This is a genomic window from Lunatibacter salilacus (assembly GCF_009797935.1).
GTDB classification, from domain to species: Bacteria; Bacteroidota; Bacteroidia; order Cytophagales; family Cyclobacteriaceae; genus Lunatibacter; species Lunatibacter salilacus.
Genome location: NZ_VOLC01000013.1, coordinates 57,672 through 115,342, shown reverse-complemented (window position 1 = coordinate 115,342; position 57,671 = coordinate 57,672). Strand labels below are relative to the sequence as shown.

General features: G+C 43.1%; 51 protein-coding genes and 1 tRNA gene (2 of these 52 cut by a window edge). 26 read left to right on the top strand and 26 right to left on the bottom strand.

Annotation, left to right across the window (positions count from 1 at the left end; translation table 11 throughout):
* Positions 1–380, top strand: the 3' portion of a protein-coding gene (locus FQ608_RS27820) for a collagen-like protein (protein ID WP_158859689.1). 220 nt of this gene lie to the left of the window's left edge; only the last 380 of its 600 coding nucleotides appear in the window; its start codon lies beyond the left edge, outside the window; the stop codon is at positions 378–380.
* A 78-nt stretch (positions 381–458) separates the two neighbouring features.
* Entirely contained in the window at positions 459–1,031 is a 573-nt protein-coding gene (locus FQ608_RS17495) for a TlpA family protein disulfide reductase (RefSeq protein ID WP_158859687.1), read from the top strand.
* A 302-nt stretch (positions 1,032–1,333) separates the two neighbouring features.
* Here FQ608_RS17495 and FQ608_RS17490 read toward each other — a convergent pair whose 3' ends face one another.
* Entirely contained in the window at positions 1,334–2,551 is a 1,218-nt protein-coding gene (locus FQ608_RS17490; RefSeq protein ID WP_234364251.1) for an ATP-binding protein, read from the bottom strand.
* A gap of 98 nt (positions 2,552–2,649) precedes the next feature.
* Here FQ608_RS17490 and FQ608_RS17485 point away from each other — a divergent pair, with 98 nt between their 5' ends.
* Positions 2,650–2,850, top strand: a complete 201-nt coding sequence (locus FQ608_RS17485) for a hypothetical protein (protein WP_158859683.1) — start codon at positions 2,650–2,652, stop codon at positions 2,848–2,850.
* 5 nt (positions 2,851–2,855) lie between these two features.
* On the opposite strand, the gene FQ608_RS17480 is transcribed toward FQ608_RS17485, so the two are convergent.
* Both FQ608_RS17480 and FQ608_RS17475 read right to left on the bottom strand, forming a co-directional pair.
* On the bottom strand, positions 2,856–3,149 hold the full coding sequence (locus FQ608_RS17480; RefSeq protein WP_158859681.1) for a helix-turn-helix domain-containing protein: 294 nt from the start codon (positions 3,147–3,149) through the stop codon (positions 2,856–2,858).
* A gap of 342 nt (positions 3,150–3,491) precedes the next feature.
* Positions 3,492–4,343 (bottom strand): hypothetical protein, encoded by an 852-nt coding sequence (locus FQ608_RS17475; protein WP_158859679.1) that lies wholly within the window; start codon positions 4,341–4,343, stop codon positions 3,492–3,494.
* A 383-nt stretch (positions 4,344–4,726) separates the two neighbouring features.
* On the opposite strand from FQ608_RS17475, the gene FQ608_RS17470 reads away from it, so the two are divergent.
* From FQ608_RS17470 to FQ608_RS17450, 5 genes are all read left to right on the top strand, one after another.
* Positions 4,727–5,647 (top strand): Abi family protein, encoded by a 921-nt coding sequence (locus FQ608_RS17470; protein ID WP_158859677.1) that lies wholly within the window; start codon positions 4,727–4,729, stop codon positions 5,645–5,647.
* 11 nt (positions 5,648–5,658) lie between these two features.
* Entirely contained in the window at positions 5,659–6,516 is an 858-nt protein-coding gene (locus FQ608_RS17465) for a hypothetical protein (protein WP_158859675.1), read from the top strand.
* Positions 6,517–6,654: 138 nt separating this feature from the next.
* Positions 6,655–7,176 (top strand): pentapeptide repeat-containing protein, encoded by a 522-nt coding sequence (locus tag FQ608_RS17460; RefSeq protein ID WP_158859673.1) that lies wholly within the window; start codon positions 6,655–6,657, stop codon positions 7,174–7,176.
* 565 nt (positions 7,177–7,741) lie between these two features.
* Entirely contained in the window at positions 7,742–8,308 is a 567-nt protein-coding gene (locus tag FQ608_RS17455) for a hypothetical protein (RefSeq protein WP_158859671.1), read from the top strand.
* A gap of 171 nt (positions 8,309–8,479) precedes the next feature.
* Positions 8,480–9,241: an FRG domain-containing protein gene (locus FQ608_RS17450; protein ID WP_158859669.1), complete on the top strand. Its 762-nt coding sequence runs from the start codon at positions 8,480–8,482 to the stop codon at positions 9,239–9,241.
* Between the two features lie 147 nt (positions 9,242–9,388).
* Here FQ608_RS17450 and FQ608_RS17445 read toward each other — a convergent pair.
* Positions 9,389–9,472 (bottom strand) — tRNA-Leu (locus FQ608_RS17445).
* A gap of 174 nt (positions 9,473–9,646) precedes the next feature.
* On the bottom strand, positions 9,647–10,417 hold the full coding sequence (locus tag FQ608_RS17440; protein ID WP_158859667.1) for an SAM hydrolase/SAM-dependent halogenase family protein: 771 nt from the start codon (positions 10,415–10,417) through the stop codon (positions 9,647–9,649).
* A gap of 105 nt (positions 10,418–10,522) precedes the next feature.
* On the opposite strand from FQ608_RS17440, the gene FQ608_RS17435 reads away from it, so the two are divergent.
* The 14 genes from FQ608_RS17435 to dnaN all read left to right on the top strand — a co-directional run bounded on the left by FQ608_RS17435 (position 10,523) and on the right by dnaN (position 25,685).
* Positions 10,523–11,521, top strand: a complete 999-nt coding sequence (locus FQ608_RS17435) for a PhoH family protein (RefSeq protein WP_158859665.1) — start codon at positions 10,523–10,525, stop codon at positions 11,519–11,521.
* Positions 11,457–11,933 (top strand): GNAT family N-acetyltransferase, encoded by a 477-nt coding sequence (locus FQ608_RS17430; RefSeq protein WP_394351665.1) that lies wholly within the window; start codon positions 11,457–11,459, stop codon positions 11,931–11,933. Before FQ608_RS17435 ends, FQ608_RS17430 begins: the two co-directional genes overlap by 65 nt.
* 70 nt (positions 11,934–12,003) lie before the next feature.
* Positions 12,004–12,561, top strand: a complete 558-nt coding sequence (locus tag FQ608_RS17425; protein ID WP_158859663.1) for a DUF3575 domain-containing protein — start codon at positions 12,004–12,006, stop codon at positions 12,559–12,561.
* Between the two features lie 72 nt (positions 12,562–12,633).
* Positions 12,634–14,481, top strand: coding sequence for a ComEC/Rec2 family competence protein (locus FQ608_RS17420; protein WP_158859661.1), 1,848 nt, complete (start codon positions 12,634–12,636; stop codon positions 14,479–14,481).
* A 192-nt stretch (positions 14,482–14,673) separates the two neighbouring features.
* Positions 14,674–16,593: a RecQ family ATP-dependent DNA helicase gene (locus FQ608_RS17415; protein WP_158859660.1), complete on the top strand. Its 1,920-nt coding sequence runs from the start codon at positions 14,674–14,676 to the stop codon at positions 16,591–16,593.
* Complete coding sequence (locus tag FQ608_RS17410; RefSeq protein WP_158859658.1) at positions 16,590–17,174, top strand: hypothetical protein; 585 nt, start codon at positions 16,590–16,592, stop codon at positions 17,172–17,174. Before FQ608_RS17415 ends, FQ608_RS17410 begins: the two co-directional genes overlap by 4 nt.
* A gap of 6 nt (positions 17,175–17,180) precedes the next feature.
* Positions 17,181–17,732, top strand: a complete 552-nt coding sequence (locus FQ608_RS17405) for an NUDIX hydrolase (RefSeq protein ID WP_158859656.1) — start codon at positions 17,181–17,183, stop codon at positions 17,730–17,732.
* 185 nt (positions 17,733–17,917) lie between these two features.
* On the top strand, positions 17,918–18,628 hold the full coding sequence (locus tag FQ608_RS17400) for a tetratricopeptide repeat protein (RefSeq protein ID WP_158859846.1): 711 nt from the start codon (positions 17,918–17,920) through the stop codon (positions 18,626–18,628).
* Entirely contained in the window at positions 18,628–19,590 is a 963-nt protein-coding gene (locus tag FQ608_RS17395; RefSeq protein WP_158859654.1) for an L-threonylcarbamoyladenylate synthase, read from the top strand. The genes FQ608_RS17400 and FQ608_RS17395 overlap by 1 nt, the downstream gene beginning before the upstream one ends.
* Before the next feature lie 38 nt (positions 19,591–19,628).
* Complete coding sequence (locus FQ608_RS17390; protein ID WP_158859652.1) at positions 19,629–20,828, top strand: phosphoglycerate kinase; 1,200 nt, start codon at positions 19,629–19,631, stop codon at positions 20,826–20,828.
* Between the two features lie 181 nt (positions 20,829–21,009).
* Entirely contained in the window at positions 21,010–21,924 is a 915-nt protein-coding gene (gene gldA, locus FQ608_RS17385; RefSeq protein ID WP_158859650.1) for a gliding motility-associated ABC transporter ATP-binding subunit GldA, read from the top strand.
* Positions 21,921–22,637, top strand: a complete 717-nt coding sequence (gene gldF, locus FQ608_RS17380) for a gliding motility-associated ABC transporter permease subunit GldF (protein ID WP_158859648.1) — start codon at positions 21,921–21,923, stop codon at positions 22,635–22,637. Before gldA ends, gldF begins: the two co-directional genes overlap by 4 nt.
* A complete protein-coding gene (gene gldG / locus FQ608_RS17375) occupies positions 22,634–24,316 on the top strand; it encodes a gliding motility-associated ABC transporter substrate-binding protein GldG (protein WP_158859646.1) in 1,683 nt (560 codons plus the stop codon). The genes gldF and gldG overlap by 4 nt, the downstream gene beginning before the upstream one ends.
* A gap of 244 nt (positions 24,317–24,560) precedes the next feature.
* Entirely contained in the window at positions 24,561–25,685 is a 1,125-nt protein-coding gene (gene dnaN / locus FQ608_RS17370) for a DNA polymerase III subunit beta (RefSeq protein ID WP_158859644.1), read from the top strand.
* Positions 25,686–25,767: 82 nt separating this feature from the next.
* Here dnaN and FQ608_RS17365 read toward each other — a convergent pair whose 3' ends face one another.
* From FQ608_RS17365 to FQ608_RS17350, 4 genes are all read right to left on the bottom strand, one after another.
* Positions 25,768–26,424, bottom strand: a complete 657-nt coding sequence (locus tag FQ608_RS17365; protein ID WP_158859642.1) for a hypothetical protein — start codon at positions 26,422–26,424, stop codon at positions 25,768–25,770.
* Positions 26,425–26,526: 102 nt separating this feature from the next.
* A complete protein-coding gene (locus tag FQ608_RS17360) occupies positions 26,527–27,564 on the bottom strand; it encodes a DUF3500 domain-containing protein (RefSeq protein ID WP_158859640.1) in 1,038 nt (345 codons plus the stop codon).
* Positions 27,565–27,610: 46 nt separating this feature from the next.
* Positions 27,611–28,771, bottom strand: coding sequence for an FG-GAP repeat domain-containing protein (locus FQ608_RS17355; protein ID WP_158859638.1), 1,161 nt, complete (start codon positions 28,769–28,771; stop codon positions 27,611–27,613).
* A 178-nt stretch (positions 28,772–28,949) separates the two neighbouring features.
* Positions 28,950–29,789 carry a purine-nucleoside phosphorylase gene (locus FQ608_RS17350; RefSeq protein ID WP_158859637.1) on the bottom strand — a complete coding sequence of 280 codons (840 nt, stop codon included), beginning with the start codon at positions 29,787–29,789 and terminating at the stop codon, positions 28,950–28,952.
* A 128-nt stretch (positions 29,790–29,917) separates the two neighbouring features.
* Between FQ608_RS17350 and FQ608_RS17345 the strand changes: the two genes are divergently transcribed.
* Complete coding sequence (locus tag FQ608_RS17345; protein ID WP_158859636.1) at positions 29,918–30,442, top strand: NADPH-dependent FMN reductase; 525 nt, start codon at positions 29,918–29,920, stop codon at positions 30,440–30,442.
* Here the strand turns inward: FQ608_RS17345 and ftsZ are convergent.
* The 14 genes from ftsZ to FQ608_RS17275 form a co-directional block, all read right to left on the bottom strand.
* Positions 30,439–32,043, bottom strand: coding sequence for a cell division protein FtsZ (ftsZ, locus tag FQ608_RS17340; RefSeq protein ID WP_158859635.1), 1,605 nt, complete (start codon positions 32,041–32,043; stop codon positions 30,439–30,441). The genes FQ608_RS17345 and ftsZ overlap by 4 nt on opposite strands.
* Positions 32,044–32,131: 88 nt before the next feature.
* Entirely contained in the window at positions 32,132–33,454 is a 1,323-nt protein-coding gene (ftsA, locus tag FQ608_RS17335; protein ID WP_158859634.1) for a cell division protein FtsA, read from the bottom strand.
* An 11-nt stretch (positions 33,455–33,465) separates the two neighbouring features.
* Complete coding sequence (locus FQ608_RS17330) at positions 33,466–34,233, bottom strand: cell division protein FtsQ/DivIB (RefSeq protein ID WP_158859633.1); 768 nt, start codon at positions 34,231–34,233, stop codon at positions 33,466–33,468.
* Positions 34,220–35,620, bottom strand: a complete 1,401-nt coding sequence (gene murC, locus FQ608_RS17325) for a UDP-N-acetylmuramate--L-alanine ligase (protein ID WP_158859632.1) — start codon at positions 35,618–35,620, stop codon at positions 34,220–34,222. The genes FQ608_RS17330 and murC overlap by 14 nt, the downstream gene beginning before the upstream one ends.
* Positions 35,617–36,729 carry an undecaprenyldiphospho-muramoylpentapeptide beta-N-acetylglucosaminyltransferase gene (gene murG, locus FQ608_RS17320; RefSeq protein ID WP_262885521.1) on the bottom strand — a complete coding sequence of 371 codons (1,113 nt, stop codon included), beginning with the start codon at positions 36,727–36,729 and terminating at the stop codon, positions 35,617–35,619. The genes murC and murG overlap by 4 nt, the downstream gene beginning before the upstream one ends.
* A gap of 2 nt (positions 36,730–36,731) precedes the next feature.
* A complete protein-coding gene (locus FQ608_RS17315) occupies positions 36,732–37,901 on the bottom strand; it encodes an FtsW/RodA/SpoVE family cell cycle protein (RefSeq protein WP_158859629.1) in 1,170 nt (389 codons plus the stop codon).
* A gap of 58 nt (positions 37,902–37,959) precedes the next feature.
* Complete coding sequence (murD, locus tag FQ608_RS17310; RefSeq protein WP_158859627.1) at positions 37,960–39,315, bottom strand: UDP-N-acetylmuramoyl-L-alanine--D-glutamate ligase; 1,356 nt, start codon at positions 39,313–39,315, stop codon at positions 37,960–37,962.
* Positions 39,312–40,523 carry a phospho-N-acetylmuramoyl-pentapeptide-transferase gene (gene mraY, locus FQ608_RS17305; protein WP_158859625.1) on the bottom strand — a complete coding sequence of 404 codons (1,212 nt, stop codon included), beginning with the start codon at positions 40,521–40,523 and terminating at the stop codon, positions 39,312–39,314. The genes murD and mraY overlap by 4 nt, the downstream gene beginning before the upstream one ends.
* Positions 40,523–41,986 (bottom strand): UDP-N-acetylmuramoyl-L-alanyl-D-glutamate--2,6-diaminopimelate ligase, encoded by a 1,464-nt coding sequence (locus FQ608_RS17300; protein ID WP_158859623.1) that lies wholly within the window; start codon positions 41,984–41,986, stop codon positions 40,523–40,525. The genes mraY and FQ608_RS17300 overlap by 1 nt, the downstream gene beginning before the upstream one ends.
* Complete coding sequence (locus FQ608_RS17295; RefSeq protein ID WP_158859621.1) at positions 41,986–44,091, bottom strand: penicillin-binding protein; 2,106 nt, start codon at positions 44,089–44,091, stop codon at positions 41,986–41,988. The genes FQ608_RS17300 and FQ608_RS17295 overlap by 1 nt, the downstream gene beginning before the upstream one ends.
* A complete protein-coding gene (locus tag FQ608_RS17290) occupies positions 44,088–44,471 on the bottom strand; it encodes an FtsL-like putative cell division protein (protein ID WP_158859619.1) in 384 nt (127 codons plus the stop codon). The genes FQ608_RS17295 and FQ608_RS17290 overlap by 4 nt, the downstream gene beginning before the upstream one ends.
* Positions 44,472–44,473: 2 nt before the next feature.
* Complete coding sequence (rsmH, locus tag FQ608_RS17285; RefSeq protein ID WP_158859617.1) at positions 44,474–45,379, bottom strand: 16S rRNA (cytosine(1402)-N(4))-methyltransferase RsmH; 906 nt, start codon at positions 45,377–45,379, stop codon at positions 44,474–44,476.
* A complete protein-coding gene (locus FQ608_RS17280; protein WP_234364250.1) occupies positions 45,372–45,809 on the bottom strand; it encodes a division/cell wall cluster transcriptional repressor MraZ in 438 nt (145 codons plus the stop codon). Before FQ608_RS17280 ends, rsmH begins: the two co-directional genes overlap by 8 nt.
* Before the next feature lie 347 nt (positions 45,810–46,156).
* Positions 46,157–47,131: a polyprenyl synthetase family protein gene (locus FQ608_RS17275; RefSeq protein ID WP_158859613.1), complete on the bottom strand. Its 975-nt coding sequence runs from the start codon at positions 47,129–47,131 to the stop codon at positions 46,157–46,159.
* 190 nt (positions 47,132–47,321) lie between these two features.
* On the opposite strand from FQ608_RS17275, the gene FQ608_RS17270 reads away from it, so the two are divergent.
* Together FQ608_RS17270 and FQ608_RS17265 are read left to right on the top strand one after the other, a co-directional pair.
* Entirely contained in the window at positions 47,322–49,022 is a 1,701-nt protein-coding gene (locus FQ608_RS17270; RefSeq protein ID WP_158859845.1) for a 1-acyl-sn-glycerol-3-phosphate acyltransferase, read from the top strand.
* Positions 48,997–50,055, top strand: a complete 1,059-nt coding sequence (locus FQ608_RS17265; protein WP_158859611.1) for an NAD(P)H-dependent glycerol-3-phosphate dehydrogenase — start codon at positions 48,997–48,999, stop codon at positions 50,053–50,055. The genes FQ608_RS17270 and FQ608_RS17265 overlap by 26 nt, the downstream gene beginning before the upstream one ends.
* 5 nt (positions 50,056–50,060) lie before the next feature.
* On the opposite strand, the gene FQ608_RS17260 is transcribed toward FQ608_RS17265, so the two are convergent.
* The 3 genes from FQ608_RS17260 to FQ608_RS17250 form a co-directional block, all read right to left on the bottom strand.
* On the bottom strand, positions 50,061–50,840 hold the full coding sequence (locus tag FQ608_RS17260) for a phytanoyl-CoA dioxygenase family protein (protein WP_158859609.1): 780 nt from the start codon (positions 50,838–50,840) through the stop codon (positions 50,061–50,063).
* A 63-nt stretch (positions 50,841–50,903) separates the two neighbouring features.
* Entirely contained in the window at positions 50,904–52,139 is a 1,236-nt protein-coding gene (locus FQ608_RS17255) for a M48 family metallopeptidase (RefSeq protein ID WP_158859607.1), read from the bottom strand.
* Between the two features lie 15 nt (positions 52,140–52,154).
* Positions 52,155–53,204, bottom strand: coding sequence for a PorP/SprF family type IX secretion system membrane protein (locus FQ608_RS17250; RefSeq protein WP_158859605.1), 1,050 nt, complete (start codon positions 53,202–53,204; stop codon positions 52,155–52,157).
* An 81-nt stretch (positions 53,205–53,285) separates the two neighbouring features.
* Between FQ608_RS17250 and FQ608_RS17245 the strand changes: the two genes are divergently transcribed.
* On the top strand, positions 53,286–57,671 hold the 5' portion of the coding sequence (locus FQ608_RS17245; RefSeq protein ID WP_158859603.1) for a gliding motility-associated C-terminal domain-containing protein. 786 nt of this gene lie beyond the right edge of the window; the window shows 4,386 of its 5,172 coding nt (coding positions 1–4,386); its start codon is at positions 53,286–53,288; the stop codon falls past the right edge of the window.

Genomic DNA, 57,671 nt, shown 5'->3' with positions numbered 1-57,671 from the left:
CCGGAGAATCCAACGTTCGGCTATATACCTTTCCGGGCGCTAATTATGGCATAAATGCCTCACACTATGTCAGTATTCCGGGAATTGGTCCGCAGGTAGATTCACATCTTTTCTTTGTATACCTTATTGATACGTCGGTTGCCGTCAAATATCCCATACCAGGACAGGGCATAAGCGGTAACTCCACCTACCGGGTGTGGTGGCTGAGTATAGGCAGCAGCGTCAGCGTAAGAACTCAGCGAAGCGCTGGGCCGGGGGAAACCTATGGGGAGATGCGTGTGATCACCGTCCCTATAGCCCAAATGCCAAATGGAAGGGTGGCTCAAACTGATGTGGATTTCAACGATTATGATGCCGTGGTCAGCTACTACGGACTATAAAAGTATAATGTAATCTTTGTCACGGTATAACCCGGAAATTTACCTTATTCTTGCATTTGAACTATGAAGTGATAAGCAATGAATTGGAAAAAAGAAATAAGAAGTTGGGCTATTATGCTGGGGGCTTTTGGAGTCCTGTATTTTACAGGCTTAATTACCCCCCTTATGGGTGGCGTACAGTCCCTGCTGCTATCCACTGGTCTGATGAAGCCAACTATTACCCTTGAGAATAAAGAAAAACAGTCATTTGATTTCACCGGGCAGTTTTTGGATATGGAAGGAAACCGGGTCGGCCTTACTCAATATGAAGGCAAAACGGTGTTTATAAATCTTTGGGCAACCTGGTGTCCGCCGTGTAGGGCGGAGATGCCACATATCTCAGAACTCTATAAAAAGGTAGGTAAAACTGCCGAAGTGGAGTTTTTAATGATTGCCCTCGACGATGATTTCGAGAAGAGCAAGAAATATATCAGGGATAAGGGGTTTGAGTTTCCCGTAGTGCATGCTGCCTACGGACTGAACCCCTCCCTACAAAGTCAGGCCATACCTACCACACTCGTGGTAAGCCCAGAGGGTGAAATTGTTTTCTATCAGGAGGGAATGAGCAATTTTGACACGCCCGAGTTTAGGGAGTTTTTGATTGGGTTGTGATATAGTTTAAAATGGTGTTGGTAAATTAGCTTTCGGTAAAGATATCTGAATTAAATATATCGCCCACTGGTAAATTGAATAAAAAAACCTTCCGTAAATCCGAAAACCTTCCAGGTTTTATTGATAACCAGCTATTCGTTAAAATTAATTGGGTGAAATCTGGAAGGTTTTTCTTCATTCATTCCAGCAACGTACTCCGGATTTCAGGGATTCAATAAAAAAAGCCTTCGCTTCTGAAGGCTTTTTTTATGGTTTTTATAATGTTGAGGGTGGTATATATTCGGTTCGCATACTGTTTCAGTTTAGTCGTATTTTGAAATTAACTTCATAAAATCCACAAGGCCTATTGCCTCAATATCCCCTTTCATAGGGAATTGGTCAGAGCCGGAATATATGAGGAATTTTCGTGTCGCATTGATATCCTCACTGGCTCGGTGAAATCCAGCCCCTACTGTAGGAGAGATCGACTTTTTAATTTCTACAGCCCAAACTTCCCCGTTTGGCCCTTCCAAAATCAAGTCGATTTCACTTTGGTTGCTGGAGCGGTAATAGCTGGTAACCCATTGGGGAGAAAGTTGGTTGAGAATGTTTTCGACCACAAAGCCTTCCCAACTTGCCCCTACAGAGGGATGGCCCATCAGATAATCGAAACTGGAAATATGTAACAAGTTGTGAAGCAAACCCGAATCGCGTATATAGATTTTCGGAGACTTGACAAGCCTCTTTTTTGTGTTTCCGGACCAAGGCTGCACCTGTCTTACCATGTAAAAGTCCTGTAGAATATCCAAATAGGTACGGATGGTAGTGTGGCTTACTTCAAGGCTTTTGCCTATTTCGCTAAGTACCGCCTGCTGACCGTGGTAATGCGCCAACATACTCCAAAACCGCTTCATCCGCGTTGCGGAAACTTGTGGACCAAATAGGGGGATGTCTCTTTCCACATAGGTGGCAATAAAGTCATGTCTCCAATTCCAACTTTCCTTGTCGGATTCGGCTAAATAACTATCAGGAAATCCCCCTCTAAACCACAGTTTCTCATAATTGAATCCCAAGGGGTCATTTTGATGCAGTTCTATCACTGAAAATGGAGTGAGTTCCAAATACCTGATCCTTCCAGCCAGGGTCTCAGAGGTTTGTTGCAACAAATCCCTGGGAGCAGACCCCAAAAGCAGAAAATGACCAAAACGTTCACCAGCCCTTCTTCTTATATCTACCAACCCTCGAATGATTTTAAACAATTCGGGTCGGCGTTGGATTTCGTCGATCACCATAAGTTGGTTGTCAAATCTTCTCAAGTAGCTTTCCGCATCATCCAGCTTTGCCAAGTCTGAATCCAATTCCATATCCAGATAATGTACTGACTTTTCCACGGTGGATTTTGCGAGCTCCAATGCCAAGGTTGTTTTTCCAGCCTGTCTGGGTCCTATAATAACGACCACGGGCATACTCTTTAAGGCATGGATCAATTTGCTTTCAAGTGTTCTTTTTACCCAATTCTGCATCAAACTTTCAATTTGCATGAAATTTAGTAAAAAAGTATGTAATTTGAAAGTTTCGGTTTCAGATTGCATGGTTTTTTGATGAACTAGGCTGGAACAAGGCCAAGCTTCCGGAGGCCATGGGAGTTGAGCAGGTGTGTAAATATTTAAAAGGCGAAGAAAATTTCAAGCTGGAAACTCTGTGTAAGCTGGAAAAAGTGCTTGGTATAGAACTGGTTACCGTGTTGCAGGCTGATGAGGAAGTTGTCGAAAAAAGTGATTTGGCGATGGCGGGTGAGCCCGGTCTGCGTGTGTATGACGAGGGGAAGGATAAAGATTAGTCTACTCAAACTCGCAGAGATTCCTTTTTTAAGATTATTTCATCATCTTTGACAAATTCGAGAATTTTTTCATCCAATACAGCTTCAATTTTGGCGATACTTTTCAATGTGAAATTATGGGTACCACGCATCCATTTGCTGACTTCGGACTCGCTTTTACCCAATAATGCTGCCAAATCCTGTTGGGTTTTTCCCTGTTTTTCCAGTATTGAATGAATTTTGTTGACCACATCGAAGGAATGGTCCACAAATCTATCTACTTCACCACTCACCTGAATTGAATTAAATAGTTCGCTCATTTTTTTAAGGGTTTGTGAAAAAGGTTAAGTCACCTTTTAATTGATTTCCAGAAACTACAACTTTTCCTAGTGAAACATTTAACTTCAGGACAAAGGCTAAGGCATTGATTATTTGAAAGTGAGGAAACGCATCAGGACTGAATTGAACCGCTTGTGAAGTTTTTCGGCCTCCATTTCCTAAGATCAATATATCATCATTTACTCGGTAACAATACAATCCAAGCTCAGAAGTTTCGATGGGGATTGCCTCCCCATAATTTTCTTGCCTGAAAAACCGTTCTAAAGCCCCTTCAGAAGCGATTTTTCTAATCCATTTAGCGATGATTTCAATGTTGTAACGAGTTAGTTTTTAATTGGTTCAAAAGGCTTAACATCGTGTTTTTCAAAATATTCCTGTACCTCATCTAACTCATTTGGATGAACTACCTGAACGATTGATTTGGATATTAGGGGGGAGACCATTAAGTTTTTCCAGATGGAATGTTGCTTACCCAATTCTTTATTTGGTTCTTGGCCAATAATGAAATATTTCCCAACTTTTCCTTCTTCGTTAATTTCAAACGGTTTGATGATACTCACATAATCGTTGATCCTACGCTTGATAGATTCAAATGCGCCCTGAAAATCAACAAATTGGGTCAAAACTGGAACATCGTTTTTACCGATCAAATCGACTTGTAGGTTGAAAACCATAAAGTCAAACTCAGATGCTTTCAGCTGATAGTCTACGTTAACTCTTTCCTTCACTTTTGGAATAAAACTATTCTTTGCTTCGGCTAGGATAGAGGGTCTTATTTTCAATTTCAAACCGGAAATTTCAGACTTAAAAACGAATTGCTCATATAATTTTTTAAACACTACCTCATTTACTTCAACATCAATTTGTTTAGGCGGAGTAAGTGAAATTAAATTGTTCGTATAGTCTGAGATATATTGGATATAACTTGAGCTAAACTGGTTGTAATTTAACTCAAATTCATTTTTTGAACCCGTCAGGTTTTCGAAAGTCTTTAGTTGGATTTTTAAAAGTTTGAATGAATCCTCAGGAAGCAACTGTTTGATAAAGGATAGTTTTTCTGAGGAAAATTTCACAATAGATTTTCCAGACTCCTGAAATAGAAGCAAGCCCAAATTTATCCTTTCATGGCTAAAAGGAGAAATGGATGTAAAGATATTGGAGTAAAATGTATTCATAGCTTTTGGGTCATTCGACTCGCATGTTGTAAGAACGTTTTTTTAACTGTGTCGATCCATGCATTTGAAAATAAATTTTTAACCAACGAATTATACAGTTCATCCTTATTAACCCCCCCATTCGTTTGGAACGTTTTCGACAATTTGAAATGGGTCACTTCAAATTTACACTTTTGAATGGGTCTTAGCGGAAAGACCCGGAATTTTTGCAATTGACTTTTAATTTTAATTAAGTTATGATTTTTTCAAATAGCAAGGTAAGTATTGGATATTAAAATAATTTTCTATACTTTTGCAATAACAGTACACACCACGCTACCCGTAGAACAGCGTCCCAGGGTGTGTCTTTTGCTTTTATAAGGGTTTTGTTTTAATTTTTGGGCATGTTTGACAAAAAACCTACTTCTATTAATGAACAAATTAGTATTTTAAAGGCCAGAGGATTGGCTATTGAATCAGAGGCCGAAGCTGTTCACTACTTATCTCACATAAGCTATTATAGACTGGGGGAATATTGGCATTCTATGCAGGAAGATAAGGTAAATCATATTTTCAAACCAAACAGTACATTTTCAGACGTAATTGCATTGTATTGCTTTGATAGGGAGCTAAGGTCACTTTTATTTGATGTTATCGAAAAATTGGAGATTAGTTTAAGAACGAAACTGATTTATCATCTTAGCCATGAATATGATCCTTGGTGGTTCCAGAATTTTGATATTTTCACCGATAGTAGGGCTTTAGTAAAAACACTTGCCGCATTGGAGGAAGAGATTAGCAGGTCAAAAGACCCAACCCTTAAAAATCATTTTAAAAAGCATTCCGATGATAAACGTTTTCCGCCAGCCTGGAAGACGCTGGAACAGACAAGTTTTGGTTCATTGTCTAAATTATACGGGAATCTCAAAAATACGATTAAATCTAAAGACAAAATTGCTGAGGAATATGGTGCTGTAAACCATATTTATCTGCCTAGCTGGTTACAATCCATAGCACAAATTAGAAACTATTGTGCCCATCATTCCAGGTTATGGAACAGAAACCTACCAGGAGCACCTAAGTTGCTTGCCAACCCTCCTAATGGGTGGGTTGAAGATGTTCCAAAGCACCATGATTTTCCCAAGCTGTACGTACACCTATGTTTGATGAAATATTTGTTGAATGTTGTGGTGCCTGGTAATCATTTTACGGAGAAATTAATTCACTTATTTAAAAAATACCCAAATGTGGATCCCAATGCTCTGGGTATGAAAAGAGATTGGGAACTTGAAAGTTTGTGGGTGGGAGATAAAGATGCTTTCTAATAAAAGGGCATATGAGAGAATTAGACATAGATTTAGGTCGCAGATACTCATCAAACATTTGCTACCTCCGAGTATGCTTGGTTTGTGCGGTTATTTTCGCATTACTTTCTTTAACGATCTTCTATTTTGCATGGATGTACCCATGGATTATCACTAATAATATTTTTCCAGATCCAGCCTCAGATTATGTTACATCTTTTGCCCAAGTTTTAGGAGCTATTGCGGGGGTTTTATTTTTATACGCTGCTTTTCTAGGACAACAACAACAAATTATAATCCAACAACAAGAAATTAGAAGTCAGAGTGAGTTTAATAATCGGACAATTAATAACCAATATTTTTTTGAACTTTTAAATAGGCTTACAGTAGTTAAAACCAGTTTGTTTATCACACGCCTTGAACCAAATTCCGATGGGGTTGAAAAAGAGTTTGGAGATAATTCCTTTTATTACTATATGAATGTTTATTTAAGGAAAAAATTTGTTTCAAAAGATTTTCCAAAAGATGGCAAGGCTCTTTTTACCAAAAAAGCACTAGATGGCGTGGAGTCAAATTATGATCCAGAATTTCTTACTAGAAACGATTTGAAGTTTATTTTTGATAATTGTGAAAAAATATTTGGAATTGATGGCTATTTGAAAATTTTCAGAGCTATAGTTTCTTTTCTAAAACTAAATAAAATGGACGATTATTTATCGGTGTTAGAAGGATCATTGAGCGGGAATGAAAGATTGTTTCTTTTCTACAGTATTCTAGTTGAAATGGAAGATTTAGAGATCTTTCTTACTGAGCGGCAGTTTTTGAAGGATATTGATAGAAATTTCCTTCTTCATCAAGATAATTACTATATCCTTTATTCAAAAAAATAATGAGAGAACAGATAATATATGCAAAGGTAATGGCATTCATAAAATATGTAATTCAACGAATGAGTTATGGCAGATTTGTCAAGAAATAAGCTAATAAAGCTAATAGATTTTGGGAGAGGCAAAATCAGTTTTCAAGACATGAACTTGGAAGGAATGGATTTGAGTTTATTAAATTTAACAAGAGTGGATTTTAGAAAAGCCAGCTTTAAAGGAGCTAATTTTTTTAGATCAGACTTGGAAGGTGCAAATCTTGCTGAAGCAAATTTTGAGAGCGCAGATTTTTCTAAGGCCAATTTTAAACGAGCTGATCTCCGAAGAGCAGTTCTAAAAGACGTAAACTTTGAGGGTGCTAATTTTGAGGGTGCGAACTTAGAAGAAACTGATCTTGCTGATCAAGTTATGAAAAACGCAGATCTTTCTTGGGTGAATTTTAAAGGTGCAAATTTAAGCGGAGCGGATCTTACGGGGGTGGATCTTTCTTATTCCATTTTTGACGGCGCAAATCTTGAGGGTACAAATCTTGCCAGAGCTGATCTCACAGGTGCTTCGCTTCGCAATGCAAATTTTAATAGAGCTAACCTAAAAGGAGCACACATGTTCAGGGTTGACTTTCGACAAGTAGATTTAACGGGAGCAATCATAGATGAACTTCCCTTCTAAATTTTATTCATGATTATTAAATTACACATCAAAGATGTTTCATTTCTAATTACTAAAATCTGTAATAATTTGATAGTCTTATGTAAAATATAGTAATTTTTATAGTTTTATTAAATTAAATTTACTAAATGAATGAAAAATATTACACTCGGTGATAGATTAATGCTTTATGCAAAGTTGATATAGGATTCTTTTTTCTAATAATTCGATAAAGATAAGTGCTAAATCAATTCAATCTTGATTATAGCATTGAAATGCTTACTCCATATTGCATAGGTAGATTACAAGCATTTCATCTTGTGGCCTGTGTTTTTTCGTAAACAAAAGATCCATCGAAATTCCCAATGGATCCCAAAGGCAAACTACTCGGAATAAGTGATGAGCTGAAAGCCTCTAAAGGGAAAATGGTGAAGAGAATATTTACGAAATTCATGAGCTTGTCGCAAAAATTAGATTTATCTCGCTATGAAAAAATGATTTGATCCACTTGTTGTTTGTTTAAATTCATATTTTTTTTAAATTGAAAACAATTTTGGTTTCAAAAACAACTTAATACTATTAAACTATGGATGAACAATTAATTTATAAGCTTTTAGATCCAAAGTCATTTAATCTGAGCTTAAATAAAATTCTTCCGGATTTCGCACCTATAAGTGAACGTTTTTCCAAAAATAGAATTCCCTTTCAAACCTGGAGTCCTTACCGTAATATATCGATAAGTGTTTTTGAAATGTCTTTTAGTTTAAAATGTCGGTTCCAAGACGTTTTTCTAATTGCATATTTATTGAAAGACTACGGACTTAAAGGAATTTACCCCTCGAGAAATCAAAATCGAGAGATTTGTATAGGTACCTATTTACACCAGCTTTCTGATCCTGAGAAGTATGCTGTGGCAGAACCATTAAACATTCTTTCTTTTTTGGATTTAGATCCCAAATTAGATATTCAAGTTGTAGTGGATTCGCATTTCAAAAATAAATTTGTAGATTATGGGAATTTTATTGAGTATGAATTAAATGATGACACTGATTATGAAACGAGAGACTGTTTTGAACACACTACCGATTGGAGCCATTATAACGATGATTTAGATATGGACCAACAAAGTATCGAATTTTGGAATCAATTTTAAGTAATTAAAACAGATGTTTCCGTATCCTGAAAGACTATTGATAGCGGTGTTTATTTACGGCATGACAACCCACTTTTATTATGACAATTTAATTTCAAGCAAGATCTTTTCTCTATATTAAAATTTTCAACGATCAATTTGTAAAATTTTTGAAAAATATCTGCTCTTTATATGAATACAGGTAGAATTACTAATGTAATTGAATTCTTAAGTTTTGTGCAGAATTTGGACAATCAAGATATCGCACAATGGTTCTTTAGAGGGCATGGTGATTCCAGTTTTAAATTGGTTCCGGGTCTGTTTAGGCTAAATATTTCTGATACTTACTCCGACTGGAGAGGTGTTGAAGAGTATATGATGGAATCATTTAAAAGGGAAGGTTTGCCTCATCTTAAAATCACACCAAAAAGCGATGAGGAATGGTTAACATTAGCCCAACATCATGGTTTGCCAACACGCCTTTTAGATTGGACAGAAAGCCCGTTAATTGCTTTATATTTTGCTGTTGAAGATTACTGGAATTCTAAGGACGCCAATGTTTGGTGTTTTGGTGTCGTTTCAACGAATAACTGCCATCCTCAAAGTACTTTGATGGCCCGTAGGATTAATAGTGAAATTTGTAATTGCATTTTGTTGCCGCATCATATTTCGCCACGAGTAACAAATCAGATGGGATGTTTTTCAAAACACGATTTTCCAGATAAAAGCGAGCCATTTATCCCTTTTAATGAACACAATTCAATTTTTAATACTTTTGAAAAAATTATTATTGAAAGAAAGGATAGAAAGCATATTTTGGATGAATTATATTTTCTTGGAATTCATAAAGGATTAGTTTATCCAGGTCTAGATGGTATTGCTCAAAAAATAAAATTTGAAATTACTAAAGAGCATTTAAGAAATAAAAACCCTTCATTTAGACTAAAATTATAAAGGGTCTGATTTTCTGGTTAACGGCGAAAAAAGGAATTTACATTCTTTATAATGGCTGAAAACAAGATTCATTTTTTATTTGGTTTGCCAATAGTTTGCCAAAAAACAGAAAAACCCCCTCAAAATCTCTTCTGAGGGGGTTTCCTGTACCTTGGGCCGGAGTCGAACCGGCACGAGTGTAACCTCATTGGTGTTTGAGACCAACGCGTCTACCAATTCCGCCACCAAGGCATTTTATTTCCCCGTTCCTTGCTGAACGGGATGCAAATATGGGCAATGTTTTTTTCCCAAGCAATAATTTTAACCCCCCATCTTTTAAATTTTCTGGAATTATTTTCGCCTCCTTTACCCTCCAATCACATCCCTGACCCCATTAGACCAAGTAGATGTTTCAAAACCAGGGGCTTAAACTTCAAAATGGATATACACCGGACTGTCGTATTTCAATCCTAACAAATTTGCCCCGTGGCCGTGGTTGATGCCAATTTCCAGTAAATCTAGGCTGTTGAAAAACACAAAGCAATCCCCAGCTTCAACCTGGTCGTAGGAAGTCTGCAACTCCTCGATCACTTCCCTGCTGAATTCTATCCTGAATTTGCCCGGGTTAAGCTGGTTGAATACTTCCCTTGTTATATTGGTAATCAGGTTTCCGTAGTTGTCAACCCGCAGCACATAACCCACGATACCCTTTTTGCTGGCTTTGAACTGCCTGGGCATGACTTTGCGGATGCGCTGAAGGGGACCTCCAAAATCATGGATAGCAGCCCCGCTGGCAACTTTGGCAGCAATAGGCGCCAAGATATCCTTAGCCGGAAATGTACTGGCCTTGATGTGGATATCACCAAACTTAACAATAATGCCCGGGTCTTGGTCGGATAACATACTCATTACCCCGTTGTTTGGACCTATGAAAATGTGCTCGTTAAGCTTGATGCCGATAAATCCTTCGGTTTGACTACTCGTACTATTAATGGCGATAAGATGTACGGTTCCTTTGGGGAATTCGTTATATACCGCGCGGAGTACAAACGCGGCATGTGCGATATCGTAGGTGCCTATCTGATGGGAAATGTCCACGATACCAAGCTGGGGGTTAATGGAAAGCATCTTTGCTTTTACCGCAGGGACGTAAAAGTCCTTTTCTCCAAAATCAGATGTGAATGTTATGAGGGCCATAGAAGCAAGTAAATTAAAAATTATTACTTTTGTGATAAGCGTGAAACAAAAATAGGAATTTTATCCTTGTAAGTTTAGGTAATACACAAATAGAAAAAAATCGGATTGGTAGAAAAAGTAATTACTCTGGAAAATATTTCCCTTTTGGACTTTTTGGGGTCCGACGACGAAAATATACGTCAGATTGCGTCTGCTTTTCCCCAGAGCAAAATTGTAGCCCGGGGTAATGAAATAAGGATTAAAGGTCAGGCACCTGAAATATTGCGCATCAATGATATTCTCAACATGCTGCTGGATCATTTTGGCCGATTTGGTCAGATCACGCCGGAAAACGTCAAGGATTACATTTCGCTGGAAAACACTCCCTTGGATTCCCCGCAAGTAAAGAATGAGGTTATCCTTTATGGAAATAAGGGAATTGTCATCAAACCGAAATCTGCCAACCAAAAGAAACTGGTAGAGTCTTCTTTTAAAAATGACCTCGTTTTCGCCTTGGGACCTGCGGGAAGCGGCAAAACCTATATCGCTGTAGCCTTGGCAGTCAGAGCGCTCAAAAACCGTGAGGTGAAAAGGATTATCATCACCCGTCCAGCCGTGGAGGCAGGGGAGAACCTTGGGTTTCTTCCCGGTGACCTGCAGGAAAAGCTGGATCCTTACTTGCGGCCCATTTATGATGCGTTAGGAGATATGGTTCCTTCCGAAAAGCTGAAGTTTTACCAGGAAACCCGCGTCATCGAAATTGCTCCCTTAGCTTATATGCGTGGTAGAACTCTTCATGACGCATTTATCCTATTGGACGAGGCCCAGAATACCACCAGTCAGCAGATCAAAATGTTCCTCACACGGATGGGTCCCAACTCCAAGGTGATCATCACTGGAGATCAATCCCAAGTGGATCTTCCAACCCGGCAAAAGTCAGGACTAAGTGAATCGCTGAAAATATTAAAGGACGTAAAAGGCATAGGAGTGGTCCAGCTATCCGGCAAGGACGTAGTCCGTCACCGTTTGGTCAAATCCATTATCGACGCCTATGAAAAACATGAAGAAACACCAGACCAATCAGCCAATGGCAATAGAAGTAATTCCGGTAGAAAGCCAATCTGATCTGGATGATATTTTCCGGATTAGAGAAGTTGTATTTGTAGAAGAGCAGGAAGTGGATCCGGATGAGGAGTACGATGAATTCGAAACTTCCGCAAGACATTTTAAGGCATTGGTAGACGGAGTGCCAGCGGGAACAGCTCGTTGGCGTTTTACCGACAAAGGCATTAAGTTGGAGCGTTTTGCCGTACTTAAGGAATTTCGGGGCATTGGAGTAGGACAGGCTTTAGTGGAGGCTGTGTTGGCGGATATCCAACAACATCCAGACTCCAACGGAAATACCTGCTACCTTCACGCGCAGGTATCCGCAATGGGGCTGTACGAAAAATTCGGCTTCCAGAAAGAAGGAGATCTTTTTATGGAATGTAATATTTCCCATTACAAAATGAAACTTCTTATTCCGGCACGAGTTTAGTAATGTATCAGTATAACTTCCTAACCGTTGAAACTCAGCGGGGGGTTTTTTAATTTAAATATATTTTCTTATGAAACAGCTCAGTATTATTCTTCTTTTAGCATCATGTGTGACAATAACTGTAAATGCTCAGGAATTACCGGCTAATCCCATCCCATCAAATGAGGTGAAGTTTAATATCATGAACACTATTGTTTTGGGTAGTTTGGAACTGGGCTATGAACATTTTATAGATCAGAATCAGTCAATTGGCGCTGAGATACATTTGTTCGACAGGTTTGCTTATGTTTCCGACCAAAGGGAGGGGAGATCTTTTGATGCTACCAGTTATTTATTGGGTTTCAATTATTATTTTGTCTCACCCAATAGACCATCCGGTTTTTATGTCAGTCCCTTCGTGAAGTATCGTACAGGTACTTTTACGGAAGTTGGCGAAAACAGTCAGTCCATTGAAACTGAATTAAACACCTTTATTATAGGAATGGGTGGAGGATACAAATGGGTCCACAATGATAAATTTGCCTTAGGACCTTATGTAAATATTGGACGCGGATTCAATGAGGAAGCTTCCCAACGGTTTAGGCCGGTGGAATTTAAGGCAGGGTTTAGCATCGGATTTAGATTCTAAAACTAAATTTTCTTAAATAGGTATTGGACATATTTCCTACAATCGTTAAATTGTAGGAAATTTTTTTTTGTCATGCCGTTCAACGAGTTTCCTTTTTTGAGGTACATCCTGTTTTTTCTTCTGGGTGTAGCCCTTTATCCCTATGCCGGGATATTTGACCATAGCCACTGGTTTGTGGGCTGTGTGGTGCTCTTTATTGCCTACAGTTTTTTTTTATTTCGTGATATGCGCGGAAAAGGATCGTATTTCATGTCAGTGCTACCCCTGCTTGCCTATGGAATATTGGCATTAGCTGGGATTAGCTTTTCGCTTTTGAAGGACGTGAAAAAGGATACCCAGCACCTACTCTTTCAAGGGGAATTTGAGGGATATCTGGCCGAGGTAAGGGAAATGGATGAACCAAAGGCAAGGAGCGTTGCGAACAGGGTACGTTTAATTGCGGTTCGAAAAGACACCTCATTTATCCCAGCCAAAGGAGAAATTTTAGTGTATCATTCAGGGGAAAACACACTTTCACCAGGAGAGGTCTATTGGATACCCGGGAAGCCCGATCTAATTGCGGGTCCTGAAAATCCACATGAATTCGATTATGCGCAATTCATGGCCAGGAAGCAGATTTATCACCGCCATTTCATTCGCGAAGGCCTGATTAGGGTTGGGGAGCGAACTTCTTGGGACTTAGCTTCGGAAGTAGTGCTTTTACGTCACGAATTGGAAGAAACTATTGAACGGTTTGTTTCCAACCCCCAATCCAAACAAATTGCAAATGCCCTACTGCTGGGGCAGAAAGGTAGCCTCGAATATGAGGTTAGTGAGGCGTATGCAACAGCAGGAGCCATGCACGTATTGGCTGTTTCGGGTCTTCACGTTGGTATTATTTATGGGTTTTTCCTGCTTTTCTGGAAGCCCCAAAAACTGCCGCCGCACAAACGTATTCCCTATTTATTGGTAGTGATTGGAATTATATGGAGCTATGCGCTGATTACCGGCATGTCGCCGTCAGTCCTTCGGGCAGCCACCATGTTTACACTGATGGGCCTGGCACAAATGAGGTCAAGAAACCCTTCGATTTTCAATCCCTTGGCCCTGTCCGCTATGGTTCTGGTGCTTTATGATCCTTTTATTGTGTTTTCCGTCGGTTTCCAGCTTTCCTATCTTGCCTTACTGGGTATTCTGCTTTTTCAGCCAGTTATCGTAAGCTGGTGGACACCAAAAAGCAAGATTGTAGATTACATCTGGCAAATAACAAGCGTAGGTATCGCTGCGCAGTTGGCCACATTTCCGCTATCCGTTCATTATTTTCATGTATTTCCTACCTATTTTATGCTGGCAAATGTCGTGGCTATTCCCGGTGCCTTTGTGATTATGGCTTGTGGAATACCTTTTTTAATTCTGTCTTTTGTAGAACCGGTAGCCTCTATATTGGGAACAGTTCTAAGCCATTTGATCAGCTGGGTAAATGCTGTTATTTTTTCAGTACAATACCTGCCATTTTCCAAGATGGAAAACCTCAGTTTCCGATGGACGGAAATGCTGCTGACCTGGGGATTTATAATATGTATCTACTTACTTATTCAAAGTAGAATGAAAAAGGTAGCCTATATCGGTATGGCTTTTGCGATTTTATTAGTTGGAATGAGGTGGGGGGATTTTTATATAAGACAGAATGCCACAGAATTGGTAATTTATAATGTAGGGAAGGGAAAAGCTGTTGACTACTTTTTCAAAGGGCAACTTTATTCCCTTACCGATGGGGTATCGGAAACAGATGTTTCCTATAAAATATCCCCAAACCGCATACAACATGGTATAATAAATGGCAAGCCTTTGGCGTGGAGAGAGGTTGATGAAGATCTGTATGTGTTTCTGCCAGATAAGGGTGCAGTCCGCATACTAGACCAATCTGTAGCGATGGAATAATTTCAGGCTCGAGGGAATTCGATTCACAATCCGGTTAGGAATATCCTTTCGGCTATGCTTTGCTATATTACAAAGTAATTTCTAAAACTTGCGTTTGGAATTATAGTCACCTATCTTGATAAAAAATAAATTGCAAAATCAGGAAGACCGTTACTTTTCGTTTGCAAATCTTACCCGTTTTCTATAGAACCATTGAAAAGCAAGGCATTAGATGTTTTAAAGCAAGTTTTCGGCTATCAGGACTTTAGGCCGCTGCAGGAGGAAATTGTCCTTTCAGTGGCTAATGGACAGGATACTTTGGCCCTGCTGCCCACAGGAGGCGGAAAATCCATCTGTTTTCAGGTGCCTGCGTTGATGATGGATGGAATCTGCCTGGTCGTCAGTCCGCTGATTGCTTTGATGAAGGATCAGGTGGATAATCTCAAGCGGAAAGGTGTAAAGGCAGTGGCGATTTATTCCGGAATGCGGCAGCGGGAAATTGACACGCTCTTGGATAATTGTGTATATGGGGATATTAAATTCCTCTATGTATCTCCCGAAAGATTAAAAACTGAATTGTTTCTGGCTAGATTTCGGCGAATGCCTGTTTCTCTTATTGCCGTGGATGAAGCCCACTGCATTTCCCAGTGGGGATACGATTTTCGGCCGCCTTATCTGGAGATTGCCGCCTTGCGGGAAATTCATCCCAATGTGCCTTTCATTGCACTCACAGCCTCTGCAACCTTGGAAGTAAGGAAGGATATCATTGAAAAGCTCCAGCTCTCTACCCCCAAGGTTTTTATCCAGTCATTCACCCGGGCCAACCTTTCTTTTGTGGTCCGGCAGGCGGAAAACAAATTCGAAAAAGCACTTGACATTCTTAGCAAAGTGCCTGGGACAGCGATCATCTACGCCCGTAACAGAAAGGGAACAAAAGAAATCGCAGACCAACTTAACCAATTGAAGATCTCGGCGACCTATTATCATGCGGGCTTGTCCCCGGAACTGCGTGTTCAGCGGCAGTCGGATTGGATCGATAGCAAAGTACGTGTCATGGTAGCAACCAATGCGTTTGGCATGGGGATAGATAAACCCGATGTAAGAGTGGTCATTCACACCGACTTGCCGGAAAACCTTGAAAACTACTATCAGGAAGCTGGTAGGGCAGGCCGGGACGGAAAAAGGGCGTTTGCAGTGTTGATTGCGCAGCCATTTGATCTGATTACCCTGAAGCAGCGGGCGGAGAAGGCGTATCCCCCTACGGAGTGGATCAAAAAGGTGTATCAGTGCCTGGCCAACAATTATCGTTTGGCCGTGGGAAGCAGTCAGATGAGTAGTTTTGACTTTGATATGCATGCATTTACGCAGACTTATGAATTGGATCCGCTACTGACCTACAATGCCATGAAGGTGATGGAGGAGGAGTCCCTATTACTTCTGAGTGAAAGTATCCATACCCCATCTACCTTGCATATTTTGGTCAATCCCACACAATTGTATGAAACCCAAGTTCAATATGTAAGGTTGGATCCACTTATAAAACTACTTTTGCGCATGCACGGGGGGGAGCTTTTTGCAGTTTACGTTAAAATTCAGGAATCCCGACTGGCTAAAAGCCTCTCAATTCCGGAGTCTGAACTAGTTAAGCTGCTTCGTCAGCTAGATGAGTTGGAGGTGATGGCCTACCATCCCAGAAAGGATACGCCGCAAGTCACTTTTCTTACTCCCCGATACGATGCGGGCAAGCTTCCATTGGATCAGCAGCGGATTCAACGAAGGAGAACCTTAGCCATTAGCAAGGCAAAGGCCATGGTCGATTATGTGGAAAACAACAGGCGTTGCCGCAATTTGCAGGTGTTGGACTATTTTGGAGAAGAAAGTGATATCCTATGTGGGACCTGTGACGTGTGCCTCGAAATGAAAAAAGCAGGGCACCAATTTGAACGTCATACTGCCATCCGGAATAAAATACTTAAAACTTTAGCTGGGGGTAATGCGTTTTCCTTGATGAACCTTCTAAATGCGGCCGGACTATCCCAGGATATGGAGGCTGCCGAAGTGCTTCGTACGATGGAAGATGAAGAAGTGATTTTCACCGAAGGTGATGGGAAAATAAAAATTAAAACGGAATGACCTTTATAGAAGATATTATGGGGAAGCTGTTTCCGGAAAGGCAGAAAAAACTTACCTACAAGGAAAACTTCACCCAATCCCCTGACGAAATTTCAGCCACCGCCGCTTGGATGGAATCGGAGGAGGGAATGAGGGCTTTAGCCAAGGTATATACTAATCTTCATCTAAAAAAGGCCGGGATTAACGACAAACCCACCCTGCATGTATTGGCGTCCCCCTATGCCAATGGGTTTGCAGTAACCTATGAACTTCCGTTCACAGCCGAAATTTTTCAGCAACTTTTCTTTTCTTTTGGCCAGCGAATGTTAGCTTTGGGATATCAACGGGTAAGTTTGGATAGAAAAATGGAAGAAATGCAGGATTCGGTGAAGATTACCGAGAAGCTTTATTTCAAACCGCCTTTGTCTGCGGCCACCATTGGCCGGAAAATAGATCAGCTTTTTGGTAATGTGACCATAGAGAAAGTTTCCTTAGACGATAAACCCAGTTTTGTTAAAGTATTGGTGACGGTATATGCGGACCACCTATACCTGCCCGCAAAGCCCTTTGATGATTTTGTCGAAAGGCTGTTTAATCCCTAAACTATTATGAACCGGAAACATTTAAAATTCCTTTTAGAAAATTATAGAACGCCATTTGACGACGAGAAATCCTTTTTGAATGATTTTATAGGCTTGGTAGATGATCCGTTAGCGTTTAGTAGGGAGAGGGATCAGGGACATTTTACAGGTTCGGCGTGGATTGTGAACAAAGACCGAACGCATGCTTTGTTGACCCTACACCGCAAACTTGACAAGTGGCTTCAACTTGGAGGCCATTCCGATAGCAACGAAAACCTGCTTGAGGTAGCTTTGAATGAAGCCCGGGAGGAAAGTGGACTTACATCACTACGTTTGGTGGATAGGTCGATTTTTGATATTGACAGACACATGATTCCTGAAAGAGGAGACGTCCCCCAACATTTTCATTACGATGTCCGATTCCTAATCGAGGCTGAAATCAACGAACCGCTTACGATAAGTTCGGAGAGTAAAGACTTGGCTTGGATCAATTTTGAGTATATCGAGGAATTAGTCGGTGCCAACAGTTCCATTCTCCGCATGTTGGAAAAAACCAGTAAATCTGAAATTACGATTTAAAGAGAGTAATTTGAGTGTTAGTTTTCAAGGTTTCAATAACTATGTTTTTAACTTTTTAACACCCGGTGAAAAGTAGGATGATTTTCACGGCCTAGCTTCTCAATTTCAGGTAAACCCATCAAAGAACCGAAATACCTAAGGTATAGAGCGGGAGAATCCCTATCTTTGCCAAAAATTTCGATATGATGCAAAAAAATTTGGGCGTGTTCCTCTTGATTATTGGCCTTCTTAGCTGTTCGCCATCACCGGAAGAATTGTTACAAGAAGGAATAAGTCAATTGGAAGCAGGTGAATATGCAAATGCCATCAGCTACTTTGACAGGGTCATTGAGCAGGACTCAGCAAGCTTCTCTGCCTGGAATGTAAAAGGAGTAACCTATTTTGAGATGCAGCAATGGGATCAATCCATTGGAGCCTTCAATCAAGCCATTAAGCTGGATAGTACCTCTTACAAACCATTTTTTAACAGGGGTAATGCCTATTTGGAGAAAAAGGAATTCAGGGATGCCATTGTGGATTATAATTTTGCCAATGGTCTTGACCCCAGCCAAACGGACATATATTATAATCGGGGACTTGCACTTCTGGGGATGGAAGCCTATGAAGATGCACTTTTTGATTTTGAGTTGGCACTTCAATCGAATCCCAATCAGCCACAGGTACAATTCAACAAAGCAAAAGCTTTGCTCGGAAACAATGACCCGATGGGAGCGATTTCTTCGCTGACCGAAGTTATAAACCTCGATAAAAGAAACGAGGCGGCATATTACTTGCTTGGTGTGACCCAAATGAGTGCTTTGGGAAATAAAGAAGAAGGCTGTGCACATTTAAAAATGGCCCTAAGTTTGGGATATACAGCGGCTAAAGAATGGGTAGATGAATTTTGTGAAGAGTAATGGCGGAAATAGGAACTGATATCGCAAAGGCCAGCCAGTTGCTTCGTGAAGGTAAGCTGGTGGGAATGCCTACAGAGACAGTTTACGGGCTTGCGGGCAATGCGCTGAACCCGGAAGCGGTAACGGCTATTTTTGAAACAAAAAAGCGTCCCAGCTTTGACCCCTTAATTATCCACGTGGGAAGTCTGGAGCAAGCTCGTTCGTTCATTCGTTTCTTTCCTGAAGAGTTGATGGCCTTGGCTGAAAGTTTCTGGCCCGGTCCGCTGACATTGCTTTTGCCAAAAAATGACAAAATTCCAGACCTGGTAACAAGTGGTTTGGATACTGTTGCTGTTCGGATTCCTGGTCATTCGTTGACTAGGGAATTGCTTTTAAATCTTGATTTTCCGTTGGCTGCTCCCAGTGCCAACCCATTCGGGTATATCAGTCCCACCCGTGCACTTCATGTGCAGGATCAATTGGGAGACAAAATCCCCTATATTTTGGATGGAGGGGATTGTACGGTTGGATTGGAGAGCACGATCGTGGGGGTAGAGCAGGGGCAGGTCATTGTTTACAGGTTGGGTGGTATTCCCGTCTCAGCTATAGAGCAGGTGGCAGGCCCGGTGCTGATTCTTCCCCAGTCTAGCAGCAACCCCAAGTCGCCGGGAATGCTGAAAAGTCACTATGCTCCAAAGACTCCAGTTTTGTTGGGAGACCTGGATACTTTGGTTTCCGAATTTAGTCAACGCGGTGAAAACTTCGGGGTTTTGTCTTTTAATAAAGTGTTTCCTGAAATACCCGATGCACGTCAGGTAATTTTAAGTCCCTCAGGAGATCTCGGAGAGGCCGCCAGAAATCTATTTTCTGGAATGCGGTTGTTGGATAAGGCGGATGTTTCCGTAATTTTGGCAGAGGAACTCCCGGAAAAAGACTTGGGAAAGGCTATAAATGACCGACTTCGCAGGGCTGCTGCGAAATAAAATGTGTATTTTTGAATCAACCAATATAAACTCCAACGATGAAAAATAGAATAAAGACAGTAGATAACGTAGATTTCAAAGGTAAAAAAGCCTTGGTTCGGGTGGACTTTAATGTTCCATTGGATGAGAAAGGCAATGTAACCGATGATACGCGGATAACGTCAGCCGTTCCGACGATTAAAAAGATTTTGAAAGATGGGGGCTCAGTGATATTAATGTCTCACCTAGGTAGGCCTAAATCCGGCCCTGAGGACAAATTTTCCCTCAAGCATATAGTCGTGGACTTAAATAAAGCTCTGGATCTAAAAGTGAAGTTTGCCCAGGATTGTATTGGCACTGAGGTGACTAGCTTGGCGACATCCTTAAATCCGGGTGAAGTGCTTCTCCTGGAAAATTTACGTTTTTATAAGCAGGAAGAAAAGGGTGACCTTGATTTTGCGGAGAAGCTTTCGAAATTAGGGGATATCTATGTAAATGACGCATTTGGAACAGCCCACCGTGCTCACGCATCTACAGCAATAGTTGCCCAGTTTTTTATAGAAAAAGCCGCGGGATATCTGATGCAGGCTGAATTGGAGAATGCCGAAAAGATATTGACCAGTGCGGAACGCCCTTTCACAGCCATTATGGGAGGAGCCAAAATCTCAGACAAAATACAGATTATTGAGCGGCTTTTGGATAATGTCGACAACCTTATCATTGGTGGTGGCATGTCGTATACCTTTGCCAAGGCAATGGGTGGAACGATTGGAGATTCCCTGCTCGAAGAGGATAAAATGGAGTTGGCCTTGGAATTGGTGGAAAAAGCCAAAAGCAAAGGAGTCAACATTATTTTACCTGAAGATTCCAAAATTTCAAAAGCCTTCGCCAACGACGCGGAGCAAGGTGTTGCCAACCGGGGTGAAATCCCTGATGGTTGGATGGGACTGGATATTGGGCCTAAGAGTTGCGAATCGTTTGCTGAGGTCATCGCCAATTCAAAAACCATTCTCTGGAATGGTCCGATGGGAGTGTTCGAAATGAGCAGCTTTCAAGAAGGTACAAAGGCCGTCGCCGAGGCAATAGTTGCCGCTACCGAGAAGGGCGCATTTTCGCTGATAGGCGGAGGTGATTCTGCGGCGGCGGTAAATATCTTCGGCTACGGGGATAGGGTTTCTTATGTGTCAACCGGTGGTGGAGCTTTACTAGAGCTGATGGAAGGTAAGGAACTTCCGGGTGTAAAGGCATTGGAGCCATAAATAGTTTTATTTCGCAATATTGGCAGGATTAGGCTCGGGTCTAATCCTGCTTTTTGATTGTATAGCTTTTATTTTTTTAATATCTTCCGAATAGTTACGTTATAAAGTAGCCGGGGAAGGGTAGCAGTTCGGTAACGGTATCCAGGAAATTTTCAATCCAACCAGGCAGTAAAACCCATATATGTCAATAGAAGTAAATAACCTTTCCAAACTTTACGGGTCACAAAAGGCCTTGGATGGGATTAGCTTTCAGGCTAAACCGGGACAGATTCTTGGATTTTTGGGGCCAAATGGTGCCGGAAAATCCACAGCGATGAAGATTGCTACAGGATTTTTACTTCCGGACGGAGGGGATGTGGTCATAAAAGGAGTATCCGTAACCAAACATCCACTAGTGGTCAGTAAAATGGTGGGATACCTGCCAGAACACAATCCCCTGTACCTGGATATGTACATTCCAGAATTTTTGTCTTTTATGGGAGGGCTCTATCAGCTTTCGGGAAAGGAACTTGCAAAAAATGTGTCCAAGGTGATGGAGGAATGCGGGCTAATGCCTGAAAGGACCAAGAAAATCGGCCAACTATCCAAAGGGTATAGACAGCGGGTAGGGCTGGCTAAGACTTTGGTACACGATCCTGAAATAATCATTTTGGATGAACCCACCACCGGGCTGGATCCCAATCAGTTGGTAGAAATTAGAAACTTGATCAAATCAATCAGTTTGAACAAAACACTGGTACTAAGTACCCATATCATGCAAGAAGTGGAGGCTATCTGTGAGAAAGTTGTTATTATCCACCGAGGGAAAATTGTGGCTCAAGACTTACTTCAAAATCTTACCGCAACCGAAAAAGGATTCACCTTTGTGTTGGCTACAGAAGAAACGTTGGATGCGGAATGGTTCTCCGCAGTGAATCTTATAGATCTGAAAGTTTTGTCTTCTAACCGTTTCCTGATTCGAACCCCTGACCCGCAGCTATTTAGAAAGCAGGTGTTGCATCTCATTCAGGAAAGGCAATTAAATCTCGTCGAGCTCAAGCAGGAAAACAAAAATCTGGAGGCTGTATTTCATGAACTAACCCAAGACAGTGTATGAGCAGCCTTTTTTGGAAAGAGATAAATGCTTTTTTTACCAATATCACCGGCTACATGATCATGGTCGTTTTTTTGGTTGCACTCGGTCTGATCGTTTGGGTGTTTCCGGGAACGAGCGTGCTGGAATATGGGTATTCTGACTTAGAGGCCCTATTTTCTTATACCCCTTTGGTATTTATGTTTTTGATTCCCGCTGTCACCATGCGGATGGTTGCCGAAGAGAAAAAATCAGGTACTTGGGAATTGCTGATGACTTCGCCGCTACCAGCTTGGCAGATTATGCTGGCAAAGTACTTCGCCACTCTTGTATTGATTATACTTACCCTTTTGCCTACCTTAATTTATTATTATAGCATCGTACAGTTAGGTGATCCGGCAGGGAATATTGACAGTGCTGGGTTTTTCGGATCCTTCATTGGGCTGCTGTTGATAGCGGCTGCCATGGCTGCTATTGGAATGTTCAGTTCCTCCCTTACTGATAATCAGATTGTGGCCTTTGTTATTGGGGTTTTTATATGCTTTATGCTCTATATTGGACTCAACGCGATGGCCGAATTAAGTGGGCAATTTGGCTACGTTTTGGAGAGTATAAGCCTGAGTTATCATTATGAAAGTATGTCAAGGGGTGTTATCGTAGCAGAGAATGTTTTTTACTTTGCGGCGTTTATAACCTGTGTATTAACGATTACCTGGGGGATAATATCGAAAAAATGAGCCACAACACTACCATTTTCCTAAAGGTTTTACTGCTGCTGGTTATCATACTTGTAGTCTTTTCCCAGGCAGCCAATTGGTTGTCCTTCCGCTGGGACCTTACTGAGGAAGGACGGTATTCCATTTCTGATGCCACCAAGGAAATTCTGGTGGACCTGGACACCCCAATTGAGGTGGAAATTCTGCTGACAGGTGACTTGCCCGGGGGGATGCGCCGATTTCAAAAAGCTATCGAGCAGACCATAAAAACCTTTGATGCATACAGCTCTCAACCCATTCGGGTGTTTTATCAAAACCCCCTCGAACTGCCATCGGACATACAACGAGAATATATTCTGACTCTAGCCGACTATGGGATAAATCCCACCAACCTGCATGCCTCCCGAAATGGCGGACAGACCTCTAGGATGATATTCCCGGGTATTGTCGTACGAAATGAAGAATACGAATTAGGGGCATTGCTGCTGAAGGGTGAGCAGGGGATGAGCCCGGACGAAATTTTGAACATGTCCATAGAGAATCTCGAATTTGAGATTGGAAGAGCGATAAAGCGGTTGGTTGCCCGCTACCAGCGTTCTGTGGGATTGATAATGGGACATGGGGAAATGGACGCCGACGATGGTTTTGGCATGGTGGAAGCACTTTCAGATGATTTCGAAATATATAAGGTTCCCTTGGATCAGGCGGATGAAGTTGCTGATTTGATGGAATTCGAGGCCTTGATTATTGCGGGGCCGCAAGCTGCGTTTACCGAGAGGGAAAAGTACCTGCTAGACCAATACCTGATGTATGGGGGAAATTTGTTGTTCTTTATAGACCAACTGGCGGTAGACCTTAAAGATGCGGATGGGAACGGGACGATCGCCATGCCATTTGATAGCGGCTTGGATGACTTGTTATTTAGATATGGCATCAGAATTAACAGAGATTTGATTCAGGACCTAAATTTTGGCTATCATCCCGTGGTGGCGGGAGAATTTGGAAATCAGTCGCAAATAGTGCCCTTACCGTGGCCATTTTATGTGATGGCAGGTAACATGGCAGACCATCCCATTACAAAAGGATTGGATCAAGTGCAGTTCCGCTTTGTGAGTACCATGGATACCGTAAAGGCGGATGGTGTGAAGAAAATTCCGTTGATTTTTTCCAGTGAATACAGCAAAAAACTGGATGCTCCGGTCAGGGTGGCTTTTGAAGATATGGTCACCGAACCGGAGATAGGTACGTTTAGATGGAGTCGATTGCCACTGGCCTATCTTCTGGAGGGAGAATTTACTTCCTATTTTAAAAATAGATTTGTTCCGGAAGGTTTTGACCCAACGGCATTTCGGGACAGCGGATCAGTAGGAAAAGTAATGGTAGTGGGTGATGGCAGTTTTATAAAAAGCATGTCAGATCCTGTATCTGGAGAAACCTTACCCTTGGGCCAGGACCCCATTGGGGAACTGCAACTAGCCAACCGGGAATTTTTGCAGCATACCATGCAGTATTTATCTGACCCCGATGGGATTATTGCTTCCCGAACCAAACAATTTCAAATAAGACCCCTCAATCGGGTAAAAGTAACCAACCAAAAGACCTTTTGGCAATTTATCAACATCGGAATGCCTATTTTTCTTATCATAGCTATTGGCTGGGGTGGTCAGGTATGGCGAAAAAGACGGTACGAGCAAAAGTAAATTGGTGATGTAACACATCATTTAAGCGTTGGGGTGGTCGATCGGGGCATTGGATATAATTTTTTAAGAGATTCCAAGTTCAAATAGGTGCTTTTGTTATTTTATTCCTAAATTTACCCTGTTAAAAACCAAACAAAAATTTGGTGCCTTTTTAGGCCTTTTGTAGGTTAGATCTATCACTACCTATTGTATTAATAATTCCGTATATTCAGTCAGCAATGGCCAATTAATAAAAGATGACCATATGAAATTTATTGTTTCTTCTTCTTCACTCTTGAAGCACCTTTCCTCCATCAACGGAGTCGTTACCACCAATCCGGTGGTTCCCATTTTGGAAAATTTTCTTTTTGAAATCAAAGACAGCAAACTGACCGTTACTGCTTCAGATTTACAGACTTCCATGATCACAGAAATAGACGTGGAGGCCAAGGAGGACGGGAATATAGCTGTTCCAGCAAAAATTTTGATAGAGACGCTAAAGAACTTGCCCGAGCAGCCGGTAACCTTCAGCATTGACAAAGAGACCTACAGTATTGAAATTAGCTCTGATAACGGGCGTTATAAGTTGGCAGGTGAAAATGCCACAGACTTCCCTAAAATTCCCGTGGTGACCAACGCCACTACCGTGGATATGTCTACTGAGGTGCTCAGCAATGCCATTAACAATACGATCTTTGCCACCAGCAATGACGAACTTCGTCCGGCCATGACCGGTGTATATGTCAACCTCAGTGATACCAATGTTACTTTTGTAGCCACTGACGGCCATCGCTTGATCCGGTATAGAAGGGTGGACATTGCATCTCCCGAAGCAGCCAGCATTATCATTCCCCGTAAGGCATTAAACTTGTTAAAGGCTACATTACCATCCGAGAATGTGCCTATAGCCGTTGATTTTAACAACTCCAATGCGTACTTCCGGTTCAGCAATATAAAAATGATCTGCCGCCTTATTGACGAGCGGTTTCCGGATTACGAAAATGTCATCCCGCTGGACAACAACAATGACATGACCATCGATAGGATGGAGTTTTTAAGCTCACTGAGAAGGATCGCCATCTACGCCAACAAAACTACCCATCAGGTTAGGTTGAAGTTGACTGGCAGCGAACTTCAGATCTCGGCCGAAGACTTGGATTTTTCCAACGAAGCCAATGAGAGGTTGTCTTGTGAACACGAAGGTGAGGATATAGAAATCGGATTTAACGCCAAGTTTCTGGTTGAGATGTTGAACAACATCAATGCTAAGGAAATTACGCTGAAATTTAGTGCACCAAACAGAGCGGGATTGATCCTTCCTTCAGATATGAAGGAAAATGAGGATATCCTGATGCTGGTGATGCCAGTAATGCTTAGCAATTACGTATAATAGCAATATTTTTCCTCCTCCAGGGCATTCTTGGGGGAGGTTTTTTTGACTTAATCAAAGCTCTGTGGGGTTCGGTTAACCCTTACTTCTTTTTAACATCGACATTTGTAAACCAGATAATTTTCTCCCCAGCATCGTTTCTGTGTTCGAGGTGTATTTTGATCCCGTCATATTCCTGAACATCATCCCATGTCATTGCTCTTCCGTCCGGGCCATCTCCTCTACGGAATACCCACTCCTTGATCATATAGTTGTCATCCACATAGAGATCATAGGCATCACCGGGTGTATACCCGTCTGAATCGTTGTACCGGATAATTAGCTTGGTTGTAGGGATACCCTGAATGGGGGAGGTTTGATTTTCCACTATTTCATGGGTGTATCCCGAATCCCAGCCAAGTTGAAAGGGAAAGAGAAGCCAATACCTGTCATTAATAAAACGCTGATCTATGGCGTCAAGGGCCTCGGTTTTTTCCGGGATGCTATAAGTGACTGTAGTGTCCGGCCCACTGTAGTAAACCTTTTCTGAGGCCAAGTCCCAAGACCAATCTCTAACCATTACGGTGGCACTGTCTCTGCGAACGTTCCAGGTATAAGTGATGGAAGCTATATCTTTGATATTTTCAAACCCGTAGGCATCGGCAACTAATTGTGGAAGCGTTTTTTCCTTTTCTTTCTCTGTGGGGGAGCAATAGGCGAAAAGTAATAAGCATAGGATGGAAATCAGAGGGGCTTTCATATTGGTGTGGTTTTGTATCTGCCTAAAGATAATAAATTTCCATTTATATTTCCTAAGTTCAGAATATCAATGTTTTATTTGGTAGATAGATAGTGATCAGTCCTATTCTGAGGCGTGGGAATGGCCGTTGGTATAATGGTTCCCCAAGATATCATCTCCAAAATCATTGGTAAGGTCCCTCACGACAGTGTGTACGTGATTGGCGTTGTTTTGAACATTATCGTATTCGATTAGAATGGCAGGGCATTGAATCCGGTAATAATGAGGCTGCCCGATTTCATTGACCTGACTTCCTGCCCAGGCAAAATAAAGTTCATCTAGTCCAGAGGACTTCACCTTTTCCCATAAAGCATCGCGCGTTTCTGAATTGTAGTTACTCAAATAGTAGTGGACTAGCTCTTCCAACATCTTTTTTTGGTTAGCATTTAACTGGTTGTAGCCAATACCTTTAGGATTTTGCAAGGTAGCCTTTCGGTCATTTGACGTGAGGATATCCCCGGGAGCTTTATCCGTGTAAACGGCAATTTTCGATTGGGAATCATCTAAGCTTTGAAGAAAGGCAAAACCCATATCGGTTTCTTTTTTAAGTACCTGCTTTCCCCTGTGCAAATCGACTTGGACGATGGCAGGATTGGAACCGAAAAAAGTTGGGGTTGCTGAAATAAGCTCACCTTTTAGGGAAGAGAAATTCAGTGATAAATGATGTCCTTCCAACCTCCATCCCCATTCTTTGGTAGAACTGGGGTCTCCGAATATGGAAAAGTAATAGTTGAGCGGATCCCTGTAGGTGTCATTTGGGGGACGGTTTTCGACGATTCGCAGTACGTTTTCCAATTCGAAAATGGCTTTGGCTTTTTCTTCCCCCTGCTCACTCAGTGACGCACGCATAAGGGACAGTGCAGCTTTGGTTTGATTTTCATTCATATCGTGGAAGGTAATTCCTTTCCTGTCTCGGGGAATGAAGTGCCAGTTGAATCGCTCCGAATGGTCAAAGGGGAAGCTAGCTTTGTGTTTAAGTTCCTCGGGAAGGACTTTTATAAAATCATTGGCCAATCCAGACAGATCTTGTCCAAAGCCGTTGAATTGTACGCATAGAATGCTAAATAGGGCAAGAAAGAATACTTTTGGGTTGCTGTACATGGTATTTTGGGATGGGTAAAGGTTAAAGAGGGGAATTAGGTAATATTTACTTACTTTTATTCCAATATATTTTTAAATTGTTGGTGCTTCTTCCGGCAGCTATGATATCCGGCTTACCGTCTCCGTTGAGGTCAGCTACCTGCAAGTCTTCGCAAGCCATTCCGCCTTGATCAATCCAGATTTTTTCCCAATTGTTGTTAGCCTTAGGAATGAAAAGCTGCACGCCAATATCTCCGGAATCATTGGGTTCTCTCCAGCCTACAACCAACTGATCCTGTCCTATACCAAGCAGGTCAGCCGTGGCAAGTCCATGACCTTGGTTAAGGGTTTCACTCAGAACATCCCGCTTCAAATCCGCTGCGGTAAAATTCCCGTTGGTAGAACGATATGTAGTTAGCAGATTACCGTGAATGGGCTCGATTCCAGCAAGGAATCTATTGCCACTATTGTCTTTTCCGATGCGCAATTCCCCAAATCCATGTCCATCTACAATCCACTCCCCTTTGGGATGGGGCGCCCATTTTCCCTGAATGTAGGAGAACGCTTTTACGCCTTCTTTACCACCAATATAAACGGTTTCCCCATCGCCTTCGGGTATAACATCCAGATTGTGGGTCATGTGCATGGACTCATCGACGACCTGAACCTTCCATGGAGTAGTAGGATCTTTTGGCATTTCATAGGCGATAATTCGAACGCCGACTCCCTCTCCTCCTTTATTTCCCCTGCCATGAAGCGGGGCCATAATAAGATGATACGAATCCTTCCCAGCTTTTGCCCACCTCATTCGGTGCACAGTGGGTTCGTGTGGCAATGCCACGGGTGTCCAAAGTTGCGTGGGATCTTCCGGGCGGATAAGGTAATGAACCGATCCGGATTTCGCCATATCTGAGGTCTCTCCGGGGTTCCATTGGGCACCGACGGCTACTTCTACTTTGCCGTCTCCATTGATGTCACGTGCGGCGATGCATACATTGTCAGATTCTGTCAGATTATCCACCATCACAAAACGCTTCCAGTCTCCATTTCTGTACCATACAAACTGATCCTTGTCTGCCAGTAAAATGTCAGGCTTTCCGTCTCCGTCCACATCACCGATAGCCAATCCATATCCGATGGCCACCTTGTCGTCAATGATTTGTGATTCAAAAGCCGGTTCTGCGGTGCTTCCGAAAAAGAGGGCAAAATAAAGTAGGGAATAATTCATTTTTAAATGGCTATTTTGGTTTATGATTAAATATAGGAATTTTTGATCACATCCAAACTTTAAACCCCATAAAGTAGACCCGCACCAAACTTTAAACCCTGAAATGGAGTATAGATCCCGAACTAGACATTTGAATTTAGACTTCGGAATAATTTTATTTCAAAATGTGATCCAATTTTTAGGGAAGTTGCTGGATAATTAATCTGATCAACGTGGTCATGGTAGGCTCGGCCATTGCGGCGGCTTCGATCACTTCTGCAATTGATATTTTCTTCACCATGTGCGGACTGCAAAGATCTGTGATGGCCGAGATTGCAAAAACTGGAATATCCATGTGGCGGGCGACAATTACTTCAGGTACGGTGCTCATCCCCACTGCGTCTGCGCCGATGGTCCTTAAATACCTGTATTCCGCTCTTGTTTCCAAATTCGGGCCTTGTAGGCCGACGTATACCCCATATTGTAAAGGAAGGTGGTGGGCACTGGAGATTTTTTTTGCCTGGTTTATCAATTTCAAACTATAAGGTTCACTCATGTCGGGAAACCTAACTCCCAAATTGTCCAAGTTTCTGCCACGAAGGGGGTTTTCAGGGAAGAGGTCAATATGGTCCTCAATTACCATGCAGTCACCGATGGCATAAGCAGGGTTCAATCCGCCAGCGGCATTGGAAATGAAAAGGTGCTCTATCCCTAAACCCTTCATTACCCGGACTGGAAAAGTCACGGTTTTCATGTCGTATCCTTCATAATAATGATACCTGCCTTTCATTACAACTACCTGTTTTCCTTCCAAAACGCCAAAGACCAACTTCCCAGCATGGGATTCGACAGTAGACTCAGGGAAATGGGGTATATCCCGATAGCTGATTTCTTTGTGAACAGTCATTTCATCAACTATTTTCCCCAAGCCCGTGCCTTGGATAATGCCAACCCGGGGGATCTCGGAAAGTTGATTAGTGAGAAATAAAATACTTTCTTTAAGTTGTTTCAAATATGGATTTTCGTTTTGTTCTGTCATAACCAGCAATTTAGAAACGGTTTGGGTATTTACTTTAATAGGATTGAAGGACTATTCTGGGTTTTTAGAAACTTTAGCTGTCACTTCCTTGTATTACTTACGACTTCAATAATCGAGCAAAAAAACGTATGATAAAAATAATTGTAGGCACTAACAGAAAAAATTCCGTATCAGAGCAAATCTCACTTCAATATCAACAACTCTTGGAGCAAATGAAGGTTGCATCTGAGTTGATTTACCTCAGTGAATTGCCGGATGATTTTGTATTTACCGCCCTATATGAAAACAACGGCAAAAATCACGCTTACAACAAAGTACATGAACAGGTAAAATCAGGAACAAAGTATGTTTTTGTAGTACCTGAATACAACGGTTCCTATCCTGGAATATTAAAGTCATTTATTGATGGCATGACCTACCCCAATAGTTTTCGACACAAGAAATGCGCTTTAGTGGGGATTTCCTCAGGGGTCGGAGGTGGCTCTATCGCCATGAGCCACCTAACCGACGTTTTTCATTACCTGGGAATGCATGTTCTCGCATTTAAGCCAAGGTTAGCCAAAATTGAGGAAAATATGTCAGGAAATCTGCTCACCAACAGATTGTATCTTGACCTTTTGCGGGAACAGGCAGAACTTCTGGTTAGCTTTTAATCGACATTGTCGTGCAAAAACCGGTTGTTGCTGATGATTTCGTTGTCATCATTTAGGTTAAACTTTGAAATGGATCTTTCCGAACTGTGCGCTACATCCTGCAACTTTACATTTTTGCGCAGATAGGCAGGCACTTCGATCTTTTCTTTAAACTCCTCAGGTGACTGGTTTACCGATCTGTTTTGACGTAACTTCTCAAACCTGTCGTGAACCCTTCTAAGTGCCTTTTCCTTGATATCCTGATAAAATTGATGCTGAATACTTTCCTCAGGACCTTTTTGGCTTTTGGGAGTTGTATATTCTTCATCGTTTTTGTCAAAAAGGGTCAAAACACGCTTAGAGTCAGCAGTTGACTGGGGAGTTTCAAAAACAAAATCTTCTTCCTCATCAAGGGGTTCCTCCAGCTTTTTGTAAACTGGTTGCTCAGAAACTGGCTGGGTATCCTCCTCATGTTTTGATCCTTTTGGAGGTTCAGCTTGTAGCTTGGGGCTTTGGATGGAGAAGGTAAAGGTTTGACCTGTTTTCGTCTCCTGTTCTTCGTCTATTTTAGAAGTTTTTCCCGATTCCAGATCGATAACCTTTTTTGAGTCATCCTGCTTTTTTGTCCCTATATTATGTTTCTCTGTTATTGAATCCGGTTCAAATCCAGTAGCTATGACAGTGACACGGATACCTTTTTTCAGATCAGGATCAATGCCTTGTCCAAATATGACATCTGCGGAATCCCCTGCTTTTTGCCGGATATATTCCGTGATATCGCTCAGTTCATCCATGGAAAGTTCCTCTTCTTCACCTGACATAATGGAAAGGAGGATTTTTTGTGCTCCCTTGATGTCCACATTGTTAAGAAGTGGTGATGAAATGGCTTTCTCAGCAGCCCGAATTGACCGCTCGTCTCCTTCTTCAGTGGCAGATCCCATGACGGCAGCGCCTGCATCTTTCATGACCGTTTTCACGTCCTCAAAATCCACATTCACGTCCTGGTGTACCGTGATGATCTCCGCAATGGACTTGGCAGCGGTAGTCAGGATATTGTCGGCCTTTCCAAAGGCTTGCCGAATGGGTAAATTACCGTAGATATCCCGCAATTTGTCATTCAAAATGACCAACACGGTGTCACAATTGTTGCGAAGGGCTTCAATACCTTCTTGGGCCGATTGTATTTTTTTTCTACCTTCAAAGATAAAGGGAGCGGTTACGATTCCTACCGTCAGGATGTCCATATCCTTGGCGATTTTAGCGATTACTGGGGCCGCACCGGTACCTGTACCACCGCCCATTCCAGCGGTGATGAAAATCATCTTGGTGTTGTCTGAAAGTAATTCACGGATTTCATCCTTGCTTTCGACGGCTGCGTTTTTACCTTTTTCCGGATTGGCGCCCGCCCCAAGACCTTCGGTAAGGTTGGTCCCAATTTGTATTTTGAGCGGAACAGGGCTGTTTTTAAGGGCTTGGGCATCTGTGTTGACCACCACAAATTCCACGTCCTTAATGCCCTGATTATACATGTGGTTGACGGCATTGGATCCGCCTCCTCCTACGCCGATCACCTTGATGATCGACTTGTTGTTTCTGGGAATATCAAATTTATAATCTTTCATGATTTCTGACATTTTTCCTCGTATTTTGGTGAATAATAACTTGGCTGTTTTCTTTTAATTTTTTCCGGACACGGTTCCAGTTTCTGAATTAGTAACTGCTCGTATCGTCGTTAATGTCATCGGTGATGAAATTTTTCAGTTTCTTGGTTATGTTGCTGAATATATCCTTCGACATATGGGTTTCGATTTTGTTGATTTTGGGTTTTCCGTTGGTTTGCAGTGCTTTTTCCTTTTCCCGGTAGGTTTCTTCCCGGTCGTCCAAGGCCTTGAATCCTGCCAAGACCAGACCAACTGTAGTCGCATACATGGGGCTTTTCACGTCTTCTACCTTAGATTTCCCCAAATGTTCGTTGGGGTATCCGATGCGTGTGTCCAGTCCGGTCATGTACTCAAACAATGGGCTCACACCGTTCAACAACGAACCGCCTCCTGTAAGGACGATGCCTCCGGCCAGTTTTTTGTAAATACCGCTGGCTACAATTTCTGACTGCACCATTTCCACAATTTCTTCCATTCTAGCCTGAATGATTGATGCAAGATTTTTTACGGATATTTCTTTTGGTGGTCGGTTTCTCAATCCTGGAATAGAAACAATCTCATTCGGATTGGCCTCTTCCGCAATGGCTTTGCCAAATTTAGTTTTCAGCAGTTCAGCCTGATTTTGCATGACCATACATCCTTCCTTTATATCCGCAGTAATGATATTTCCGCCAAAAGGGATCACAGCCGTATGCCGAATGATGTTGTCATAGAAAATGGCTACATCCGTTGTGCCTCCTCCTATATCCACAAGGCATACACCAGCCTCTTTGTCCTCATCACTGAGAACGGACAAAGAACTTGCCAGGGGTTCCAGAATAAGATCTTTAGACTGTAAGTTGGCGCGCTTTACGCATTTGCTAATATTGTATATCGCAGAGCTTTGTGCAGTAATGATGTGGAAATTGGCTTCTAAGCGGGCGCCGGACATGCCCACAGGATCCTTTACACCATCTTCGTAGTCTACGGTGTAATCCTGCGGCATCACGTGAATAATTTTGTTACCTGGAGGCACGATGATATTCTCCATATCATTGGCCATCCGCCGAACGTCTTCTACGGTGATCTCATCATCCTTGGTATTTCGTATAATAACGCCATGATGTACGGAACTTCGGATATGCTGTCCCGCAATACCGACGATTACCTCCCCGATATCCACATTTGACATTTCAGACGCTTCGTTGACTGCCTTTTGGATGGCATTTACAGTTTTGTCGATGTTGGTTACAATGCCCCGTATGACTCCCTCAGACACCGCTTTTCCCATACCAAGTACTTCCAGCTTTCCGTATTCATTTTTGCGCCCAATGATGGCGCATATCTTGGTAGTACCAATATCAAGTCCTACTACTAATTTTTCGTTTTCCATAGCGCTTATTGTTATTCACAAATGATCTGATCCTTAAATTTTACATTCACCCTGCTATAGGCATTCCAGCCTTTTTTGGGCACTATATCGTTGTAATACAGGTTGATTTTTTGAAATTTTCGCTCAATTTCTTCCGGTTTGCCAAATTCGATCACCTGTTTCCCCACCTGCTGATGAAGCAGTACTTCACCGTTAGAGAGCAAGTCCATGGCGTTGATTTGGGCACTCCAGAAGTCAGATTTGGTAATGAACGTCAGTAAATTCAAAAACCCTTCATGCTCTGCTCCCAACTCTCCCTTTTCCAATATTTTGTCAGCGCCTCTACCTTCTACAGTAATGACCCGGGGAGTGAAATTGGTGGACAACGGCAGGATCTTGCCTTCTGTGCTGATGTAGCCATCTGCAGCCATAGGCCTGACGATGCGGGCCATTGGAATATGCTGAGAGATTTTGACCATAATTTTGCCTTTCAAATCCCCAAATACATCGGCATCGCGGACGAACGGATGGCTTTCTACCTTCTTCTCCAAATCATAAAGAGAAATCTTCCGCAGCGATTCGCCAGGTTGTAATTCGGGAAATTCACGTTGCAGCATCGCGTGAATATCCTTCTCCTCCACAAAGTAGACTTGGCTAATTCCCTCCACATATACTTCAAGTCCGGAGAATTGCTTATCCTTTCCCCGGTGCTCAATAAAGGCAATATATACCAGGACAATTACCCCCAAAAGGGCAAAAATCACAGATTTCTTGATCCTCCATTTACTAGGCTTTTCCATGTTGCATCCAGTTTGAAATTGGTGAAACCAATCTATCAATATCTCCGGCACCAATGGTTACCAAGACTTCCGGTTGTTGGTGGTCTAAATAGGAAAGCAATTCTTCCTTCGACTTCATACCTTTTTTTGCGGATGTGATGCCGTCCAATAGCATCTCAGCTTTTACTCCTGGGATTGGAAGTTCTCTAGCGGGGTAAATGTCCAAAAGAATTACTTCGTCAGCCAGTGAAAGGCTTTCCGAAAAGCCCTCGGCAAAATCTCTGGTTCGGGAGAACAGGTGAGGTTGAAACACCGCCGTAATTTTCTTGTCGGAATAAATAGCCCGAACTGAACTTAGAAAGGCTCGGATTTCTTCGGGATGATGTGCGTAGTCATCGATATAAACACGTTTTTCATCCTGATAGACTACTTCGAATCTTCTTTTTACCCCTAAATAGGAGTCTAATCCACTCCGGATCTGTTCTTGAGTCACGCCTACATGTAAGGCTACGGAAATTGCGGCTAGTGCATTTTCAATGTTATGAAACCCTGGAATGGGAAGTAGCAAGGAGGGTATCTGAACATCTCCAGCTACATAGTCAAAGGTGAACCCTTTTATTCCCGCAACGATGCTTGTCGCTTTGATATCCGTCGATTCCAGGCCATATTCGTAGAGGGCCGTATTTCCCAATACATTTCTTCCAAGTTTTTTCAGTGCCCTATTCTGAATAAAGAGTTTACCTGTTGGATTGGTCAGGCGAATAAAACTTCTGAAGCCATCCAACAAATGGCTAGCATCCCCATAAATATCCAAATGGTCCGGATCTGCACTGGTGACAATGCTGATATTTGGGTGAAGGTGTAGAAAGGAACGGTCAAATTCATCCGCTTCTACCACTACGATAGGGTTTTCATCACTCCCCTCATCGTGCAGGATTAGGTTGTTTTGATAATTCTGGGTGAGTCCTCCCAGAAACGCCGCAATATTTTTCCCCGCATGCTTTAATAAATGGGCTACCAAAGAAGAGGTTGTAGTCTTTCCATGGGTACCCGCTACTGCTACGGTGTACATGTTTTCCGTAATCATTCCGAGTACCTCCGCTCTTTTTTTCAATATGTAGCCGGACTGTATCAAGTGATTTTTTAATACCGAGTTTTGAGGTATTGCCGGAGTCCAGATGACTAAACGATTTTGAGTGTCAGAAGCAAAGTCAGAAGGAAGCTGATCAACGGCATCCAAATAGGTAATTGCAATGCCTTCCTGAGACAAAGCTTCCGTAAGGGGAGACGGGGTTTTGTCATAACCATACACTGGAACTCCGATATAGTTAAACCACCGTGCAATGGCACTCATGCCAATGCCTCCGATACCTAGAAAATAGACGCTATGTAAGCCTTTTAAATTCATTTGATCATTGATTCCAACACTGTTACAATTTCATTTGCGGCCTCTTTTTTGGCCAGTTTTTTTATGTTTTCTCCAAGAGAGTGCCTAGTTGCCTTATCGCTCATCAGTTTATCCACCAGTTCCGGTAATTTCTCCACGGCCTCGTCGTCTGGTAGTATCAAAGCAGCGGCTTCGGAGAAGAATGCCATTGCATTTTTGGTCTGATGATCTTCGGCTACGTTTGGCGAAGGGATGAAAATGACAGGCTTTCCTACAAGGCTAAGTTCAGAAACCGACAAGGCTCCCGCACGGGAAATTACTAAATCCGCCACGGCATAGGCCAAATCCATCTCCAGTATAAACTCCTTGGGGTGAATCTCTTTAAACCCGCTACTTGCCACCAGATTTTTCATATCGTTGAAATAATAACGGCCCGTTTGCCAAAGTACTTGATACCCCTTAGCCTGGAAAAGCCCCATGGATGCTGCAATTGCTTGGTTGATTGTCCGTGCTCCTAGACTACCTCCCAGCACCAATAGGGTGGGCAAATCAGGGTTCAAGCCAAAATGGGCAATTCCAATTTCTTTTTTACCCTCCAAATCCAAGATGTCACTCCTTACTGGATTGCCTGTATAATGAAGCCGATCCTTAGGAAAGAATTTTTCCATCCCAGGATACGCTACGCAAATAGCTTTGGCCTTTTTTGCCAGAAGCTTGTTGGTCAAACCTGCGTAGGAATTTTGTTCCTGAATCAGGGTGGGAATGCCCATTTGCTGAGCCGTAAAGAGTATGGGCCCGCTTGCGTAACCACCTACTCCAACTACCAAATCAGGTAAGAAAGAACGAATGATTTCTTTTGACTTTTTAAGGCTGCTCAACACTTTGAAGGGAAAGCTGAGGTTTTTGAGGGAGAGACTCCGCTGCAGACCTGCTATTGGCAGGCCCACAATTTTATAGCCCGCTTCCGGTACTTTCTGCATTTCCATTTTACCCTCAGCCCCGACGAATAGAATATCAGTTCCCGGATATCTCTGCGACCACGCGTGTGCAATGGCAATGGCGGGATAGATATGTCCCCCGGTGCCTCCGCCACTAATGATCATGCGATATGTTTTATTTTCGTTTTCCAAGACTATGCGGCTTTAGCTACTCTTCTAATGCTGTTGGTGTCGGCAGGGAAGGCATCTTCATGGTCTCCCCGGCTGACACTCAAAATGATTCCCAGGGATATCCCAGTAAATATCAGGGAAGTACCCCCCATGCTGACCATTGGTAGGGGCAAACCTGTAATTGGTACCAACCCAACGGCCACTGCCATGTTAATCATAGCCTGAATGACCAGTGCAAAACTTAAACCGGCGGACAACAAACCCCCAAAGGGGCGAGTGGAAATTGCCACCACGCGCATTCCCCGATAAAGGAGGGCCAGGTAAAGGAATAGCACGCCACCGCCACCAATCAGACCGTATTCCTCGATAATGATTGCGAAGATGAAGTCGGAATAAGGGTGGGGCAGGACATTTCGTTGTTCACTTTTTCCGGGTCCCTTCCCCGCTATTCCACCAGTTGCAATGGCAATAAAGGAATGCTTGGCCTGATAGGGCAGTTCTTTTTCATCCTCATTAAGAAAGCTTTCTATTCTGGAAAAGAACACACCTCCTCGCTGCCCTAGCATAATGGCAGAAGTCAACGCCATCATTCCAACTGCAAGCACAATCACCAGAAATTTAAATGGAACCCGTCCAATAAACATCAGCAAAAGGCAGGTCGCCAAAAGCATTACCCCGGTGGACATATTGGCAAATCCGATTAACATGCAAATGATACCGATCCACGCAATGATGGGGATAAATGTTTTTTTCCAATCAGCGATTTGTCGCTGCCGTTTGGCAAGCATGCCTGCTACTGCGGAGATTAGAGCCAGTTTGGCCAGATCAGAAGGCTGAAATGCCTGATTAATAATCGGTATTGTCAACCATCGGTTGGCCTCGTTGATGGTCGAGCCAAACAAATAGGTTATGAGGAGCAAGGGGATACTTATCCAAAGGGCCAACAGGCTGAGCTTGGCGAAGTACTTATATGGGATATTATGAACACCCCACATTACTACAAGGCTAGCCATGATTAAGGATCCGTGCTTTATGAGGTACACTTCCGTATTGCCGCCGACCATTCTATAGGCCAGAGAGCCCGTGGCGGAGTATACCACCAATATACTTAAGATGGAAAGCAGGATCACAATCCCCCAAATGATGGGGTCACCTTTTAAATTTTCCTCAAGCCAAAGTTTTATCGGTTTCATATGTTCATAATTTCTTTTTCTAATGCCATGCCTGCCTGTCCGGTAGGCAGGCTCGATTTCATGATGCTATCTTTTCCTTTAATGAATTGACAGCAGCTTTAAACTGGTCTCCACGGTCTTCATAATTTTTGAACAAATCAAAACTTGCACAGGCCGGAGAGAGCAATGCCAAATCCCCAGGTTCACCCCAGGTCAGTGCGGTTTTGACCGCTTCCTGAATCGATTGGGTTTCCTTGATTTGCGGAATTTTTCCCATAAAGGCACTTTTTAACTTTTCATTGTCTTTCCCCAGACAGATAAGCCCTTTCACCCGTCCCTCGATTAGCGGAAGCAAGGCCTCATAATCATTTCCTTTATCTACTCCACCAGCTATCCAAATAATGGGTTCGCTGTAAGCGGATAAGGCATATTTTGTGGCATCCACATTCGTACCCTTGCTATCGTTGACAAACCGCACCCCCTGGATAGTTGCAACCTGCTCCATCCGGTGAGAGGCATTCTGAAAGTTTGCCAGACCGAGTTTTATAGTCGATTCGAATGCTCCTGCAAGTAATGCCGACTGTATCGCACAAAGGGCATTGATTTTATTATGATCCCCTTGGAGCGTCATTTCTTCAGGTCGAACCCGGAATTCAATTTCTTTCCATTTGATATTTAAGCTTCCGTTTGCGGCATGTAAGCCCCTTGAGTTTGCAACCGCTTTAGCAACCGGATATCCAGTGGCTTTTAAAGGTTTATTCTGTAAGGTCTTCCTGATGGTATCATCTTCAATAAAATAAATAAAATGGTCTTTTTCATCCATCCGGTCCACCAACTTGAACTTAGTGGAAGCATAGTTTTCAAACTTATACCCGTATCGGTCCAAGTGGTCCGGTGTGATGTTTAACAGGACCGCTACTTTTGGTTTGAACCGGATAAACCCTTCAATCTGAAAACTACTTACTTCTAGTACCCACCAATCGTAATCCTCTTCTGCTAACTGACCCGCCCAGCTTTTGCCAACATTTCCCCCCATGCCTACGTTCAGACCTGCCGTTTTCAGTAGGTGATAGGTAAGCAGTGTGGTGGTTGTTTTCCCGTTGGTACCCGTAATGGCTATTACCTGACCTCTTGAATGCCGGTATGCAAACTCAAGCTCATCGATTACCGGTATTCCATTACCGACTAAGGTCTGCACAACTGGGTTGGAATAGGGGATTCCCGGGCTTTTGATGACTTCATCTGCTCCGAGGATTTCACCACTTGTATGGCCAAATTCTTCGAAGGGTATTTTGGCTGCGGTCAATTGCTGCTTACGGGGCGCACTGATACCTCCGGCATCGGAGACAAAGACTTTGTAGCCGTTGGCCAACGCCAGAAGAGCGGCACCAACACCGCTTTCACCTGCACCCAATATGACGATCTTTTTTATCATCGCAGTTTTAAAGTAGCCAATGCCAGAATGGCAAATAATATCCCCAAAATCCAGAAACGAACGGTAATTTTAGCTTCTGGGATATTTTTTTTCTGATAATGATGGTGGATGGGAGACATCAGGAAAACTCGCCTACCTTCTCCGTATTTTCTCTTGGTGTATTTGAAATAAGTAACCTGTATGATTACAGAGAGTAGTTCTATAATGAACACGCCACAAAGCAATGGCAACAGCAACTCCTTTCGTAGGGTCAATGAAAGCACCGCAATCACTCCTCCTATCATCAGGCTTCCGGTATCCCCCATAAACACCTGGGCAGGGTAGGCATTGTACCAGAGAAACCCAACACAGGCTCCCACAAATGCCGCACAGAAAATCACGAGTTCTCCAGAATTGGGAATAAACATGACATTTAAGTATTGGGAAAATATGGCATTACCACTGATGTAGGCATAGATAGCAATGGTAAGACCTATGATGGCAGAGGTGCCGGCTGCCAATCCGTCTATTCCATCCGTGATGTTCGCTCCATTTGAAACGGCGGTGACAATGAAAATCACCAAACCTATATATAATAGGGGAGTAAGAAAATCCCCCAATACCCCGAAAACTTTGTCGTAATGGAGTTCGTTGTCTTTCATGAACGGAATAGTGGTTTTCAGTGATTTCACATCACTGAAGCTTGGTGTGTCTACCACGCCTTCTGCTATGGAGACAGGCTGGTTAAATTCCCGTACCACTACATCTTCGTGGAAATAAAGCGTAGTACCCACCACTATACCAATGACTACTTGACCGACAATCTTAAACCTTCCGGCCAACCCCGCCTTGTTTTTGCGGAAAACCTTGATATAATCGTCCACAAAACCAATTGCCCCCAACCAAAGGGTTGTAACCAATAATAGGATGATATAGATGTTATAGATGTTGGCAAACAAAAGCGTTGGAATGGCTATCCCAGCCATGATCATAAGCCCACCCATAGTTGGGGTTCCCCTTTTTTCCATTTGCCCTTTCAGGCCAAGTTCACGTACAGATTCGCCGATTTGCTTGTTACGAATCCAGTTGATGATACTTTTACCGAAAGTAATGGTGATAATTAGGGAAAAAAGCGCAGCCATTCCCGCCCGAAACGAAATGTATCGGAAGACTCCTGCGCCGGGGAAGTCAAAAACTCTGTCTATATAGTCAAAAAGATGGTATAGCATTAGCTCGAATGAATTAAGCGTAACATTTCTCTTACAATTTCCCTGTCATCAAACGGGTGCTTCACCCCTTTAATTTCTTGGTAGGTTTCATGGCCTTTTCCGGCAATTAATATTATATCCCCTTTGGTTGCCATCCCGCAGGCGGCTTTGATGGCTTCTCTTCGTTCAGCGATTGTTAGCGTTTTGCGCATATCTACTGGATTGATTCCCGCTTCCATGTCTTTTATGATATCCATGGGTTCTTCATTGCGGGGATTATCAGAAGTCAATATCACCTTGTCACTATATTTCGTGGCAGATTTTGCCATGATAGGGCGCTTGGCCTTATCTCGGTTTCCACCGCAACCAACTACGGTGATGAGTTTCTCTCCGCCGGTTCTCAGTTTCTGAATGGTCTTTAACACATTCTCCAATGCATCCGGAGTGTGGGCGTAATCCACAATGGCTGTAATATCCCGATAGAAAACCTGCTCAAACCGGCCCTGGGCACCCTTAAGTTGGGATAACTGCCTTAATACTTCCTCTTCCTCTTCGCCCAAAAGCATGGCCGTTCCATATACCCCCAACAGGTTATAGGCATTGAATTCCCCTATTAGCCGGAACCAGACCGATTGGTGGTTGATTTCCAACTCCAGGCCTTGAAGAGTATTGTTTATTATCTTTGCCTTAAAGTCAGAAGGATATTTAAGTGCATAGGAATGTTTTTTTGCCTTGGTATTTTGCACCATAACCAAGCCCCTCTTGTCATCGGCATTTATTAAGGCAAATGCACTGGGCGGTAGTTCATCGAACAGTTTCTTTTTTGCTGTAATATATGCGTCAAAGGTCTCGTGGTAATCCAGATGGTCGTGGGAAATGTTGGTGAATATAGCCCCTGCAAAATGCAACCCCGCCGTTCTTTCCTGCACTATGGCATGTGAACTAGCTTCCATAAAGCAATGAGTACAACCTGCGTCCAGCATCTGATGAAGAATCTGATTGATGGAAATGGCATCTGGCGTGGTATGTGTTGTGGGCAATACGGTTTCGTTAATCCGGTTTTCCACCGTCGACAATAGCCCTACCCGGTATCCCATTTCGCTAAACAATTGATGCAGAAGGGTGACCATGGTGGTTTTTCCATTGGTACCCGTGACAGCTACCAAGGTCAACTTTGAGGACGGATGGTTATAGAAGTTGGCAGCCATCATTCCCAGAGCCTTTGCCGCATCGACCACCTGTACATAGGTAACCTCTTCTTTCAACTCGGAGGGGAGTACTTCGCATACCACGCAGGAAGCATCCTGCTCCAATGCATTATCTATGAAGTCATGGCCATCCACCTGCGTTCCCCGCATGGCGATAAATAGATCACCTATTTTAACCGACCTACTGTCAAAGACAAGGCTGTTTACGGTGATTTCCATGTCTCCTTTTGTGGAGATGAGAGATACCTTGTATAATATGTCCTTTAACAGCTTCATTATCCCAGAGTAATTTTAATGGTGCTTTTTGGCGAAATAGTTGTTCCTGAAGGAAGCGACTGACTTTTTACCCGGCCTTTGCCGCTGAATAAGACTCTTAATCCGTTATTTTCCAATATGTATAATGCGTCCCGAAGTGCCATTCCGGTCACATCCGGCACCTGTTTCTCATTTATTCTATTTGTAACCCACTGTATTGATTTGTTGGTGACTTTCGAACGCACCCATTTTTCCTGCTCTTGATAGTGGTTGGATATACCAAATTTGTTACAAAGCATCTGAACATCCTCCGTCAGGCCCGCCTGAATAAATGGCAAGTCCCCTGCATATGGAGTTTTATTGCTTACTAGGGTTTTGTCCAAGTTTAGTTTTAGATCCTGTGCATGGATTTTATCAGCGATTTCCTTAAATACAGGTGCAGATATGTCACCCCCGTAGGCTTGAAATCCTTTAGGACTGTCTATGACGATTATTGCACTGTATTTTGGATTGTCCGCAGGAAAATATCCAACAAAGGAGGTGTAGTACGTTTGGGTATACCTTCCATCAACCAGTTTTTGCGCTGTCCCTGTTTTTCCGGCTATGCTGTAATCATTATTTCGGATATTTCTGGCAGTACCATTTTCCACTACTCCCTCGAGAAGGGATCTCAAATATTGGATGGTTTTTTTAGAAGCAATTTGCTTATTTAAAACTTCGGTATCGTAGGTTTCTTCTACGTAATTGCCCTTCGAAATTTGTTTTACAATCAAGGGTTTTACCATTTTGCCGTCATTTGCGATGGCATTGTATAGGGTAAGGGTCTGCAGGGGAGTTACCTTCAATTCGTACCCTATAGACATCCATGGAAGCGTAGTTCCGTACCAGCTTTTGGTGCCGGGTGTTTTAAAATAAGGCACTCCTTCCCCTTTGAGCTGAAAACCAACCGGTTTGTCCAACCCAACTTTGGAAATGTAATTGATAAATTTCACGGGTGCCACGCCAAACTGGTCATTGACAAGTCTTGAAATTCCAATATTTGAGGATTTTTCAAAGGCCTCCCGAACCGTGATACGTCCAAATCCGCCGTTTTTCGCATCACGCATCGACCTGTCGTAAAACTTGAAAACGCCGTCTCCGGTGTCTATACTATCTTGGAGACTGATTTTGCCTTCTTCCAATAAGGCCAGCATCGAAAGCAGCTTGAATGTGGATCCTGGTTCTGTAAGTCCCTGATCACCTACAGCATAGTTGTAGTTTTCACCGTAACCGTTTCCACTTTTGTTTTTCTCGAGATTGGCCAACGCTTTTATGTGGCCGGTGGCCACTTCCATCACTATCACAGAGCCGAAATTCGCGTCCTTATTGATTAATTGACGAAGAAGTGCAGATTCGGCCACATCCTGAATATTAATATCCAGCGTACTGACAATATCAAAACCGTCTGTAGGCTTAATGTCCTCCGCATCGTGCAGCGGTTTCCAGCTTCCTCCAGCTATTTTCTGAAACAATGCTTCACCATTTCGCCCTTGCAGGAATTCATTGAAACTGTACTCCAGCCCGACTCCATAATCGTCCTCATTGAGAAATCCCACGGTGCGGCCTGCAAGTGATCGAAAAGGGCGATAGCGCTGGTCCACCTTTTCAAAAATTATTCCCCCGCCAAGTCGTCCATCACGGAAGATGGGCCACTTCATCATGGCTAATTTCTCTTGATAGCCGATTTGCTTTCTGTTGATAATGAGGTATTTTTTCCCACTGTTCCGCGCATCGGAGATGATCCGCTTGTATTGGGTAGCGGATTTGTCTTTATAGTAACCGGACAAAAGCGTAGCCAGTGAGTCTATACCGTTTCGGAATCTATCTTCCTTGGAAATGGAAGGGTCCAAGACGACCCGGTAGAAGGGAAGGCTGGTTGCCAGCAAACTTCCATCACCACTATAGATATTGCCACGGGTAGCTTTTACGGGACGGTATTGCAGGTGTATATTTTCGGACATCTGTCTCCATTTGTCTCCATCCACAAACTGTACTTGGGTGATTTTATAAAAAATAGCGATGCCTATCGCACTTGTCAGCAGAAAGGCGACTCTAACTCGAAATAATATGGACCTTTTAATGTTCATTTTTCAACAATTATTTTAAAAGGTGGCTCGTCAATTTCTTCGATACCCAAGGGGGCGATTTTCTTTGCAACTTCAGACTGCTTGCCGGCAAACATATACGCCGCTTCCAACGTGGTCACATCAGCGCGGATATCTTCTACTTCCTGCTGGAGCGATTCGATTTTTCGGATGGTGTTATCAGCCTGGTGATTGCTCCATATATATATAAGTGCCAAGAGGGCGGCATATAAAAAGGGGGGGACCAAGTGTACAGGAATTCCGTCGCCAAAAAGTCCCGTCATTGCCAGCTTTCTTTCAAGTAGCGCAAACAGGTTAAACCTACCTGAACTTTTTGTTGCTCCGGATGACTTAGCTTTTTGTTTGAATGTGTTGTTTCCCATAGCTATATCTTTTCTGCTATTCTGAGTTTTGCACTTCTGGCCCGGTTATTCTGGGCAATTTCCTCCGGGCTAGCCGTAATGGCTTTCCGGTTCACCGGTTCTAGGGGTCTGATCTGATTGCCATAGAAATCCTTCTCTACATCACCATGGAATTTGCCTTTGTTGATGTAGTTTTTTACCAAGCGGTCCTCCAGGGAATGGTAACTCATGACTACCAATCTACCCTTGCTCCGAAGTAACTCGTTGCTTTGTTCCAGCATATCCCTCAGGGCTCCCATTTCGTCATTTACGGTGATCCGCAGCGCTTGAAATACCTGTGCATAATATTTGAATTCCTTTCCCCGTGGAGCAAATTTGTCCAAAATAGCCTTAAACCTATCAATGGTCAATATAGGTTCTTGGATCCTTTCCGATACAATTGCCCGTGCGAGGGTCTTGGCATTTTTGATTTCGCCATACTGGCCGAGTATCTTGTGAAGTTCCCTTTCTTCATAGCTATTCAGGATATCCGCAGCCGTGAGGTTTCCCGACTGATTCATCCGCATGTCCAAGTCTCCAGCAAACCTCGTGGAGAATCCCCTGCTGGGTTCGTCAATCTGATGGGAGGATATGCCCAAATCTGCTAAGATCCCATCCACTTCATCTACTCCGTACAGTCTAAGAAATCGCTTAATGTCTCTGAAATTGGCATGGATAAATGTGAAACGTTCATCATCAGGTGCGTTTACAATCGCATCCTCATCTTGGTCAAACCCATATAAATGGCCCTTATCCAACTTACTCAGGATTTCCCGCGCATGTCCTCCACCCCCAAAGGTCAGGTCCAGATACACCCCATTAGGGTCTATAGCAAGGCCTTCGATGCAGGGCTGCAACATGACTGGGATATGGTAAGGGCTTTTAGTCATCTTTTTTTAAATATTGTTTGTTCAAGGTGTCGTATCTTTTGTCCACCTCATCCGCAATCTCATTCAACAATGTCGGATTCCAAATTTCAATTCGGTTTCCTATGCCCGCAACCGTGGCCTCTCCATCGAGCTGCGCATAGGCCATGAGGGATTTTGGGATAAGGATTCTCCCAGCACTGTCCATTTCCACTATCACCTCTCTGCGGAAATAGGCCCGCTGAAAACTTCTGGCTTCCTCGTCTGTAGTATCAAGATCCATGAGTTTGCTATACTCTTTTTTTACCTCTATGGCTGTGCGAAGAATTAAACACTGCTCAATGCCTTTTCTGAGATAGAGCTCATTGCTGGGATTTTCAGGAAGGGCTGCTTTTAGTCTTGCAGGAAGTACCAGCCGTCCCTTGACGTCAAGCTTGCACTCGTACTCGCCCATGAAAATTCCCATTCCTTTAACTTTAAAAATCTCAGTGAATACAAAAGTAGCAAATCTCCAGCCACTTTCTACCACAATGCCCCACTTTTTACCACTAATCTATAAAAGTATCCATTACTTTGGTTCTTTGCAATTGTTTTGGAAAAAAATAAATGACCCTAATTCTTGACAGTCATCAAGTTAACGGCTGTAATATTGTCTAGAAAAGCGGTTAATAAGTAAAACGAGGGTTTAGTGAGGGATTTTTAATATAAAATATCGTATAAAAAAATAAATTCATCCAATAGAAAGCAAAGAGGGAGAATTCCCCATAAAACCCCATTTCCAATTAATTAGGGAAAAGGGCCTTATTTTTTTCGCTCGATGGTGTATTTAACCAGATCAGACAAAGCAGTCTTGTAGGGAGAATCTGGGAACTCAGTCAAAATGTGCAGTGCCTCCCGGTAAAAATTGTTCATGATTTCTTCCGAATAGGAAAGTCCGCCAGCCGCTTTAACGAATTCTATTACTTCATTGACGGCTTTTTTGTCTTCATTTTTGTTGCGGACTAGAGAAATGATTCTTTTCTTTTCCAGCCAAGAAGCATGGTTTAGGGCGTAAATAAGCGGTAGGGTGAGTTTTTTTTCTTTGATGTCAATTCCAACAGGTTTTCCGACTACATCCTGTCCGTAGTCGAAAAGGTCGTCTTTAATCTGAAATGCCATACCTACTTTTTCACCAAACAACCGCATTTTCTCTATAGCGGCAGTATCGGCATTTGCTGTAGCGGCACCCACCGCACAACAGGAGGCAATCAGACTGGCAGTTTTTTGCCGGATTATAGTATAGTAAACTTCCTCTGTGATGTCCAAATTCCTTGATTTGGCGATCTGCAGCAATTCGCCCTCGCTCATTTCCCGTACAGCATGGGAGACTATTTTTAGAAGATCAAAATCCCCATTGTCCACACTCAGAAGTAACCCTCTGGAAAGCAGGTAGTCTCCCACTAATACGGCGATCTTATTTTTCCACAGCGCATTAATTGAGAAAAATCCCCGTCGGTAATTTGCGTCGTCTACTACATCATCATGTACGAGTGTAGCGGTATGCAATAGCTCGATTAGTGCTGCACCCCGGTAGGTTGCTTCGGATATTCCACCCGAAACTCCTCCGGTTAAAAAGACAAACATGGGCCGCATTTGCTTCCCTTTTCGCTTTACGATATAATGGGTAATATGGTCAAGAAGTGTCACTTTACTTTTCATAAAGGACCGAAACTTCTTTTCAAAATCTGCCATCTCAGTGGCAATTGGAGCTTGTATTTGCTTTAAATCCTGCTTCATTGAGTGTTTGGTGCTGCAATAATACGACCTATTCAGTCATTGACAAAACACCCTACTTGATTATTGGTTTAAAAAGAATTTTCATTACAATGCGTACCGGATTTGTTTTGCGGGACACTTCCTTTCAAAAAGACCCAGTACCTAATCCATTTCTTTTTCTTTATCTTTGCGAAGACCAATAAAAAAAGAGTTGACCGACGACTATATTAAGCACCAATATGCGCCCATTCTTCCCAAAAAAGATGAATGGCCGGTAGTCAAGCTAAGCAAAAACCGGAAGGAATTTCTCAATAAGGTGACAGAAGCTAGTGTAGCCCGGATTTTAAGACATACAGGCAACCAAGTGCACCTTCTGAAAGAAGAATTGGAGACGGTATTGTACCGCGAAAGACTCAGGCTGAAGCAAAATCCTTGGTTGGTCGACCCGGACAATGAACCTGCTTTTTGGGCAAAGGTAAAATCCAGTCTCTTGGGCATTGGGGTGGAAAATACGCTGACAGATGCCGAACGGAAAGCGGCCTACATAGCTATTTTGGAATCCATTGTTCGGAGATATGTGGAGGAAATAGCTGGGAATTTTAAGCATTCCCATTATAAGGCAACCCGCAGGATTGTGACGTATGGCTTTTCCCGCTTACTAAATACTGCCCGGGTGAAAGGTTTTAAATCTTTTTTCAGTACTCAGTACACTTTACAGGACAAAATCCAAATCATTGGAGAGACTGATCAGATCCGGGAGTTGGCATCAAAGGGCACCATCGTTATGGTCCCCACCCATTTCTCCAATTTGGATAGCATTTTGATCGGTTGGACGATCAGCACCTTGGGCTTGCCCCCCTTCATATATGGAGCTGGTCTCAACTTATTCAATATCCAGATTTTTGCCTACTTTATGAATGCATTGGGGGCTTATAAAGTAGATCGGCGGAAGAAAAATATGGTGTATTTGGAAACATTAAAGACCTATTCAAGTGAAGCCATTCAGTTTGGATGTCACAGCTTGTTTTTTCCGGGGGGTACACGTTCCAGAAGTGGAAACCTTGAGTCCCGGCTCAAATTGGGACTTCTAAGTTCTGCCATGGAGGCACAGCGGGTAAATTATCAAAATGGGATTACAGACATAGGAGGTAAGATTTTCGTCGTTCCGGTTACGATTAACTATCACTTTGTACTTGAAGCTCCCAGTCTTATCCACGACCACCTTAACCTTACCGGACAAGAACGCTATTACAAAGAATCCGACGAATTTTCCAACTCATATAAGATCTCAAAATTTCTGGTAAAATTTTTTACCAAGGGATCAGATATCTCTGTGTCCATTGGCAAGGCAATGGATATCATGGGAAATTACGTCGACGCTGAAGGAAATAGCAGGGATAGGGCTGGCAGAATCATCGACTGCAGGGATTATTTCATGTCTAATGGACAGCTAACTGTAGACACGCAGCGGGAAGAGGAATATACAAAGGCTCTTGGTAGTCGAATTGTTGAGGAATTTCACAAGATTAATCGGGTGTTCAGCAGCCACCTCGTCGCCTTTACCGCCTTTAATATGATTAAAAAAGCAAACAAAAAACTAGACTTATTCAGTCTGTTGAAAGTGCCTGAAGAGGATATATCCATACCATATGACCAGTTTCGAGCAAAGTGCCTGCGGGTACTAAACCGAATAAAAGAGCTTAAAGCGGAAGAAAAACTCCATATGGCTCCTCATTTGAACGTCGATATTGACCAAATAATAGCCCATGGCCTGGAAAATGTCGGGATGTACCATGCCAAACGACCCCTGATTAAAAACCAGAACAATGAAATTGTGACAGAAGATATGAACCTCCTTTACTACTACCATAACAGACTGGATGGCTATGAGCTTGAGAAATTATTCAGATAAAAAATCGGTAGGTGTGATAGGCATTGGCAGTTTTGGAGCTGCGATAGCCAATTTACTTGCGGAGAAAAGTAGCGTAATCGTATATGCACGAGATCAGGAAGTCGTAGATGAAATCAACGAGCGGCATACCGCCAAGGGAAGGGCTCTCACGCCTACCATCCGGGCTACAACCGACCCCCAATTGCTCTGTGAAAGCTGTGACACCCTGTTTCCCATGATTTCTTCCAGTGGTTTCAAAGAAGTTATGGGGCTATTTGCGCCTTTTTTGCATCCCTACCATTACCTGATTCACGGTACAAAAGGGCTGGTATTGAACCTGCCACCCGGAAAAACTCTCGATAATGTGACCAAACTCAGGCGGGAAAATCTCTGCACCATGAGTGAGGTTATCCAAAACGAAACTGTGGTCGTTCGTGTAGGTTGTCTGGCAGGTCCCAATCTGGCCAAAGAACTAGCACAAAAACAGCCTGCCGCTACTGTGGTGGCGAGTCGGTTTAACGAAGTCATCCACGAAGGGCAGCGCTTGCTCCGGGGGGATAATTTTCAGGTGTACGGAAATTCCGATATCATCGGTGTGGAACTTAGCGGTGTATTGAAAAACATCATCGCCATTGCTGCCGGAGCACTTTCGGGGATGGGCCTCGGTGAGAATGCCAGGGGTTTGTTGGTGTCCAGGGGAATGGTGGAACTGATTTATTTGGGGAAAGCCATGGGGGGAAGCACCAAGTCCTTTATTGGTTTAGCTGGGATAGGGGACATGGTGACGACCTGTAACTCTACCCTTTCCAGAAACTTCACCGTGGGTTACAGACTGGCACAGGGAGAAACATTGGATGCCATCGTCTCTGATATGGATGAGGTGGCAGAAGGCATCAACACGGTACGTTTAATCAGGTTGTTTTTGGAAAGTACCGATCTACGGGCGCCAATAACGGAAAATTTGCATAAGGTGCTTTTCCAGTCCTTTAAGGTGGAAACAGCTCTTCAATACCTTATGAAATACCCTTTTAACGTAGATATTGATTTTTTATAGGATGCTTACACATCAAGAAATTCTTTGGCCGCTGGGGAAATACGTTCAAGAGTTTCCGGAAGGATATAGGATTTTTGATTGATTTGTTGGGGCTGGTCCCGTCGGCAAAAGTAGCTGTGTATAGCTCTTCGGGGACGCTCTGTCCGGTTGGTTGTACCACCATGCCAGACATGGGAATTGAATATGACCACAGAGCCCGCCGGAGCTTCGAGAATAATTTCATTTGGATGTGGATCCATGGGGTTTTCCATAACATCTTGGGGAAGTTGCTGATGCAAGTGGGTTCCGGGGACAATACGTGTCGCCCCGTTTTTCTCAGAAAAATCATCCAACAGCCAAATAGAGTTGCAAACCCGGTAATCGCCCTCAGGCACTGCCTCAGGATAGTCTGCGTGTAATTTTTGCAGCCCAGCACCTGGGATGGCAGCCCGGTAGTTGAGGGAGGAAAGTTTGATGTTATTTCCCAAAACATGTGATATTGCGGCAAGCACTCTGGGATTGGAATAAAAAACATCGAATTCAGACCCTTTGTTTACCAAATCGCTCAACCTTTCAGCCCCTTCATCGATTTTATTTCGTACGAAAACTGATTCTCTCAATTCTTTGCCTGCTGCCTCACCTTCTGCCGAAATTAACTCGGAGATCCTATTGCGTATGGATTCCAGTTCAAGCGGTGACAGTATTGGCCCTAGATTTAAGTAGCCATTGATATCTAGAAAGGATTTTTCCTCGGGGCTCAATAAGTCGGAAGAAACACCAAGTTGGGTTAAAGCGGACGCACTCATAAGGGTATAATGGGTTTATTGGCAGTTAATTTCTGATCAAAAATAGGAGGAAACTCGTTCACATCAAACACCCTCAAGCCTTTTTAGCCGCTGAAGCAGGGGAGGATGGGAGTAATTTACAAATACATACCAGGGATGGGGATTAAGCTCTGAGAGACTATTAACAGATAGTGTTTTTAAAGCTGTAGCCAAGGGTTTGCCATCATAGGTTTCCTTTGCAAAAGCATCCGCTTCAAATTCATTTTTGCGGCTCAGCAGGTTCATTCCAATTCCAATCAGGGCAGATAATGGGGAAAATAACATGGAAAAGCCGATGAGGTTTAAATGTATAGCAGCCTGCGATCCGCCAAGGGCGAGGCTCAGCGATTCGCTATAGATGAGCAGTGACAACACATATAAAATCAGCCCTGTCTGAACAATCCCAATACCCATACCATGTAGGATATGTTTCTTTTTGTAATGTCCGATTTCATGGGCCAAAACGGCTACGAGTTCGTCGGGCTGATGTTGCTCTATGAGCGTGTCATAAAGCACTACTTTTTTACGTTTCCCAAAGCCGGAAAAAAACGCGTTTGCCTTGGAAGACCGTTTGCTACCATCAATGACAAAGACATTGTTTAGGGAAAAATCAACCGATTTGGCATACCCCATTATTTTTTCCTTTAATTCCCCATCCCCGAGGGGGGAAAGTTTATTGAATAACGGCAATATTAGGCTGGCATAGAAATTATTGATAAAGACCATGAAAACCGCGGATATGATCCAGAACTGCCACCAAAAATCCGGACCTATATATTGCACCAAAGCCAGCAAGGCTAGCAATAAGCCACCTCCAACGGGAATAGAGATTAGGTATCCTTTTAACTTATCCGTAAAGAAAGTTGTCAGTGTACTCTTATTGAATCCGAATCGTTCTTCGATTACAAACGTGTGATAATAGTCAAAGGGTATGCTCAACAAGTCGGAGCCAATCAGCAAAACCCCTAAATATATAATTGGTAGCCAAAGTAAGTGTTCGGTGAATTGCCGGAGGAATTCATCTAACCAACCAAAAAAGCCGAATGCCACAAAAGCCACTGTCAATATAAACGAAAAGGCACTGGTTATCAATCCAAACTGAAAGTTGGTTTTTTTATAATCAGTTGCTTTTTGAAGTTTATCGGCAGTGACGTAATTGTGAAGGGTCTCCGGAACCTCCCAGGTTAACCGGCGGACATTCATCCAACTCAACAGTTTGGAAAAAAGAAAACTAAACGTCAAAATACCTATAAGCAGGTATTGGATCGTGATGGGTTGCATATTGCAATAAGAGAGTTAAAATTTAGGACAAGGTAGAATTGTGGATCTTTTTCTGGGTGCCCCCGGGTTTTTGGGAGGAAAAATATAAGAAAGGCTAATCTCGTGGGCCCCTCCTGACTGAATGCCCAGTTGGGAAACGGTGTAATCGAAGCTATAGCCCACGTTCAAACCAGAAGGAAGGTTGAATCCGACCATCAGGACGATGGCATCCCGGTTGTTTTGTTGCTCTACGGGTTTGTAGGGTAATCCGCGGTACCAGAGTCCAAAGACTATGGGTTCTACGTAAAAATACCCACCCACATCGAGTTGTTCAAATGGGCCCTGTCTCTTGTAATTGATTGTGGGGGTAAAGTAGCGTTCACGGTACATGTGTGTGAAATCGCGTCGCATGGGTCCATTCCCGAGAGAAATGCGATAGCCTGTGTGGACAGAATATTTTAATGGCAGATGACTGTTTCCCGCCTCAATAAAACTCTGATTGGGTTGGTTAATATGGTGTGCAGTGAATCCCACCCAAAAATTATCCGTAAAAAACAAACCTCCAAGAGAAAGTGAGACCAAATTTACCGGATCGCCAAAACCTGCCAGGTCATTGCCCGGTAATATGGGACCAAATGGATTTGTAGGATTGATTTGATTGGCAAAAATCAGGTTCTCATAAAAACCAATATCTCTTCTCATATACGTTGCCTGAAAACCAGGTCTGAAATAGGCTCCATCCGCTATGCGGAGCTCATAAGAGAGCAGGCCGGAAATTGACGTCGAGTTTAATCCGGCAGCTCCTTCCACGTCGTTAGTTACCAAAACACCCACGCCAACATTATATTCTTCCAAGAATCCATCGGCATATGCAGAAAAAGTACTGAAATTAGCATCAAGCCCAGGCCATTGACTGCGGTAGTTGACGCCCACCCGAGTGGCAAGTTCAGATCCGGCAAATGCGGGATTGAGAAATAACGGAGCTGCGTAATACTGGCTATATTGCGGATCCTGAGCAAAGCTTTTGCTTGTCAGGGCCGACAATAGCAGGACAAAAAAAACTCGATTTATTTGTGACTTAAACAAAGATTTATACGTTAATTGGAAACCGATCAGCTATTAAACGTTTTGGTGCTTTTATAGTATATATAAAGCAGCCGGTAAATTATGAAATCTATCCCTAAGTACATAAATATCCAATTATTTGTTTCATTAAATTTGATCTTATTTTTTGTAGGGACACAGGTTGGTTATACTCAAGGATTTAATAATAACGAATGGATTTTTGGCTATTGTGAGGGAGGGGAAAATAACTACCTTTCTTTTGGAAAAGACGGGAGGGCCCGGGTAGCCAATCTTGCCGGGAGCATCACACTTGGGAAGGGAAATACGGCGATGGCTATTGACCCCATTTCCGGTGAAATTCTATTTTATACAGACGGGGCTTTGGTATATAACTACCTCAATGAACCAATTCAAGGAATTATCGGTGAATTAGGAGGAGATGAAAATGAGCGTCAGTCTGTTGCCATTTCCGTATTAAATTACGACCTATCACTTGGAGGGGACAGGAGTTTTTACCTCTTTTATATCAATAGAATTGGGGAATTGGAGTACGATATTGTAGACATGAACGAGCAAGGTGGGGCCCCAGCGAATCAGCCGCCTGCCGGGGCTGTTTCTCTGGGGGGAAATCTCGGGAATGCAGATGGGGCAATCGCTGTGATCAAAACTCCGTTATCTCCAAGTTACCTTATTCACTATGATGGAAGTGATATATTGGTAAATAGAATAGAAGACCAGGAAGGTCAATTTACTTTGTTACAGTCCTTGCCCTTAGATTTGGTACCCAAAGCATTTGTATTTGACGAAGGGTCGGAGAAACTCATCATCATACCAGAGACACTCGGAGAAGACTTATTAATAGCGGATTTTGACAGCAGTACCGGAGTTTTTGGCGAGCCTCTGGTCTTGCCAGGCACTGGAGGTTTATCCGCTATCGATGGGGCAGCTTTCTCCCCGGATGGAAGTATGATATATTATTCCCAAGGGGACCAATTGTACCGGATTCGCACGGACGGGACACAAGCGGATGAAGTTCCCGAACCTGATCCCGATGATGATGGCGTTATTGATCCCGAGATGGGGCCCATTTCCTTAGCATTGGGACATGATGTATTTCGGATTTATGATGTTCGTGTAGGGCCAGATGGCCAGCTATACTATATATACGAAGAGACAGAAGGAGGTCCCCAATTACTTGGAAGGGTAACCAATCCGGATGTGGAAGCGATGGCCGAGGTGATTATAGAAGGAGATCCTTTTGACGGAACGGATTTTTGCGGGACGGTTTTTACCGTTTTTACGCCCACTATAGACATTGGTCCTGAGGTTACCTTTACTTGGGAGCCGGAGATGCCATGCATGAACAATCCACTGCTGCTTACCAGCGAGATTTCTCCAAGCAATTATCGACCGGTCAGTTTTGAGTGGGAAATATTACCTCCCTTAGTGGATGAAGAGGGAGAAGAAATTGAAATAGATCTTACTGTAGAACATTTATTGCTCCCACAAGAAGCCACTTCAGAGCAACAGGTTACTGTATCCTTGGTGGTTACATTTGCTGATGGCGAAACCCGGGAAGTGACCCAAAATATATCGTTTACTGAGAATGATCTACAAGTGCAGTTTAGCCCTTCAGATACGACATTGTGTGATCCGGCATGTATAGATTTGATGCCTTTGGTGGATGCACAGAGTGGGGGTGATCAGGGTGGGCAACCCGGCGGGGGACAACCTGGAATCGGCCAACCCGGAATCGGTCAGCCGGGAATCGGCCAACCTGGAATCGGCCAACCTGGGATCGGCCAACCCGGACAACCTGGTGCAGGTCAGGAGGCCAATTATGAATACTTCTGGTCCAACAAACGGGAAGAAGGGTGGGGACCTGAGGCTCCAAATGAAGTATGCAGGCCTGGGTACTATTGGGTAATGGTCCGTGAAGTGGGCTCTTCCTGTTATTCCTATGCAGGTATTCGCATACAGATGTGGGATGTGGAGGATCAAAGTAACAATATCTGGTATTTTGGTGACGGTGCAGGTCTTGATTTCAACCCAGATCCAAATGATCCTGAAGCACCGACTCCCCGTCCCATTCAAAATCCCCATCCCCAAAATATTCCAGCAGGGGTAACCACGATATCAGACCAAGCCGGTCAGGTGCTTTTTTATACGGATGGGCAAACTGTTTGGGATCTAAATGGTAACACGATGCAGAACGGAGAAAACATTGGGGGGGACAACTTGTCCGCGCAAAGTGTGACCGCACTTCCCGTTTCCTCTGATGAAACGTTGTTTTATCTTTTCACCACCCAACGGGGTTCAGGTGGGGAAAATCAAGTGAAATTCTCCCTAGTGGATATAAAAGGGGACAATCCGGAGGGTATAGGAAATGTTTTAACCAAGGACAAATTCCTGTTTAGTCCCAGTACGGAGCATTCCGCCGCCCTGAACTCAGGAGATACCACATGGATGGTTTTTCATGAAATGGGTAACAATACTTTCCGAATGTACCCTGTGTCAGGGGAAGGAATAGGGCAACCTGTATTTAATTCGGTAGGAGGAACGCATAACTTTGGGACAGGTGTGGGAAGCATGAAATTTAGCAGTGACGGTTCCAAGCTCGCCGTAACCTATACGGATGGCGGTACTAACAAATTGGAGATATTTGAATTTGACCAGACAACTGGGGAGATGGAGGTTTATGCCTTGTTGGATTTGGGATCAGATGGAGATATCTATGGCATGGAGTTTTCTTCTGACAATTCGAGAATTTATGTTTCCTATAGAAATGGAGGGCCCGGGGTTGAGGAGTTTTTTATCCAGGGTCTGGAAGAAACGGATGACAGTGATCCCGACAATCCGGTAACGACGACATGCCCAGAATGCTTCGAAACGGCAACTACCCAGGCACAGATTGAACAGTGTATCTTGGATGGCAGAAGCACCGTGCCTCAAACGGAAGGACTTGACCTGGGTGCGCTACAAATTGGACCTGACGGACAAATCTATGCTGCAGTTGTCGGATCCAACCGAATTGGGCAAATCTTTGCCGGGCAGTCTTGTAATCCCAGCACCTTTAATCAGGATGGAGTAGAACCGATGCCTGGATCAACCAATTTAGGATTGCCCTCATTTGTACAACAGTCCGGAGGAGGCATTCCGGATCCAGGCCTTTCCGGACCTGAACGCCTATGTCTCAGTGCTGAGGAGGGAGCAGTAGGTTTATTCTCGGGAGGTGGGGAACCGGACATTGATCTATATAACTGGACTATATATAATGAGGCAGGTGAGATCGTCGATCAGTTCTTAAATGGAGGTGAGGATTTTCAGGACTTGGAATACACCTTTGTGGAGGTTGGTATTTTCACAGTAGAGTTGCAGGTGGACCGATGCGGGGAACCTTGGGACGAAGTGTTCACGATGGATGTGGAGGTGTTGGATTCCCCTGAAATTATTTTGCCTACTGAGATTTCCATTTGTGAAGATGCTATATTGGAACTCGTTGCAGTGGATCCGGAAGACCCAAGACTGGATGAATATATTTTTGAATGGGAAAATGCTGCCGGAGAAATTGTGGGTGACCAGAATGTGTTGGAAGTAACTGAAGAGAGCATCTATACCGTGACTGTAGCATATAGACTTCCTGAAGGGGAAACCATGGAGACGTTTCAAACTTGCCCCGTTTCCAGGTCAGTGTTTGTAGGGCCGGCTTTTGATTTTGAAATAGATCAGGATGAAGAGGAAGTTTGTTATGGGGAAACGGTGGTATTTACACCGAATACGCCGGTGAATGGAGCATGGTCAATACAGCTTTTGGGCACTACAGACCGAATAACGTTGCCCGACACGCTTCAATTAACGCTTAATACAGGGGATTTGGACGGGCCTGGTGAATATGAATTATTTTTCCTGACTGCTGATCCCTTAAACAGTGATTGCCCGATAGAACGGTCAACCACCTTGCTGGTTAGTCCTCCCGCAGACTATGATGTGTTGGAAACCTCCCCCGCAGAGAGTTGCGAAATTCCGGATGGATTTGTGGAAATCAGAGCTGTTACGCAATTGGACAGTTTGGTTTTTGAAGAAACAGGAGAGGTTATTTTTGATCTCGCAACGGGTGAGACCCATCTCTTTGAAGGGCTTGAGCCAGGTACTTATACCTTTACCGGGTATTCTGGGGGTTGTCCTTCATCCCAAGTTGCCATTATTGAAAATGCAAGCCCGCCAGATGATGTCTTGTATGAACTTGAGGTGAGAGATCCTGCCTGCGGGCCTAATGAGGTTACTGATGGAGCTATTGTCCTTACCTTCGTGAATGGACCTGCGTCTGGAAGTTATGAAATTATCAGCCTTACCAGTGGGGAAAGGTATGTGGACGATTTTTTAAATCAGGCAGGATTAACCATTGAGTTACCTGTAGGAGAATATACAGTAGAGGTAAGTAATTTAGGAGGATGTGCTTTACCGAATCCGGAGATGGTGGAGATTGTC

What these genes read in the sequence shown, in the direction of transcription:
- FQ608_RS17495 (WP_158859687.1), top strand. Translation starts at nt 459, where the DNA reads ATGAATTGGAAAAAAGAAATAAGAAGTTGGGCTATTATGCTGGGGGCT.
- FQ608_RS17490 (WP_234364251.1), bottom strand. Translation starts at nt 2,551, where the DNA reads ATGCAAATTGAAAGTTTGATGCAGAATTGGGTAAAAAGAACACTTGAA.
- FQ608_RS17485 (WP_158859683.1), top strand. Translation starts at nt 2,650, where the DNA reads ATGGGAGTTGAGCAGGTGTGTAAATATTTAAAAGGCGAAGAAAATTTC.
- FQ608_RS17480 (WP_158859681.1), bottom strand. Translation starts at nt 3,149, where the DNA reads ATGAGCGAACTATTTAATTCAATTCAGGTGAGTGGTGAAGTAGATAGA.
- FQ608_RS17475 (WP_158859679.1), bottom strand. Translation starts at nt 4,343, where the DNA reads ATGAATACATTTTACTCCAATATCTTTACATCCATTTCTCCTTTTAGC.
- FQ608_RS17470 (WP_158859677.1), top strand. Translation starts at nt 4,727, where the DNA reads ATGTTTGACAAAAAACCTACTTCTATTAATGAACAAATTAGTATTTTA.
- FQ608_RS17465 (WP_158859675.1), top strand. Translation starts at nt 5,659, where the DNA reads ATGAGAGAATTAGACATAGATTTAGGTCGCAGATACTCATCAAACATT.
- FQ608_RS17460 (WP_158859673.1), top strand. Translation starts at nt 6,655, where the DNA reads ATGAACTTGGAAGGAATGGATTTGAGTTTATTAAATTTAACAAGAGTG.
- FQ608_RS17455 (WP_158859671.1), top strand. Translation starts at nt 7,742, where the DNA reads ATGGATGAACAATTAATTTATAAGCTTTTAGATCCAAAGTCATTTAAT.
- FQ608_RS17450 (WP_158859669.1), top strand. Translation starts at nt 8,480, where the DNA reads ATGAATACAGGTAGAATTACTAATGTAATTGAATTCTTAAGTTTTGTG.
- FQ608_RS17440 (WP_158859667.1), bottom strand. Translation starts at nt 10,417, where the DNA reads ATGGCCCTCATAACATTCACATCTGATTTTGGAGAAAAGGACTTTTAC.
- FQ608_RS17430 (WP_394351665.1), top strand. Translation starts at nt 11,457, where the DNA reads ATGAAGAAACACCAGACCAATCAGCCAATGGCAATAGAAGTAATTCCG.
- FQ608_RS17425 (WP_158859663.1), top strand. Translation starts at nt 12,004, where the DNA reads ATGAAACAGCTCAGTATTATTCTTCTTTTAGCATCATGTGTGACAATA.
- FQ608_RS17420 (WP_158859661.1), top strand. Translation starts at nt 12,634, where the DNA reads ATGCCGTTCAACGAGTTTCCTTTTTTGAGGTACATCCTGTTTTTTCTT.
- FQ608_RS17410 (WP_158859658.1), top strand. Translation starts at nt 16,590, where the DNA reads ATGACCTTTATAGAAGATATTATGGGGAAGCTGTTTCCGGAAAGGCAG.
- FQ608_RS17405 (WP_158859656.1), top strand. Translation starts at nt 17,181, where the DNA reads ATGAACCGGAAACATTTAAAATTCCTTTTAGAAAATTATAGAACGCCA.
- FQ608_RS17400 (WP_158859846.1), top strand. Translation starts at nt 17,918, where the DNA reads ATGCAAAAAAATTTGGGCGTGTTCCTCTTGATTATTGGCCTTCTTAGC.
- FQ608_RS17395 (WP_158859654.1), top strand. Translation starts at nt 18,628, where the DNA reads ATGGCGGAAATAGGAACTGATATCGCAAAGGCCAGCCAGTTGCTTCGT.
- FQ608_RS17390 (WP_158859652.1), top strand. Translation starts at nt 19,629, where the DNA reads ATGAAAAATAGAATAAAGACAGTAGATAACGTAGATTTCAAAGGTAAA.
- gldA (WP_158859650.1), top strand. Translation starts at nt 21,010, where the DNA reads ATGTCAATAGAAGTAAATAACCTTTCCAAACTTTACGGGTCACAAAAG.
- gldF (WP_158859648.1), top strand. Translation starts at nt 21,921, where the DNA reads ATGAGCAGCCTTTTTTGGAAAGAGATAAATGCTTTTTTTACCAATATC.
- gldG (WP_158859646.1), top strand. Translation starts at nt 22,634, where the DNA reads ATGAGCCACAACACTACCATTTTCCTAAAGGTTTTACTGCTGCTGGTT.
- dnaN (WP_158859644.1), top strand. Translation starts at nt 24,561, where the DNA reads ATGAAATTTATTGTTTCTTCTTCTTCACTCTTGAAGCACCTTTCCTCC.
- FQ608_RS17365 (WP_158859642.1), bottom strand. Translation starts at nt 26,424, where the DNA reads ATGAAAGCCCCTCTGATTTCCATCCTATGCTTATTACTTTTCGCCTAT.
- FQ608_RS17360 (WP_158859640.1), bottom strand. Translation starts at nt 27,564, where the DNA reads ATGTACAGCAACCCAAAAGTATTCTTTCTTGCCCTATTTAGCATTCTA.
- FQ608_RS17355 (WP_158859638.1), bottom strand. Translation starts at nt 28,771, where the DNA reads ATGAATTATTCCCTACTTTATTTTGCCCTCTTTTTCGGAAGCACCGCA.
- FQ608_RS17350 (WP_158859637.1), bottom strand. Translation starts at nt 29,789, where the DNA reads ATGACAGAACAAAACGAAAATCCATATTTGAAACAACTTAAAGAAAGT.
- FQ608_RS17345 (WP_158859636.1), top strand. Translation starts at nt 29,918, where the DNA reads ATGATAAAAATAATTGTAGGCACTAACAGAAAAAATTCCGTATCAGAG.
- ftsZ (WP_158859635.1), bottom strand. Translation starts at nt 32,043, where the DNA reads ATGAAAGATTATAAATTTGATATTCCCAGAAACAACAAGTCGATCATC.
- ftsA (WP_158859634.1), bottom strand. Translation starts at nt 33,454, where the DNA reads ATGGAAAACGAAAAATTAGTAGTAGGACTTGATATTGGTACTACCAAG.
- FQ608_RS17330 (WP_158859633.1), bottom strand. Translation starts at nt 34,233, where the DNA reads ATGGAAAAGCCTAGTAAATGGAGGATCAAGAAATCTGTGATTTTTGCC.
- murC (WP_158859632.1), bottom strand. Translation starts at nt 35,620, where the DNA reads ATGAATTTAAAAGGCTTACATAGCGTCTATTTTCTAGGTATCGGAGGC.
- FQ608_RS17315 (WP_158859629.1), bottom strand. Translation starts at nt 37,901, where the DNA reads ATGAAACCGATAAAACTTTGGCTTGAGGAAAATTTAAAAGGTGACCCC.
- murD (WP_158859627.1), bottom strand. Translation starts at nt 39,315, where the DNA reads ATGATAAAAAAGATCGTCATATTGGGTGCAGGTGAAAGCGGTGTTGGT.
- mraY (WP_158859625.1), bottom strand. Translation starts at nt 40,523, where the DNA reads ATGCTATACCATCTTTTTGACTATATAGACAGAGTTTTTGACTTCCCC.
- FQ608_RS17300 (WP_158859623.1), bottom strand. Translation starts at nt 41,986, where the DNA reads ATGAAGCTGTTAAAGGACATATTATACAAGGTATCTCTCATCTCCACA.
- FQ608_RS17295 (WP_158859621.1), bottom strand. Translation starts at nt 44,091, where the DNA reads ATGAACATTAAAAGGTCCATATTATTTCGAGTTAGAGTCGCCTTTCTG.
- FQ608_RS17290 (WP_158859619.1), bottom strand. Translation starts at nt 44,471, where the DNA reads ATGGGAAACAACACATTCAAACAAAAAGCTAAGTCATCCGGAGCAACA.
- rsmH (WP_158859617.1), bottom strand. Translation starts at nt 45,379, where the DNA reads ATGACTAAAAGCCCTTACCATATCCCAGTCATGTTGCAGCCCTGCATC.
- FQ608_RS17280 (WP_234364250.1), bottom strand. Translation starts at nt 45,809, where the DNA reads ATGGGCGAGTACGAGTGCAAGCTTGACGTCAAGGGACGGCTGGTACTT.
- FQ608_RS17275 (WP_158859613.1), bottom strand. Translation starts at nt 47,131, where the DNA reads ATGAAGCAGGATTTAAAGCAAATACAAGCTCCAATTGCCACTGAGATG.
- FQ608_RS17265 (WP_158859611.1), top strand. Translation starts at nt 48,997, where the DNA reads ATGAGCTTGAGAAATTATTCAGATAAAAAATCGGTAGGTGTGATAGGC.
- FQ608_RS17260 (WP_158859609.1), bottom strand. Translation starts at nt 50,840, where the DNA reads ATGAGTGCGTCCGCTTTAACCCAACTTGGTGTTTCTTCCGACTTATTG.
- FQ608_RS17255 (WP_158859607.1), bottom strand. Translation starts at nt 52,139, where the DNA reads ATGCAACCCATCACGATCCAATACCTGCTTATAGGTATTTTGACGTTT.